The 54,906-nt window shown below is 74.0% G+C and carries 54 protein-coding genes and 1 pseudogene (2 of these 55 cut by a window edge); 31 read left to right on the top strand and 24 right to left on the bottom strand.

The window, feature by feature from the left end; genetic code table 11:
- The 6 genes from PUR61_RS43585 to PUR61_RS43560 all read right to left on the bottom strand — a co-directional run.
- Window positions 1–410 carry the 5' portion of a methyltransferase gene (locus tag PUR61_RS43585; protein WP_329885493.1) on the bottom strand. 280 nt of this gene lie to the left of the window's left edge, so only the first 410 of its 690 coding nucleotides appear in the window; its start codon is at window positions 408–410; its stop codon lies beyond the left edge, outside the window.
- A 31-nt stretch (window positions 411–441) separates the two neighbouring features.
- Entirely contained in the window at window positions 442–1,731 is a 1,290-nt protein-coding gene (locus tag PUR61_RS43580) for a DegT/DnrJ/EryC1/StrS aminotransferase family protein (RefSeq protein WP_329885492.1), read from the bottom strand.
- Window positions 1,732–1,761: 30 nt separating this feature from the next.
- Window positions 1,762–2,778, bottom strand: coding sequence for a Gfo/Idh/MocA family protein (locus PUR61_RS43575; RefSeq protein ID WP_329885491.1), 1,017 nt, complete (start codon window positions 2,776–2,778; stop codon window positions 1,762–1,764).
- Between the two features lie 97 nt (window positions 2,779–2,875).
- Complete coding sequence (locus tag PUR61_RS43570; protein WP_329885490.1) at window positions 2,876–3,346, bottom strand: NUDIX hydrolase; 471 nt, start codon at window positions 3,344–3,346, stop codon at window positions 2,876–2,878.
- Between the two features lie 515 nt (window positions 3,347–3,861).
- On the bottom strand, window positions 3,862–4,704 hold the full coding sequence (locus tag PUR61_RS43565; RefSeq protein WP_329885489.1) for an SAM-dependent methyltransferase: 843 nt from the start codon (window positions 4,702–4,704) through the stop codon (window positions 3,862–3,864).
- A 160-nt stretch (window positions 4,705–4,864) separates the two neighbouring features.
- Window positions 4,865–5,074, bottom strand: coding sequence for a hypothetical protein (locus PUR61_RS43560; protein WP_329885488.1), 210 nt, complete (start codon window positions 5,072–5,074; stop codon window positions 4,865–4,867).
- A 97-nt stretch (window positions 5,075–5,171) separates the two neighbouring features.
- Here PUR61_RS43560 and PUR61_RS43555 point away from each other — a divergent pair, with 97 nt between their 5' ends.
- Window positions 5,172–5,651, top strand: coding sequence for an HIT family protein (locus PUR61_RS43555; RefSeq protein WP_329885487.1), 480 nt, complete (start codon window positions 5,172–5,174; stop codon window positions 5,649–5,651).
- 85 nt (window positions 5,652–5,736) lie between these two features.
- Window positions 5,737–6,360 carry a DJ-1/PfpI family protein gene (locus PUR61_RS43550; protein WP_329885486.1) on the top strand — a complete coding sequence of 208 codons (624 nt, stop codon included), beginning with the start codon at window positions 5,737–5,739 and terminating at the stop codon, window positions 6,358–6,360.
- Between the two features lie 40 nt (window positions 6,361–6,400).
- On the opposite strand, the gene PUR61_RS43545 is transcribed toward PUR61_RS43550, so the two are convergent.
- Entirely contained in the window at window positions 6,401–7,156 is a 756-nt protein-coding gene (locus tag PUR61_RS43545) for an alpha/beta fold hydrolase (protein WP_329885485.1), read from the bottom strand.
- An 88-nt stretch (window positions 7,157–7,244) separates the two neighbouring features.
- Window positions 7,245–7,817 carry a GNAT family N-acetyltransferase gene (locus PUR61_RS43540; RefSeq protein WP_329885484.1) on the bottom strand — a complete coding sequence of 191 codons (573 nt, stop codon included), beginning with the start codon at window positions 7,815–7,817 and terminating at the stop codon, window positions 7,245–7,247.
- A gap of 131 nt (window positions 7,818–7,948) precedes the next feature.
- Here PUR61_RS43540 and PUR61_RS43535 point away from each other — a divergent pair, with 131 nt between their 5' ends.
- Window positions 7,949–8,323, top strand: a complete 375-nt coding sequence (locus PUR61_RS43535; RefSeq protein ID WP_329885483.1) for a VOC family protein — start codon at window positions 7,949–7,951, stop codon at window positions 8,321–8,323.
- 106 nt (window positions 8,324–8,429) lie between these two features.
- On the opposite strand, the gene PUR61_RS43530 is transcribed toward PUR61_RS43535, so the two are convergent.
- The 5 genes from PUR61_RS43530 to PUR61_RS43510 form a co-directional block, all read right to left on the bottom strand.
- Complete coding sequence (locus PUR61_RS43530) at window positions 8,430–9,419, bottom strand: ABC transporter permease (RefSeq protein WP_329885482.1); 990 nt, start codon at window positions 9,417–9,419, stop codon at window positions 8,430–8,432.
- A complete protein-coding gene (locus tag PUR61_RS43525) occupies window positions 9,416–10,303 on the bottom strand; it encodes an ABC transporter ATP-binding protein (RefSeq protein ID WP_329885481.1) in 888 nt (295 codons plus the stop codon). The genes PUR61_RS43530 and PUR61_RS43525 overlap by 4 nt, the downstream gene beginning before the upstream one ends.
- A 56-nt stretch (window positions 10,304–10,359) precedes the next feature.
- Entirely contained in the window at window positions 10,360–10,785 is a 426-nt protein-coding gene (locus tag PUR61_RS43520) for a GntR family transcriptional regulator (RefSeq protein ID WP_329885480.1), read from the bottom strand.
- A 182-nt stretch (window positions 10,786–10,967) separates the two neighbouring features.
- Entirely contained in the window at window positions 10,968–11,684 is a 717-nt protein-coding gene (locus PUR61_RS43515; RefSeq protein ID WP_329885479.1) for an MOSC domain-containing protein, read from the bottom strand.
- Window positions 11,685–11,807: 123 nt separating this feature from the next.
- Entirely contained in the window at window positions 11,808–12,551 is a 744-nt protein-coding gene (locus PUR61_RS43510) for a cyclase family protein (RefSeq protein ID WP_329885478.1), read from the bottom strand.
- A 65-nt stretch (window positions 12,552–12,616) separates the two neighbouring features.
- Here PUR61_RS43510 and PUR61_RS43505 point away from each other — a divergent pair, with 65 nt between their 5' ends.
- From PUR61_RS43505 to PUR61_RS43480, 6 genes are all read left to right on the top strand, one after another.
- Window positions 12,617–13,282: a UbiX family flavin prenyltransferase gene (locus tag PUR61_RS43505; protein WP_329885477.1), complete on the top strand. Its 666-nt coding sequence runs from the start codon at window positions 12,617–12,619 to the stop codon at window positions 13,280–13,282.
- 151 nt (window positions 13,283–13,433) lie between these two features.
- Window positions 13,434–13,895: an Lrp/AsnC family transcriptional regulator gene (locus PUR61_RS43500; RefSeq protein WP_327678059.1), complete on the top strand. Its 462-nt coding sequence runs from the start codon at window positions 13,434–13,436 to the stop codon at window positions 13,893–13,895.
- A 5-nt stretch (window positions 13,896–13,900) separates the two neighbouring features.
- Entirely contained in the window at window positions 13,901–14,863 is a 963-nt protein-coding gene (locus PUR61_RS43495) for a threonine ammonia-lyase (RefSeq protein ID WP_329885476.1), read from the top strand.
- A 62-nt stretch (window positions 14,864–14,925) separates the two neighbouring features.
- Window positions 14,926–16,089, top strand: coding sequence for an aminofutalosine synthase MqnE (gene mqnE / locus PUR61_RS43490; protein ID WP_329885475.1), 1,164 nt, complete (start codon window positions 14,926–14,928; stop codon window positions 16,087–16,089).
- A gap of 166 nt (window positions 16,090–16,255) precedes the next feature.
- Window positions 16,256–17,473: a L,D-transpeptidase family protein gene (locus PUR61_RS45680; RefSeq protein WP_443035344.1), complete on the top strand. Its 1,218-nt coding sequence runs from the start codon at window positions 16,256–16,258 to the stop codon at window positions 17,471–17,473.
- A gap of 163 nt (window positions 17,474–17,636) precedes the next feature.
- A complete protein-coding gene (locus tag PUR61_RS43480; RefSeq protein ID WP_329885474.1) occupies window positions 17,637–18,581 on the top strand; it encodes a beta-ketoacyl-ACP synthase III in 945 nt (314 codons plus the stop codon).
- Between the two features lie 372 nt (window positions 18,582–18,953).
- Here PUR61_RS43480 and PUR61_RS43475 read toward each other — a convergent pair whose 3' ends face one another.
- Window positions 18,954–19,601: a TetR family transcriptional regulator gene (locus PUR61_RS43475; protein ID WP_266311629.1), complete on the bottom strand. Its 648-nt coding sequence runs from the start codon at window positions 19,599–19,601 to the stop codon at window positions 18,954–18,956.
- Between the two features lie 457 nt (window positions 19,602–20,058).
- Here PUR61_RS43475 and PUR61_RS43470 point away from each other — a divergent pair, with 457 nt between their 5' ends.
- Window positions 20,059–22,422, top strand: a complete 2,364-nt coding sequence (locus tag PUR61_RS43470) for an outer membrane protein assembly factor BamB family protein (RefSeq protein ID WP_329885473.1) — start codon at window positions 20,059–20,061, stop codon at window positions 22,420–22,422.
- An 82-nt stretch (window positions 22,423–22,504) separates the two neighbouring features.
- On the opposite strand, the gene galE is transcribed toward PUR61_RS43470, so the two are convergent.
- Window positions 22,505–23,494, bottom strand: a complete 990-nt coding sequence (galE, locus tag PUR61_RS43465) for a UDP-glucose 4-epimerase GalE (protein WP_329885472.1) — start codon at window positions 23,492–23,494, stop codon at window positions 22,505–22,507.
- 240 nt (window positions 23,495–23,734) lie between these two features.
- On the opposite strand from galE, the gene PUR61_RS43460 reads away from it, so the two are divergent.
- On the top strand, window positions 23,735–24,793 hold the full coding sequence (locus tag PUR61_RS43460) for a S1C family serine protease (RefSeq protein ID WP_443035348.1): 1,059 nt from the start codon (window positions 23,735–23,737) through the stop codon (window positions 24,791–24,793).
- A 159-nt stretch (window positions 24,794–24,952) separates the two neighbouring features.
- Here PUR61_RS43460 and PUR61_RS43455 read toward each other — a convergent pair whose 3' ends face one another.
- Complete coding sequence (locus tag PUR61_RS43455) at window positions 24,953–26,176, bottom strand: sensor histidine kinase (RefSeq protein ID WP_443035343.1); 1,224 nt, start codon at window positions 26,174–26,176, stop codon at window positions 24,953–24,955.
- 297 nt (window positions 26,177–26,473) lie between these two features.
- Between PUR61_RS43455 and PUR61_RS43450 the strand changes: the two genes are divergently transcribed.
- The 11 genes from PUR61_RS43450 (at window position 26,474) to htpX (ending at window position 37,842) form a co-directional block, all read left to right on the top strand.
- Window positions 26,474–26,890 (top strand): NADH-quinone oxidoreductase subunit A, encoded by a 417-nt coding sequence (locus PUR61_RS43450; protein ID WP_329885471.1) that lies wholly within the window; start codon window positions 26,474–26,476, stop codon window positions 26,888–26,890.
- Entirely contained in the window at window positions 26,881–27,528 is a 648-nt protein-coding gene (locus tag PUR61_RS43445; protein ID WP_329885470.1) for an NADH-quinone oxidoreductase subunit B, read from the top strand. Before PUR61_RS43450 ends, PUR61_RS43445 begins: the two co-directional genes overlap by 10 nt.
- Entirely contained in the window at window positions 27,525–28,802 is a 1,278-nt protein-coding gene (locus PUR61_RS43440) for an NADH-quinone oxidoreductase subunit C (protein WP_329885469.1), read from the top strand. Before PUR61_RS43445 ends, PUR61_RS43440 begins: the two co-directional genes overlap by 4 nt.
- Complete coding sequence (gene nuoH / locus PUR61_RS43435; protein WP_329885468.1) at window positions 28,799–29,758, top strand: NADH-quinone oxidoreductase subunit NuoH; 960 nt, start codon at window positions 28,799–28,801, stop codon at window positions 29,756–29,758. Before PUR61_RS43440 ends, nuoH begins: the two co-directional genes overlap by 4 nt.
- Window positions 29,755–30,312, top strand: coding sequence for a NuoI/complex I 23 kDa subunit family protein (locus PUR61_RS43430; RefSeq protein ID WP_329885467.1), 558 nt, complete (start codon window positions 29,755–29,757; stop codon window positions 30,310–30,312). The genes nuoH and PUR61_RS43430 overlap by 4 nt, the downstream gene beginning before the upstream one ends.
- A complete protein-coding gene (locus PUR61_RS43425) occupies window positions 30,309–31,085 on the top strand; it encodes an NADH-quinone oxidoreductase subunit J family protein (RefSeq protein ID WP_329885466.1) in 777 nt (258 codons plus the stop codon). Before PUR61_RS43430 ends, PUR61_RS43425 begins: the two co-directional genes overlap by 4 nt.
- The gene (gene nuoK / locus PUR61_RS43420) at window positions 31,085–31,462 is read left to right on the top strand and encodes an NADH-quinone oxidoreductase subunit NuoK (protein ID WP_329885465.1); all 378 of its coding nucleotides are present in this window, start codon (window positions 31,085–31,087) and stop codon (window positions 31,460–31,462) included. Before PUR61_RS43425 ends, nuoK begins: the two co-directional genes overlap by 1 nt.
- On the top strand, window positions 31,459–33,540 hold the full coding sequence (locus PUR61_RS43415; RefSeq protein ID WP_329885464.1) for an NADH-quinone oxidoreductase subunit 5 family protein: 2,082 nt from the start codon (window positions 31,459–31,461) through the stop codon (window positions 33,538–33,540). The genes nuoK and PUR61_RS43415 overlap by 4 nt, the downstream gene beginning before the upstream one ends.
- A gap of 57 nt (window positions 33,541–33,597) precedes the next feature.
- Window positions 33,598–35,154, top strand: coding sequence for a complex I subunit 4 family protein (locus PUR61_RS43410; RefSeq protein WP_329885463.1), 1,557 nt, complete (start codon window positions 33,598–33,600; stop codon window positions 35,152–35,154).
- 128 nt (window positions 35,155–35,282) lie between these two features.
- Complete coding sequence (locus tag PUR61_RS43405) at window positions 35,283–36,827, top strand: NADH-quinone oxidoreductase subunit N (RefSeq protein WP_443035347.1); 1,545 nt, start codon at window positions 35,283–35,285, stop codon at window positions 36,825–36,827.
- Window positions 36,828–36,978: 151 nt separating this feature from the next.
- Window positions 36,979–37,842 carry a zinc metalloprotease HtpX gene (gene htpX, locus PUR61_RS43400; RefSeq protein WP_329885461.1) on the top strand — a complete coding sequence of 288 codons (864 nt, stop codon included), beginning with the start codon at window positions 36,979–36,981 and terminating at the stop codon, window positions 37,840–37,842.
- A 56-nt stretch (window positions 37,843–37,898) separates the two neighbouring features.
- On the opposite strand, the gene PUR61_RS43395 is transcribed toward htpX, so the two are convergent.
- On the bottom strand, window positions 37,899–39,368 hold the full coding sequence (locus PUR61_RS43395) for an aminotransferase-like domain-containing protein (protein WP_329885460.1): 1,470 nt from the start codon (window positions 39,366–39,368) through the stop codon (window positions 37,899–37,901).
- Here PUR61_RS43395 and PUR61_RS43390 point away from each other — a divergent pair.
- Window positions 39,367–40,368, top strand: coding sequence for a DMT family transporter (locus tag PUR61_RS43390; protein WP_329885459.1), 1,002 nt, complete (start codon window positions 39,367–39,369; stop codon window positions 40,366–40,368). The genes PUR61_RS43395 and PUR61_RS43390 overlap by 2 nt on opposite strands.
- A gap of 61 nt (window positions 40,369–40,429) precedes the next feature.
- Here PUR61_RS43390 and PUR61_RS43385 read toward each other — a convergent pair whose 3' ends face one another.
- Window positions 40,430–40,900 (bottom strand): DUF7144 family membrane protein, encoded by a 471-nt coding sequence (locus tag PUR61_RS43385; protein ID WP_329885458.1) that lies wholly within the window; start codon window positions 40,898–40,900, stop codon window positions 40,430–40,432.
- Between the two features lie 330 nt (window positions 40,901–41,230).
- Between PUR61_RS43385 and PUR61_RS43380 the strand changes: the two genes are divergently transcribed.
- From PUR61_RS43380 to PUR61_RS43365, 4 genes are all read left to right on the top strand, one after another.
- The gene (locus tag PUR61_RS43380) at window positions 41,231–41,689 is read left to right on the top strand and encodes a BlaI/MecI/CopY family transcriptional regulator (RefSeq protein WP_329885457.1); all 459 of its coding nucleotides are present in this window, start codon (window positions 41,231–41,233) and stop codon (window positions 41,687–41,689) included.
- 15 nt (window positions 41,690–41,704) lie between these two features.
- A complete protein-coding gene (locus PUR61_RS43375) occupies window positions 41,705–42,658 on the top strand; it encodes a M48 family metalloprotease (RefSeq protein WP_329885456.1) in 954 nt (317 codons plus the stop codon).
- Between the two features lie 156 nt (window positions 42,659–42,814).
- Window positions 42,815–43,093: a hypothetical protein gene (locus PUR61_RS43370; RefSeq protein ID WP_329885455.1), complete on the top strand. Its 279-nt coding sequence runs from the start codon at window positions 42,815–42,817 to the stop codon at window positions 43,091–43,093.
- A 134-nt stretch (window positions 43,094–43,227) separates the two neighbouring features.
- Window positions 43,228–43,629 (top strand): YccF domain-containing protein, encoded by a 402-nt coding sequence (locus PUR61_RS43365; protein WP_329885741.1) that lies wholly within the window; start codon window positions 43,228–43,230, stop codon window positions 43,627–43,629.
- Between the two features lie 66 nt (window positions 43,630–43,695).
- On the opposite strand, the gene PUR61_RS43360 is transcribed toward PUR61_RS43365, so the two are convergent.
- The gene (locus PUR61_RS43360; protein WP_329885454.1) at window positions 43,696–44,397 is read right to left on the bottom strand and encodes an FMN-dependent NADH-azoreductase; all 702 of its coding nucleotides are present in this window, start codon (window positions 44,395–44,397) and stop codon (window positions 43,696–43,698) included.
- A gap of 75 nt (window positions 44,398–44,472) precedes the next feature.
- Between PUR61_RS43360 and PUR61_RS43355 the strand changes: the two genes are divergently transcribed.
- Window positions 44,473–45,339 carry a sigma-70 family RNA polymerase sigma factor gene (locus PUR61_RS43355; RefSeq protein ID WP_329885453.1) on the top strand — a complete coding sequence of 289 codons (867 nt, stop codon included), beginning with the start codon at window positions 44,473–44,475 and terminating at the stop codon, window positions 45,337–45,339.
- Window positions 45,340–45,412: 73 nt separating this feature from the next.
- Here PUR61_RS43355 and PUR61_RS43350 read toward each other — a convergent pair.
- A pseudogene (locus tag PUR61_RS43350) lies at window positions 45,413–46,430 on the bottom strand (NADP-dependent oxidoreductase).
- Between the two features lie 310 nt (window positions 46,431–46,740).
- Between PUR61_RS43350 and PUR61_RS43345 the strand changes: the two are divergent.
- Complete coding sequence (locus PUR61_RS43345; RefSeq protein WP_329885452.1) at window positions 46,741–47,658, top strand: LysR family transcriptional regulator; 918 nt, start codon at window positions 46,741–46,743, stop codon at window positions 47,656–47,658.
- A 99-nt stretch (window positions 47,659–47,757) separates the two neighbouring features.
- Here the strand turns inward: PUR61_RS43345 and PUR61_RS43340 are convergent, their stop codons facing one another.
- Window positions 47,758–49,674, bottom strand: coding sequence for an ABC transporter permease (locus tag PUR61_RS43340; protein WP_329885451.1), 1,917 nt, complete (start codon window positions 49,672–49,674; stop codon window positions 47,758–47,760).
- A gap of 307 nt (window positions 49,675–49,981) precedes the next feature.
- Here PUR61_RS43340 and PUR61_RS43335 point away from each other — a divergent pair, with 307 nt between their 5' ends.
- A complete protein-coding gene (locus tag PUR61_RS43335) occupies window positions 49,982–51,325 on the top strand; it encodes a sensor domain-containing protein (protein ID WP_443035346.1) in 1,344 nt (447 codons plus the stop codon).
- The gene (locus PUR61_RS43330) at window positions 51,322–51,987 is read left to right on the top strand and encodes a response regulator transcription factor (RefSeq protein WP_329885450.1); all 666 of its coding nucleotides are present in this window, start codon (window positions 51,322–51,324) and stop codon (window positions 51,985–51,987) included. The genes PUR61_RS43335 and PUR61_RS43330 overlap by 4 nt, the downstream gene beginning before the upstream one ends.
- A gap of 29 nt (window positions 51,988–52,016) precedes the next feature.
- On the opposite strand, the gene mug is transcribed toward PUR61_RS43330, so the two are convergent.
- The 3 genes from mug to PUR61_RS43315 form a co-directional block, all read right to left on the bottom strand.
- Complete coding sequence (gene mug, locus PUR61_RS43325; protein ID WP_329885449.1) at window positions 52,017–52,631, bottom strand: G/U mismatch-specific DNA glycosylase; 615 nt, start codon at window positions 52,629–52,631, stop codon at window positions 52,017–52,019.
- Window positions 52,628–53,743 (bottom strand): phosphatase PAP2 family protein, encoded by a 1,116-nt coding sequence (locus PUR61_RS43320; protein WP_329885448.1) that lies wholly within the window; start codon window positions 53,741–53,743, stop codon window positions 52,628–52,630. Before PUR61_RS43320 ends, mug begins: the two co-directional genes overlap by 4 nt.
- 244 nt (window positions 53,744–53,987) lie before the next feature.
- A protein-coding gene (locus tag PUR61_RS43315) for an aminopeptidase P family protein (protein WP_329885447.1) crosses the window boundary here: on the bottom strand, window positions 53,988–54,906 show its 3' portion. 200 nt of this gene lie beyond the right edge of the window; only the last 919 of its 1,119 coding nucleotides appear in the window; the start codon falls outside the window, past its right edge — the gene reads right to left on this strand; its stop codon occupies window positions 53,988–53,990.

Raw genomic sequence — 54,906 nt, 5'->3', positions numbered from 1 at the left:
GGCACGTTCCAGAAGATCGTGTCGAAGCGGCTCAGGGGATCGAGCGCCGTGTACATGTCGCTGTGGAGGGCGCGGACCCGGTCGCCCACACCGTGCCGCTCGGCGTTGGCGACGGTATTGGCCACGGCCTTCTCGTTGATGTCCAGTGCGGTGACGGAGGCACAGCCGCTGAGTGCGGCGGTGACGGCGATGACGCCCGTACCGCAGCCGACCTCCAGGAACGAGCCGTCCCGGGGATAGGGCACCACCGAGGCCATCACCTCGGTGGCCGCGCTCAGCGTGCTGGGCCAGACACCCCGGTGCAGGCTCCATTCCCGTCCCAGCAGGGTGAAGGTGTCCGGCAGGTCGTCACCGGCGAGAGCGTGCTGCAGGGCCCTCGCCACGTCCTCCGGCGACTCTTCGACAGTCATGCCCACTCCCTCTTCGGCAGTGCGGTTTCGGTCATCGGGGCAGCTCGGCGGCGTACCGGACCAGCGCTTCGCGGTGACGGCCGATCTTGCGGAATGCCTCGGCGTACTGGTCGATGAGCACCGTGTCGCCGGGCCAGTCGGTGAAGGTCGGCAAGGAGAGCGCGTGCTGCTCGACGTGCTCGGCCTGCGAGTCGGCCCCCGGCGTGGCGGCCCTCTTCGGGACTCCGGGGAAGAGAGGGTTCTCGGTGCGGGCGTAGAGCGGCAGGGTGGACAGCCGGGGGCCGGAGGGGGCGCCGACCTCCATGCCCTCGGCGCGCAGCGCCCGGACGAGCACCGAACGTGGAACGCCACCCAGCGCCTGGGGCCGGTAGAGCGGCTTGTAGCCGTACCAGGCGCCCATGTCGACGTGGTCGGCGACATGGACCTGCTGCAGGTACTCCACGTCGGCGAGCTGCTCGCCGAGGTGCCGCAGGCACCGGTGCCGGGCCTCCTTGCGTGCGGGGAAGGCGGCGAGGGCATGCCGGGCGACGATGGCGTTGAACGGTGACATGCGCAGCTTGAGTCCGAAGCCCGTGACCCAGTGGGCCCGCAGGTCCTCGTCGAGGACGGAGTCCCGGGAGCGGTCCCGGTAGTGCCCGAGGAGGGTGGCGCGGTCCTGGATCCCGGGGTCGCTGGTGACGAGGATGCCGCCTTCTCCGGCGTAGACGGCCTTGTTGGCCTGGAGGGAGAAGACGGCGGCGTCGCCGAAGGTACCGACCGGCCGGCCCTTGTAGCGGCTGCCGTGGGCGTGGGAGCAGTCCTCCAGGACGCGCAGCCCGTGCCGTTCGGCGATCGACAGGATCGCGTCCATGTCGCAGGGGTGGCCCCACTGGTGGACGACGGTGACGACCTTGGTGTGCTCGGTCAGCGCGGACTGGAGTGCCTTGGGGTCCAGGCCGCGGGTGTCGGGGTCGATGTCGGCGAGGACCACGTCACCGCGCAGCGCGAACACGGGGCTCAGCGCGGCGTGGTAGGTGAGCGCCGGTCCCACGACATCCACCCCCTCGCGTACGCCGAGGGCGAAGTAGGCGGCGAGGAGCGCACTGGTGCCGGAGTTGAAGGTGACCGCGTAGCGGGCGCCGCCGTTCAGGAAGGCGAGGAAGTCGGCTTCGAGCCGGCCGATGGGGCCGCTGTTGCCCTTGATGGAGATGTCGGTGTTCCGCTGGGCGGCCAGCTCGGACAGCTCCGCCTCGTCCGCGGGGGGCGGCCACACCTCGTGGGGCAGTGGCCGCGAGATGGCGGGTGCGCCCCCGAGAAGGGCGAGCCGTTCGTCGGTATTCATGTGCTCTCTTCCTGTCCTTGCGGGGGTGGGTCAGGCGCATCGGTCGGTGAGTCCGCTCGTCCCGCCCGATCGGGCCCGGTAGATTCCGTCGATCGTGCGAACGGTGGCGAGTTGACGCAGGAGGTGGTCCCGGCGGTAGTCGCGGTCCTCCAGGCGGTCCAGATAGTGGACGAACATGGAGCGCGTGATGTCGGTCCTGGATCCTTCCGGGGCGTAGCGTTCCAACTGGGCCCCTCCGACGGCATGCAGGGTGGCCGCGCCGGGGGCGACGGTCAACGCGCCTTCCGAACCGAGCACGCAGAGCTGTTCGGTCTTCGCGAGGCTGTGGCGCGAGATGCGCAGCGAGCCCGCCAGCCCCCTCGACGGGTAGCTGCACAGGAGGGCGACCAGGTCCTCCAGTCGGCGATCCCGCGTCTCCTGGTACTGGTGCACGAAGGCCGAGTGCACCCGGGGGGTTTCGGGGAACATCCCGTTGAGCACATCGACAAGGTGGTAGCCCATGTCGAGGAGCACACCACCCCTTGCCTGCTCCCGGGACGCGCGCCAACCCGTGGTCGGACGAGCCAGGTTGAAGTGGTAGTCGTAGGAGAACCAGTAGGGCCTCCCGATCCGCGCGAGGTTGTCCCGGGCGAACCGGAACACCGGGTCGAAGTTCCGTTGCAGCAGTGTGAAGACGCTGCGGTCGGCCTGCTGCGTGAGATGTATCAGCTGGCGCGCTTCAGGTTCGGTGACCGCGAACGGCTTCTCCTTGATGACGTGCCGGCCGTGCGCCAGCAGCCGCGTACAGACCGGGAAATGCTCGCCGTGAGGCACGGTGACCACTGCGGCGTCGAAGTCGACGGCTTTCAGTGCGTCGTCGAGGCTCCCGTAGTACGGGAATCCCCATTCGTCGGCGAGTGGCACGGCGGGCGGGGCGGAGTCGACGCCGCCGACGATATCGGCAATCTCCTGTACGATCGGCAGGTACTCCTTTCCTTGATGCCCGGCAAATCCGATCATCAGCACTCGTGGTCGCGGACGGATGTCCTTCAGCCTGTCGCCGGGCATGCAGAATATTCCCCTCGCAGAACACCGCTCGACGATGACGTGGGAAGTCGGGAAAGGGTTGTTCAGCCCGGATCGGACGTACGTGTCCGCAGACGGTTCAGAGAGCCGTGCGGCTCCCCGTAGGGTCGGCGCGCCAAGCGTGTGCCGCGGTCACGACGTCCTTGATGAAGGTGCTGCCGCTGCGCAGTGTGTTCTCGTCGAGCAGCGTGACGTCCTCGGCGGCCAGCCAGGCGAACTCGGTGTGCTTGTCCCGTTCGAGTGCGGGCGAGGAGAGGTCTCCGTCCACCTCGACGAGGTAGTCCGACTCGATGTGTCGAATGCCGTCCCCCGTCCACTCCGTGTGTGCCACCCGGGCGAGAACGCGGCGCAACCGCCACCCCGTCTCTTCCGATATCTCCCTGCGGAGCGCGTCCAGGAGGGACTCCCCTGGTTCCACGGCTCCACCGACCACGTCCCAGCAACCGGGGAAGAGGGAGCGGTCGGCCGAGCGGCGTTGGACGAAGATCCGGCCGGCCGGATCACGGATCAGTGCGCCCACCACCGGTCGGGGCCGGGCTGCCCCGGTCATGAGGGTCCCCCGTCGCGCTCGGACGGGCACGGGGGTTCGGAACCAGTATTCCCGTACGAACGGCCGAACGGGCGGGGGGGCGGGTGGTCCGAACGGCGGGGTCGGGGCGGGACGAAGCGGTCTGGATTCGAACTGGAGAATGAACGACCTGAAGCTTGCCTCTCCACTCCGCGAGGTTAGCCGAATCCCGGAGAACAAGTGCGAGGGCGAACTTCTTCAGGGCGCCTTGAGTTCCACTTGACACGGCGAACGGTCGCGTGCTGAGGGATTGCCTCCCGGTGTGTGCCGCGGCCCCGCCCCGGCGGAATCGCCGGGGCGGGGCCTTGTCCGCGCACGGTCCGGTATCGGCCCGGTCCGGCTGCCCCATGGCGACGGGGCTCCGGCAGCGGATTCTTGAGCGATTCTTTCCTGCCGCCGCTGACGGATCGTGACGGAACTCTATTGGCCGGATCGGCCGCCCTTCGCGTCCCGGCGATGCCGTCCTCCGGCCCCGCCGACCCGGCCGGCGCCTCCGTTCACCGGCGGCGCGCGACCACGAAGGCGTAGCCGATCTCCGCGAGGGCACCGAACCGGGGAAGGGAACGGGCGAAGTCGAAGAACTCGTAGTGCGGGTCGTCCACAGAGGGGGTGACGCGCGCGAAGGCATCGGCGAACGCCTGGTAGGTGCGCCGGACGTGCTCCCCGATGTCCTGGAACTCCAGAACCTCCAGACCGGCGCGGTCGAGGGCCGTGCGGAGCTCCGCCGGCTCGGGGAGCGCAGGGGACCCGAACGCCCGGCAGGTCCGGCGGACCGTCTCCGCGGCCTCGCCGGTCACCGGCGACCGGAGCAGCACGTCGGTGACGACCAGCGTGCTGCCGGGCCGCAGGGTCCGGGCGATCTCGGTGAGGGCGGCGGTCCGGTCGGGAATGTGCATCATGGACTCGACCGCCCAGGCACCGTCGAAGGACGCGGACTCGAAAGGCAGTGCGCAGGCGTCCGCGTACCGGAAGTCCACCCGGTCGGCGAGCCCGGCGGCATCCGCCCGGGTCCGTGCGAGGGCGATGTCCTCGGCGCTGACCGAGATTCCTGACACCTGGCCACCGGTGGCCCGGGCGATGCGCAGCGCGGGCCGTCCCGTTCCGCAGCCGACATCCAGCAGACTGCGGCCGGGTGCGGCGCCCAGCCGCCCCGCCACGAGGTCGGTGAGCCGGTCGGTGGCCTGGTCGAGCGACCGTCCGTCCGCCGGGCTGTCCCAGTAGCCGACATGAATGTTCCCGTCGACGGCCGCGCCGGCCACGATCTCGGGGTGCTCGTCACGGAGCGGGTCAGGGTCGGGTGAGGACGGGACGCCGTGCTGCGCGGACGGGTTGTCGGTCATCGCGATCTCCCGGGTGCGAGGGGTGAGTCGGCGGGTGACGAGGGCCGGCGGCGTTCGCCGGGAGCGGGCAAAGGTGTTCCCGGACGAACGCGACGCCGTTCCGCTCTTCCTGAAGGACTTCCCGTGCGACCGGTGGTGGGAACCGCTTCTCGGTGACCGGCTACCGCAGGGCGGTGATGGCGGTGGCGAGGTAGACGTCGTGGACGTGCCAGTGGCCGTCCAGGGTGGGGAGCGGGGAGGGGGCGAGGAGGACGGCGGTGAAGGTGCCGTCCGGGCGGAGGGTGAGGTCGGCCTCGGAGAAGTCGAGGAAGCGGTCGTCACTGCGCGGCCGACCTGCAGATCCTGACCTCGGCAGGAACCGCGACAACACATCCCACTCGGCATCCGAAAGCTCATGACGCCGCACCACAACCGACGTGATCTCTCATCGCTTGATCAGATTTGAAGACGGACCCTAGCATCGCCGCATGATCGACGACGGCACCGACTGGAAGTCCGACCGCATCGGCAGCGCGCTGCGGGGTGAGAACCCGACCGTGATCCGGCGCCTGGACGCCGGGTTCGCGGTGATCGGGGACGTGCAGTTCCTGCCCGGCTACGCGATCCTGCTCACGGACGAGCCTGGCGTCGAGCGGCTCTCCGACCTGCCGAGGGCGCGCCGGATCGCGTACCTGGAGGACCTCGACCGGCTCGGCGAGGCCGTGGAGCGGGCGTGCCGGGCGGCCGACCCGGCGTTCCGGCGGGTCAACCTGGAGATCCTCGGCAACACCGACCCGATGCTGCACGCGCACGTGTGGCCGCGCTTCGGATGGGAGCCCGAGGACCTCGTCCGGGTGCCCGTCTGGCGCTACCCGGCGGACCGGTGGCGTGACGACCGGTACGCGCTCGGCCCGGCGCAGGACCCGATCCGGGCGGCGATCGGGGCCGAGCTGGATGCGCTCAGGTGAAAGCCGGTGGTGCAGACCACTCGTTCTCGTGAATCCGCTGACCAGGGTGCGGACGCCGTGCCAACTCCGCTCTAACCTGCGGAACATGGACATCGTGATCCCGCTCTTCGACGATTTCGAGCCGCTCGACGCGGTCGGCCCGTACCAGGTGCTCGGGTATCTCCCGGGCGCCGTCGTGCGGTTCGTCTCGACGAGCGGGACCGGCCGGGTGGTCGACACCCTGGGCGGGCTGAGACTGGACGTTCCCGCCCGGTACGAGGAGGTCGAGTCGTGCGACGTCCTCCTCGTGCCGGGCGGGAACGGGGCGCGTCCGCTGCTGGACGACGCCGGGTTCACCGACTGGATCCGCCGGGTGCACGCGACCACCCGGTTCACCACCTCGGTCTGCACCGGTGCGCTGCTGCTCGGGGCGGCCGGACTGCTCAAGGGGCTGGTGGCGACCACCCACTGGGCGGCCGCGGGCGAGCTGGCGGCGTACGGTGCGACGTACACGCCGGAACGGGTGGTCCGCCGGGAGCGGATCGTCACGGCGGCCGGGGTCTCCTCCGGCATCGACATGGCGCTCCGGCTCGTGGCGCTGCTCGCCGACGAGACCACCGCCCGGGCGATCCAGCTCCACGCCGAGTACGACCCCCAGCCCCCGTTCGACTCCGGTTCGCCGGCGAAGGCGTCGCCCGCGGTGCTGGAGCGGATCCGCGAGATCGGCTAGGCCGGGGCGGGCAGGCGGGCCTCCGGGCGGGGCCGAGGTGTCACCCCCGGAGGAAGGACTCCAGGGAGGCCGCCAGCGCGACCGGTGTCTCGTGCATCGGGTAGTGGCCGCTGTTGGGGAGCTCCTCCAGCTCGGCGTTGGGGTAGTGGGTCAGGAAGGTGCCGCGCATCACCTCGGCGGTCAGCGCGAGGTCGTGCGCTCCCACGATCACCTTGACCGGCACGGGATTCCCGTCGATCCGTTCCACCAGGTCGGCGGTGGCCCAGTCGCGCACGTAGCCGCCGAACGCCTCGCGGGTGGACAGCGACAGCGAGCGGTTCACCATCAGGTCGAGCCAGACCCGGCCGGCCCGCCGCCCGGTCACCAGATCGATGATGGCGAACCGCTTCTCGCGGTCCTCCGCCGCCCCGTAGAACAGCTTCTCGGCCGCCGCGTCCATCGGGTACACGCTCGCGGGGACGGGCGCCAGGCCCACCAACTTCCTCACCCGCCCGGGTGCCTGGGCCAGCACCTGTTGCACGGCCTTGCCGCCCATGGAGTGCCCGACGAGCGAGAAGCTCTCCCAGCCGAGCTGGTCGGCCAGCGCGAGCGCGTCGTCCGCGATCTCGGCGAGCGTGTACGCACCCGCCACGTTCCGGCGCTCGCCGTAGCCCCGGTAGTCGAGGAAGGCGTAGGTGAAGGCGGAGCCGTCCAGGTAGTCCAGGAACGGGCCCCAGCCGGCGCTGGTGCCGAACCAGTCGTGCAGCACCAGGACCTTGTGGGCGCCGGTGCCGATCAGGCGGTGAGGGATCGTCATATCCGTTGTTCTGCCCGCGAATCCGGGCCGCCGAACTACCGGCCGGTAGGCGGATCCGCCACCGCCGGGCGGCCCGCCGGGCACCGGATCAGAGCGTGCGCCGGTACGCCGCGCCGGGCCGGCCGTCGACGACCTCCTCGCCCACCGCCGTGAAGCCGGTGCGGGCGAGTACGGCCCGCGAGGGCGCGTTGTCGAGGGTGGTCACGGCGGTGAGCGCGGTGAGCCCGTACGCCGTGGCGGCGAGCCGGCACGCCTCCTCGACCGCCGCCCGGGCCACGCCCCGGCCGCTCGCGCTCTCGGCGACCCGGTAGCCGAGTTCGGCGCTGCCGCCGGCCGCGTCCACCAGGTTGACCCGGCCGAGCAGCGTGCCCCCGGCGTCCAGGACGACGTGGAAGTGGCAGGCACCGGTGGCCTGTTCGGCGAGCAGCGCGGCGTGGCGGCCGGCGAACCCGGCCGGGGTGAAGTAGTCGTCCCCGCGGTCGGGCACCGAACGCGCGAAGTACGCCCGGTTCTCGCGTTCGAAGGCGAGGAGGGCGTCCGCGTGTGCGGCGGCGAGCCGTTCCAGCCGCACGGCCGGGCCGGGGGAGCGGGGCGCACCGGGGGTGCCCGGCGTTCCGAGCCGGGGCGCCTCCGGATGGACCGAACCGTCTTCTGTGGTCATCCGATCATGCTCCGGCCCGGGGCGGGAGCTGTCCAGCAGACGCGGAGGACGGCTGACGGGCGGCGCGGGCCGGTCCGGGACGCTGACGGCCGGAGAATGGCGGACAGTCCGCACCCTCGAAGGAGATTCCCGTGATCGGCCGGCTGCAGTGTCTCGTCCTCGACTGTCCCGACCCGGCCGTGCTGGCCCGCTTCTACGCGGGGCTGCTCGGCGGCGAGGTGGACCGGCCGGATCCGCGCTGGTCGCTGGACGAGGCGTGGTCCACCCTGCACACCCCCGGCGGACCGGTGCTCTGCTTCCAGGGGGTCGCCGACCACCGTCCGCCGCGCTGGCCGGACCCCGCCCACCCCCAGCAGGCCCACCTGGACATCGACGTCGACGACCCGGCCGCCGCCGAAGCCGCCGTCCTCGCCCTCGGCGGCACCCTCCTCCGGGACGCCGGGGGGTGGCGCGTCTACGCCGATCCCGCCGGCCACCCGCTGTGCCTCCTGCCCGTCCCCCGCTGACCCGGACCGCCGCCGGACCTGCGCCGCCGGGCCTGCGCGCCGCCGGGCCGGACCGGCCGGGCGCTCCCCGGTCGGTGTGCCGGAGAGCGCCCCTCGGCGGTGCCGTTCAGGCGATGCGGCGGATGCGGCGGACGGCCAGGACGAGGAGCAGGGCGGTGAGGGCGAGGAAGAGGCCCGTCTCGATGCCCTGGAAGGTCCAGAAGCGGTCGGCCGGCTGGTACTCCTGCCAGTTGGTGTAGGGCGCGGGCCCGAAGCCCTGCTGGGCGAAGTGGGCCACGCACCCGGCGGAGTCGCCGGAGCCGTCGGTGTCGCAGCCGACCCGGGCGTCCGGGAGGACGAGCTCCCCGGCGCCGTTGCGGACGCCCTCCTGGTAGACCCAGGAGCCGGTGAAGCGGTTGCCCAGGAGCGGGCTGTCGATCGCGTAGCTGAGCGTCTTCGTCGGCAGGAAGTACGGTCGGGCGAGGGTCTCGACCAGCACCCGGACGGCGACGAAGGCAGCGAGCGAGATGCCCATCGCGGGCAGCACCTTGCGGCTCAGGGTGCCGACCAGGATGCCGAGCGCCACCGCGAACAGCGTGTAGCCGATCGGCGCCGCGCCCTGGACGTCGAAGAAGAGGTAGCCGAGCCGGCCCGCGCCGTTGGCCGCCAGCGGGGCCAGCCACCAGGCGACGCCCAGCGAGTAGACCACCGACAGGACGAGCGCGACGGCGCCGACCAGGCCGAACTTGGTGAGGATCCAGCGGCGGCGGCTGATGCCCTGGGTCCAGACCAGCCGGTGGGTGCCGTTCTCCACCTCCCGGGCGACCAGCGGGGAGCCGAAGAAGAGGCCCACCAGGAGCGGCAGCAGGACGAAGAGGATCGCGAGGAAGAGCATCGCGCCGTACTGGTTCTCGAAGCGCTGGCTGAGCGACTCGCAGCCGCCGCCGGAGACGAGTTGGGTGTTGCCCAGCTTGCGCAGGCACGCCCCGAGTCCGGAGTCCTCGAAGGTGGACCGCATGCCGAGGCCGGTGGGGATCAGGGCGGCGGCCAGGACGGCGAGGGCGATCGCCGTCCAGAGCGCCTGCTTACGGTGTTGACGCCAGGTCAGCCAGATCACGCGGCCACCTCCGGGAAGGGCGTGGTGCCGGTGGTGCGGGTGTCGGCGGCGCCCAGGTAGGCGAGGACGAGGTCCTCCAGGGTGACGTCGTGCACGGCCCACCGGTCGGTGTCGACCGGGCCGTCGGTGCGGACCAGCAGGGTGGACTGCCGTTCGGTGTGGCTGGCCCGGATCACCGCCGCCACTCCGGGCACCGCGGCGCCGTCGGCGACCCGCGGGCCGACCAGCCGGCAGTGGGTGGCGAGCAGGTCGTCCACCGCGCCGGAGAGCTGGACGTGGGCGGTCTGCAGGACGATCAGGTGGTCGCAGACCCGTTCGAGGTCGGCGAGCAGGTGGGAGGAGAGCAGCACGGTGGTGCCGTACTCGCCGACCGCACCCATCAGGGCCTGCATGAACTCGTGCCGGGCCAGCGGGTCGAGGGCGGCGACCGGCTCGTCCAGGAGCAGCAGCCGGGGCTTCTTCGCCAGCGCCAGGGCGAGCGCGACCTGGGCGCGCTGGCCGCCGGACAGCTTGCCGACCGGCTTGTCGGCCGGAATGCCGAGCCGGGTGAGCCGCTCGCGGGCGATCGCGGAGTCCCAGCGGCGGTTGAGCCGGCTGCCCATGGTGATCAGCTCGGCGGCGGTGAAGTCCGGGTAGAGCGGGGTGTCCTGGGCGACGAACCCCAGGTCGGCCAGGGCGTCGATGTTGTCCCGCGGGTCCCGGCCGAAGACGCGGACCTCTCCGGCGTCGGGCTGCAGCAGGCCGACGGCGAGGTGGAGCAGGGTGGACTTGCCGGCGCCGTTGGGGCCGACCAGGGCGGCGATCCGCCCGGCGGGGAGCTGTAGCGAGCAGCCCCGGAGTGCCCAGGTCTGGCCGTAACGCTTGCCCAACCCGTCTGTCTGCAAAGCGACTTCCGTCATGTGTTCCCCCAAGGATGCGGTCTGGCGGGATGTCGTACGGGCTAGCCGGTGTGCCGGCTGCCGTGCCGGCCGTCGCCCGGTGGCGTCCGGTCGAACGTGGCCCGCGTGGTGGTGTCGATCAGCGCGGTGATGTCCTCGCGGGTGAGTCCGGCGGCCTGCGCCTTGCGCAGCCAGGTCACCAGCTCGTCGCGCAGTTCCGCCTGGTTGGCCAGCGACGGTCCGGCCAGGGTGCGGACCAGGAACGTCCCCACCCCGGGCCGGCCCTCGGCGAGCCCCTCCAGCTCCAGCTCCCGGTAGGCCTTGAGCACGGTGTTGGGGTTGATCGCCAGGGACTGCGCCACATCGCGCACCTTGGGCAGCCGGTCCCCCGGCTGCGCCAGTCCGACGCGCAGCGCCTGCTTCACCTGAAGCACCAGCTGCATGTACGTGGCCACCCGCGAGCGGCCGTCGAGCACGAACTCGATCACCAGTTGTTCTCCTGTCCTACGACAGTAAGACAGGATAGACGTGCGTCAGTCAAGTGGTGGGAGGGAAAGCTGAATTGCCGCCGGTCGGCGGGGCCTGACGAGGAGTCCGCCGGTCCGCTCGGCGCGCCCGGGTCCGCGGGGTCCGGCCGCCCGTACGGCCGGCCGCCGGAGCTGCGGGGCGGTCAGTGCAGGGACAGCGCGTCGCCCACGGCGAGCCGGCCGGGGGCGGCGACCCCGGCGAGCGCGTCCAGCCGGGCCTCGTGGGCCTGGGCGATGGCCTTGAGGATCTCGGGGGCGTGCGGCAGCCCGGGCTGGGCGGCGGTGGTCATCGCGCAGCGCTCGCTGGACCGGACGAAGGAGAGCCGCGCGCCGGAGCGGGAGCCGGTCCGGCCCTCGCGGCCGAACCACGTGTCCTCGACGAACGGCGGGGTGCCGGGCGGGGTGCGCACCAGGACGTTGGGCCGGAAGCGGCGGACGTCCACGACGGCGGACGGCGCGGCCTCGGCCACCCAGTCGAGGGTGGCGGTGGTGAGCACGCTGACCGGGAGCTGGTCGAAGTGCGAGACGGCGTCCTCGCGGGCGAGTTCGACGTCGTCGCGCTGGAGGTAGGCGCGCAGGAAGGCGGTCGGGTCGGCGACCGGACCGCCCAGCGGGTCGAACAGCTCGGGGCCGTCCAGGCGGTGGCCGAGCCGGGAGGAGAGCCGGAGCAGGCCGTCCATCCGCCGGAACCGGCGGGTGTTCTTGCCGGAGCCGAGCTTGCCGTTGCCGTCGCGCACGGCGTAGAGGCGGTCGCCCGCGAGCCCGCGGTCGTCCACCTCGACGGAGTCGAGCCGCTCGCCGCCGGTGGACTTCACGGGGTAGCGCCAGAGCTGCTCGATCACTCCGATGATCTCTGCCATGGCCGGACAGCGTACCGGCGTACGCCGGGGATGGTCTAGACCAAGTGCCCTTCGGGCCAAGCGGTTCGGCAGATCGGGCCGGTCGCTCCCGGCAGGTCCGGGGTGAGCCGGGGCGGTCCGCGGTCACCCCAGCCGGGCCACCGCCCGGACCGGCGCCCCGTCGGCTGCCACCAGCCGGATCGGGAAGAGCGAGATCTCGACCGGGAGCCCGGCCCGCTGCGCCTCCAGCAGCGCCCGCAGATCGGTCAGGTTCTCGGCGATGACCCCGCCGCCGGGCGCGCCGAGCAGGATCCGGTGCGCGGCCAGGGTGGGCTCGTCGGCGGCCGGCTGGTCGTGCTCGTCGGTGAGGTCGGCGAGCAGCGCGGCCACCGCCGGGTCGCCGGGCCCCGGGTCTGGCGTGGGGTCGACGCTGAGCGCGTCCACGCCGACCGTCCGCACCCCGGCGGCGACGATCGCCTCGGCCGCGCCGGCGGACAGGCTGGGGTGGGCGAGATAGGTGTCGGTGCCCCAGTGCCGGGCCCACCCGGTGGCCAGCAGCAGGACGGTGCCCTCGCCGGCGTGCTCCAGCGCGGGCGCGAGCTGCTCGGCGGTCACCTCCGAGCGCGGCTCCAGGCCGCGCAGGTCGGCGACGACCGCGGGGCCGGTGAACCGCTCCAGCGGCAGGCCGTCCAGGGTGGGCCAGGTGACGTCCACGTGGTACGGCGCGTCCACATGGGTGCCGGACTGCGAGCCGAGGTGCAGGGCCAGCACGTTCACCCCGGCGGTCGCGGTGGTGAGCGCGGGCTCCAGGACGACGGCCGGGTCGCCGGGGTAGACCGGCATCGCGGTGGTCACCTGATGGGTGAGGTCGACGAGGGTCGCTGCCATGGCACCCATCCTCCCAGGAGGGCGCCGGGGCCGGGTGGGCCGCGTGAGGATAGAAAGTAAGCACTATGGAAAAGCCGAACCAGCCAGTCCGTCAGCCCTGGGTCGTGGGAGTGTCCGGCGCGTCCGGCACGCCCTACGCCGCTTCCGTGATCCGCGCGCTGCTCGCCGCCGGCGAGGCCGTGGACCTCGTGGTGAGCCGCGCCGCGCGGCTCACCATCCTCGACGAGACCGGCATCTCCTTCCGCGACGCGCACTGGCGCACCGACCTCGCCGCCTGGCTGGCCCTCCCGGAGGACGGCCTGGACGACGTCCGGTACTGGCCCGCCGGGGACTTCGCGGCCGGCCCGTCCAGCGGCTCGTACCCGGCCAAGGGCATGCTGGTCGTCCCCGCGACCACCGGTGCGGTGGCCGGCATCGCGCTCGGCCTGAGCAAGGACCTGCTCCAGCGGGTCGCCAGCGTCACCCTCAAGGAGCGCCGCCCCCTGGTGGTCTGCGTCCGCGAGGCACCACTCAACGGGGTGACGCTGAAGCACCTGGTGGAGCTGGACGCGCAGGGCGCCGTCGTGCTCCCCGCCTCGCCCGGCTTCTACGCCGGCGGCTCCACCGTCCGTGAGCTGGTCGACTTCGTGGCCGGGCGGGTGCTGGACGCGGTCGGCGTGCCGCACACGCTGTACCGGCGCTGGGAGGGCGAGTTGGGCGCGGCCGCCCGGGAGGGCGACCGGCCGGCCTGACGACATGGGTCCGTCGGCCCGAGGGGGAGTGGGGAGCCGGCAGTCGGGAGAGTATGTTCTCTGCGATATCCGGGTTGGTCCGAGCATGGCACCTTTGAATCCGGATAATGATCTGTGGGTCTGGTGAGGTTCGGAAGGACGCGGACGGTATATGGACACGGTGGACAGACAGCTCATCCAGGCGCTCCGGGAGAACGGCCGTGCGTCCTACGCCGAGCTGGGCCGGCTGGTCGGCCTCTCCGGCCCGAGCGTCACGGACCGCATCAACCGGCTGGAACAGGCCGGCGTGATCACCGGCTACCGCGCGACGGTCAACCCGGCCTCGCTCGGTTTCGGTGTCACGGCCCTGATCGGACTCCAACTCACCGACGCGGCCGACCACGAGGACGTCGCGTTCCGGCTGAAGGACCTCGGCGAGGTCGAGGACTGCTGGTTCATCGCCGGTGACGACTCGTACATGCTCAAGGTCCGGGTGCCGGACGTCGAGGGCCTGGAGTCGGCGGTGAAGCGGATCTCCGGGACGAAGGGTGTGGCCCGTACCCGTACGACCGTCGTACTCTCCACCAAATGGGAGAGCCGGGTGAGCGAGCTGCCGCTCGCCGAAGGGGAGTGACGGCGATGGCACTGGTCGGTCTGGAGGAGCTGCACGCGGCCCGGGAGCGGATCGCGGGGGTCGCGGTGCGCACCCCGCTGGTCCCGGCCCCCTGGGCGAACGACGGCGAGCGGCGGCTCTGGCTCAAGCCGGAGAACCTCCAGCCGACCGGGGCCTTCAAGACCCGCGGCGCGTACAACCGGCTCGCCGCGCTGAGCGGGGCCGAGCGCGCCCGCGGGGTGGTCGCCCAGTCCAGTGGCAACCACGCGCAGGCGGTGGCGTACGCGGCGGAGCTGCTCGGCATCAAGGCCGTGATCGTGATGCCGGACACCTCGCCGGCGGTCAAGGTCGAGGGCACCAGGTCGTTCGGCGCCGAGGTGCTGCTGGTGTCGCCGGAGGAGCGGGACACGGTGCCCGGCGAGCTGGCCGAGCGGCACGGCTACGTCTGGGTGCCGCCGTACGACGACCCGTTCATCATCGCGGGCCAGGGCACCGTGGGCCTGGAGATCGCCGAGGACGCCCCGGCGGAGCTGGACACCGTCCTCGTCCCCGTCAGCGGCGGCGGGCTGATCTCCGGCACGGCGGCCGCGCTCAAACTGACCCGTCCGGGCGTGCGGGTGATCGGTGTCGAGCCCGAGCTGGCCGCAGACGCCCGGGAGAGCCTGCGGACCGGCGAGCGGGTGGCCTGGCCGGTCGCCGACACCTACCGGACCGTCGCCGACGGGCTGCGCACCCCCTCGGTGGGCGAGCTGCCCTTCCAGCACCTCACCGCCTACGTGGACGACATCGTCACCGTCACCGAGGACGAGATCCGCGCGACGGTGGCGCTGCTGGCCCGGCGCGGCCGGCTGGTCGCCGAGCCGTCCGGCGCGGTCGCCCCGGCGGCGTACTTCCACCGGGCGGCCGAGACCGGCGGACGGCACACGGCCGCCGTGGTGAGCGGCGGGAACATCGAACCGGCGTTGCTCGCGGAGCTGCTCGCGGACTGAGCGCCACAGGGGCGTACGCTCGTTCCGGCAAGGAATCGAAGTCGGAGGAGGCGGGGCACCGCATGGACGCAGGGCTCAAGCGCGAGCTGGAGGCGAAGGTCTACGCGGGTGAGCGACTGACCCGCGAGGACGGGATCGCGCTCTACGAGAGCGACGACCTGGCCTGGCTGGGCGGCCTGGCCCACCACGTGCGGACGCGGAAGAACGGCGACGTCGTCCACTTCAACGTCAACCGCCACCTCAACATGACCAACGTGTGCAGCGCGTCCTGCGCCTACTGCTCGTTCCAGCGCAAGCCGGGCGAGAAGGACGCGTACACGATGCGCATCGAGGAGGCCGTCCGCCTCGCCAAGGCGATGGAGGTGGACTCCCTCACCGAGCTGCACATCGTCAACGGTCTCCACCCGACCCTCCCGTGGCGCTACTACCCGCGTTCGCTGCGGGAGCTGAAGGCGGCGCTGCCGAACGTCTCGCTGAAGGCCTTCACCGCCACCGAGATCCACTGGTTCGAGCGGATCAGCGGCCTGCCCGCCGACGAGATCCTGGACGAGCTGATCGACGCCGGCCTGGAGTCGCTCACCGGCGGCGGCGCGGAGATCTTCGACTGGGAGGTCCGCCAGCACATCGTCGACCACGACACCCACTGGGAGGACTGGTCGCGGATCCACCGCCTCGCCCACAGCAAGGGCCTCAAGACGCCGGCCACCATGCTGTACGGCCACATCGAGGAGCCCCGCCACCGGGTCGACCACGTGCTGCGGCTGCGCGAGCTGCAGGACGAGACCGGCGGCTTCCAGGTCTTCATCCCGCTGCGCTACCAGCACGACTTCCACGACTCCAAGGACGGCGTCGTGCGCAACAAGCTGATGGCCCGTACCGAGATGGCCACCGGCGCCGAGGCACTGAAGACCTTCGCGGTCTCCCGGCTGCTCTTCGACAACGTCCCGCACGTCAAGGTCTTCTGGGTGATGCACGGCGTCACCACCGCCCAGCTGGCGCTCAGCCACGGTGCGGACGACATGGACGGCTCGGTGGTCGAGTACAAGATCACCCACGACGCGGACAACTTCGGCACCCCGAACAAGCTCGGCCGGGACGACCTGCTGGGCCTGATCCGCGACGCCGGTTTCCGGCCGGTGGAGCGCAACACCCGCTACGAGGTCATCCGCGAGTACGACGGTCCCGACCTCGGCCGTCGCGAGACCCCGCAGGCGATGCGCCTCTGACCCCGCGGCCCCTCCGGGGCCCTCCGCGACCGGCGGTTCCCGCCGTCGCCACCCGGTCGCGATCCCGTCGCCCGGGCCGCCCGCCGGCCCGGGCGACGGCTTCTTCACGGGCTCGACACAGACCCCGGGTTTCCCAACGGGGCCTCGGTTTGGCAGGATCGGCCGCATGTCCGGTTCCGATCGCTCCACCGCGTACCCGTCGTACGAGCCGGTGTACGAGGTGCCGCAGCAGCCGTACGGCGGTCACCAGCAGCCGTTCCCGCAGCCGTTCCCGCAGCAGTACGAGGCGCCGCACGCGGGCCCGTACGGGGACCAGGACGTTCCGGGCGGCGTGCCGTCCGGGTACCGGAGCCTCGCCGAGTACGACGTCTACGACCAGCCGTTCCAGGCGTCCCCGGCGGAGCCGGAGGACCTGGCGGCCGGACCGGAGCCGTCGGCCCGGCCCCGGTCGGTGCCCGCTCCCGCCGCGGCCCCCGCCGGGTCCCGGGCGGCCGCCCGGGGTCACCGCCGCAAGCCCAAGAAGAAGCGCACCGGCCGGGCCGTCACCGCCGGCACCGCCCTGCTGCTCGCCGCCGCCGCGGGCTGGTACACGGTCGGCCAGGACGCCGCGAGGACGGGCGTGACCAGCGCCGACGGCCCCGGCCCGGACGCCGTCGCCGCCCCGGACCGCTCCACCGCCCAGGCGGTGACCGACCAGGCCTCCCCGACCGCCGCCCCCGCCGCCCCGGCCGCCGACGCACGGCACACCGAGGAGCCCGCCGCCGACCGCAGCGAGGCCCGCGCGGACGGCTCGGTGGCCGCCATACCTGGCCTCGGCCCCGGCTTCGCCGCCCGGATACCCGCCGAGACCACCCAGGTCGTCTTCGCCTCCGGCGAGGGCAAGGACACCAACAAGGCCGTGGTCACCCTCTGGACCCGCACCGCCGAGGGCCGCTGGCTGGCCGGCGAGACCTGGCAGGGCCACAACGCGTTCAAGGGCTGGACCACCGACCACAACGAGGGCGACCTGCGCAGCCCCATCGGCGTCTTCTCGCTCACCGACGCCGGCGGCCGCAAGGCCGACCCGGGCAGCAAGCTCCCGTACGACAAGGACGCCAACTTCGTGGTCTCCGGCCGGGGCTTCGCCGGCGAGCAGCTCGCCGGTTCCTTCGACTACGTGGTCGCGATCGACTACAACCGGGTGCCCGGCAACTCCCCGCTCGACCCGCGCCGCCCCAACGGCTCGACCAAGGGCGGCGGCATCTGGATCCACGTCGACCACGGGGGCCCGACGCACGGCTGCATCTCCGTCCCGGAGGAGAAGATGGCGCAGCTGATCCGGACCCTGGACCCGGCCGCCCGCCCGGTGATCGTGATGGGTGACGCCGCCTCGCTGGCCGTCTGAGCACGTCGTCCGGGGCCCGGCCGGCCCCGTCGGTGTCCCGCGGCGGCCCGGGTACGCCCCAGTCGCCGCAACGGTCCTTGTCGGTCTCCTACAGCATCCCGGCACGGATCCTGTAGCCGGTCACGCCCGACTGACCAGCGGGTAACCGGGTTGAGTGGGCAGTATGACCGGTTCGCGCATCGTGGCACTCGGCCACTACCAGCCCCCCAAGGTCCTCACCAACGACGACCTGGCGAAGCTGGTCGCCACCGACGACGAGTGGATCCGCAGTCGGGTGGGCATCCGGACGCGCCACATCGCCGAGGGCGAGACCGTGGTCGACCTGGCCACCGAGGCGGCGCAGAAGGCGCTGGCCAACAGCGGGCGGTCGGCGGCCGACGTCGACCTGGTCGTGGTCGCCACCTGCACCGCGGTGGAGCGCAGTCCCAACACGGCCGCCGCCGTCGCCGCCCGCCTCGGCGTGCGCGCGCCCGCCGCCTACGACATCAACACGGTCTGCTCGGGCTTCTCGTACGCGCTGGCCACCGCCGACCACGCGATCCGGGCCGGCGCGGCGCGGCTGGCGCTGGTGATCGGCGCGGAGCGGATGTCGGACACCATCGACTGGACCGACCGGTCCACCTGCGTGATCTTCGGCGACGGCGCCGGCGCTGCGCTGGTCGAGGCCCAGGAGGAGGGTGCCGAGCCGGGCATCGGCCCGGTGGTCTGGGGCTCGGAGCCTGAGCGGGGCGACGCCGTGGTGATCACCGGCTGGGATCCGGTGATCAGCCAGCAGGGCCAGTCGGTGTTCCGCTGGGCCACCACCCAGATCGCCCCGCTGGCCCGGGAGGCCTGCGCGAAGGCCGGTGTCGACCCGTCCGAGCTGAAGGGCTTCGTGCCGCACCAGGCCAACCTGAGGATCATCGACGCGATCGCGTCCCGGCTGGGCATCACCGACGCGGTGGTCGCCCGGGACGTGGTGGACTCGGGCAACACCTCGGCCGCGTCCATCCCGCTGGCCTTCTCCAAGCTGGTCGAGCGCGGCGAGCTGGCGCCGGGCGACCCGGTGCTGCTGTTCGGCTTCGGCGGCGGCCTCGCGTACGCGGGCCAGGTGGTCCGCTGCCCCTGAGCGGGCGGGAGCGGCCCGGAGCGGGCACCGAGAGCCCCTGGACCGGCCCGAGGCCGTCCGGGGGCTCCGTCGTGTCCCCGGGGGCTCACCGAGGGCCTGCCGGGGCCTGTGGGGCCTTGCTGGGGCCTCCCGGGGGCCCGGTAGGGCCGGCCGGGGCCCGCGGTGGCCCGGTGAGGGCCCGGGGCCCGGTCGGGCCCGGGAACACGTATGCCGGTGGGCGGGCACCCCAGCACGGGGTGCCCGCCCACCGGCATGTCGTGGCGCGCTGCGGACCGTCGGCGGACCTCCCCCGAGGACACGGCCGCCGTCCGTCGTACCCCGGACAGGAGGCCGGGGCCGCGCGAAGCGGAAGGGTGGGTGGAGTGGATCGGTCTACTTGGGCGCCTTCTTGCCGGTGACACCCAGGTACACCAGGGGAGCGAGGTTGGGCTTGAGGTCCTTGACCTTGACGCCCCAGGAGGTGAAGGCCTTCTGGTGCTCGGCCGCGGAGGCGAGCAGCGAGACCAGTGACCCGGCGACCGCTGCCGGATCCAGTGACTTGTCGGCCTGGCCCTTCGCCTGGAGTTCCTTGACGGCTTCCGTGAGTGGCTTGGCGACCGCGTTGAGGACGGTCATGCGGATCTTGAAGAACCGCTTGTCCCCTTCGGCGGCACCGAGCGTGACCACTCGGAGAATGGCGTCGTTCTTGCGCCAGAAGGCGAGGAATCCGTCGACCAGTTCTTCCGAAGTGGCCGTGCCGGACTTCCCTGCCCAGGACTTTCCGGCCACCAGCTCTTTGAGGGTGTCGGCGTCCTTGGCCATTTCCTCGGCGATTTCGAGGACAGCGCCCTCGACATCCGGGAAGTACTGGTAGAAGGTCGCGGGGGAGGTACCCGCCATACGGGCGACGTCGATGACCTTGACGTCCCGATAGGGCGACGTGCTGAGCATCTCGCGGAGGCAGTCGAGCAGCTTCTGCCGCGTCTCCTGTCCGCGTCGCCCGGCGACGCGACCGTCGACGGTGCGAACTTGTCCTGTCATGCCGTCAGCTTACCGTGGCACGATCTTGGCGCGATTCGGTGATGCGACTATTACTCCGCACGGGGGTTGGTATAGGCGCCTGAAGCACTTCGGACGGATATTCATCCCGCCCCCGGAGGCGTCTTTGGCGCCCCCCCGTGTGCTTTTGACGCCACAGGGTGACGACCCCTCCGCTGAGGGGTGGTCGAGTAACTGAGCGTGACGATTACGGTTCGGGTGTGACCTGCCCCGCTCGGGGGCTCCGGGCGTGTCGGCGGCAAGCCGCGGCCGGAGCGGACGTCAGAATCCGGCCGTTCCTGCGGCACTGACCGGGCAGTGGGCCGCCGGACCGGCACTGAACGCCGGTGGGCGGGGGAGGTTGGAGTTGCACCCGGCGGCATTGGACAATCAGGTCCGGCACCACGCGGCGGGTGTCCGGCACCACGCGGGCGGTGCGGAAACGGGGAGGTGGCAGCGGGTGGACCAGCTGACGGCGCACGATCCGAGGCGAATCGGGCCCTTCGAGGTACTGGGGCGGCTCGGCGCGGGCGGAATGGGCCTGGTCTACCTGGCGCGCTCCGCGTCCGGCCGGCGGGTGGCGATCAAGACCGTCCGGGGGGAGTTGGCGGAGGACGAGCTGTTCCGGGTCCGGTTCGCCCGGGAGATCGAGGCGGCCAAGACGGTCGGCGGGTTCTACACCGCGGCCGTGGTGGACGCGGACGCGGACGCCCGGGTGCCCTGGCTGGCCACCGCCTACGTGCCGGCCCCGTCCCTGGAGGACCTGGTCACCGACTGCGGGCCGCTGCCGGCCGGGGCGGTGCGCTGGCTGGTCGCCGGCATCGCCGAGGCGCTGCAGTCCATCCACGCGGCCGGGCTGGTCCACCGCGACCTCAAGCCCTCCAACGTGCTGGTGGTCGAGGACGGCCCCCGGGTGATCGACTTCGGCATCGCCGCCGGCGTCTCCAGCACCCGGCTGACCATGACCAACGTGGCGGTCGGCACCCCGGCGTACATGTCGCCGGAGCAGGCCCGGGACAGCAGGGGCGTCACCGGCGCCAGCGACGTCTTCTCGCTCGGGTCGCTCCTGGTCTTCTGCGCCACCGGCCACCCGCCCTACCGGGGCGCGAACCCGGTCGAGACGGTGTTCCAGCTGCTGCGCGAGCAGCCCGACCTCTCCGGCCTGCCGGCCGAGCTGGTCGACCTGGTCCGGGCCTGCATGCGGCCCGCTCCCGAGCACCGGCCGACCCCGGAGCAGATCCAGGCCGAACTGGCCCCGCACCTGTTCTCCCGGGACGACGCCTCCGGCGAGGCCGGGGACTGGCTGCCGCCCAACGCGCTGGCCATGATCGAACGCAAGCGCGGTCGCCGGCAGCCCCCGCCGGTCGTCGTGCCGGCCGCACCCGTGCAGCCGCCCGTCGCCCCGCCGGTGCCGCAGCCGCACCACCAGGTCCCGCCGCAGGGTCACGGGCAGGACGACCCGCGCACCCGGCCGGGCGGGCGTCACGCCCCGCCGCAGGCCGGGCCGGTGCACACCACGCCGCTCGGCCAGGACCCGGAGCCGGCCACCGAGAAGCTGGCCGCGCCCCGCCGCCACCGCGCGCCGGTCGCCGAGGAGAGCGCCGTCGAGGTGCGGCTGTCCGGCGCCTCGGTGCGGATAGGGCCCGGGCCGCGCGCCGAGCAGGCCGGCTCGGGCGCGGCGCCGGCGGAGACCGACTGGGTCCGCCGGATCACCCCGCCCCCGGCCCGGGCGGCCCGCTGGCGGCCCTGGCGGTTCCGGATGTCCAACGACGTCTGGGGCACGCCGGTGGTCGCCGACGGCACCCTGTTCGTCTCCAGCTTCGAGGTGCACGCGCTGGACATCGCCTCCGGGCAGCGCCGCTACAAGACCCGGGACGTCGCCTGGGCGCTCGCGGTGGACGCCGGCCGGGTGCACGCCGCCGACGGCCCCCACCTGTACACGGTGGACGTCGCGGACGGCGCCGAGCGCTGGCGGCACTCGCTCGACGGCTGGGTGTACTCGCTGGACGCCGCCGACGGCGTGCTCTGTTGCGGGATCCGGGGCGGCGGCGTGCAGCTGCGCTCGGCGGCCGGCGGCGCCGAGCTGTGGCGCGCCGACGACGCCCAGCAGGACTACGAGAACCCGCAGTCCGGCCCGGCCCTGGTGGGGGGCGCGGCCTACTACTACGGCGGCGGGCGGCTGCGCTGCGTCGACCCGCGCGGCGCCGGCCTGCGCTGGTCGGTCCCGGTCGGCGAGGACGTGCCGTCCCGCCCGGCCGAGCGCGCCGGGGTGCTGTACGTGACGGCCGGTACCCGGGTCTACGCGCTGGACGCGGCGAGCGGTGCCGAGCGGTGGCGGTTCGAGGCCCCGGTGGTGCTGTTCACGCCGCCCGTGCTGGACGCCGACGCGGTCTACGTCGCCGACTACCTCGGCACGGTGTACGCGCTGGACGCGGCCACCGGGCGGGACCGCTGGCGCGCGGCCACCGGCAACCGGCAGGGCGCCGAGCCGGTGGTGGTCGGCGACGGCATGGTGCTGGTCGGCAGCGGCGAGGTGCTGTACGCCTTCGAGGCGGCCACCGGGCGGGAGCGCTGGCGGTACGCGGCCCGGGGCGAGATCGTCGGCTCCCCGGCCGTCGCCGACGGGCTGGTCCACCTCGGCAGCCGGGACCACTCGCTGCACACCCTGGACCTGGCCGGCGGCCGGCTGCGCTGGGAGCTGGGGACCAAGGGAGAGCTGACCGGCTCCCCGGTGGCGGTCGGCGGGAAGGTGTTCGTCGGCTCCAAGGACCGCTGCGTCTACGCGCTGGACGCCTTCTACGGGACGGCGGTGCCCTCGCACTGACCCGGTGAGCCCGGTGAGCCCGGTGCGCCCGGGAGGGCCGCGCCCGGGGGCCGGGTCTCGGCCTCGCGGCCCTGGGCCCGGCCTAGGGCCGGCGGCGGGCCTCCGGGTGGCGCGCGCACCAGCCCTCCCAGGCCGAGGCGACCATCTCCTCGACCCCGTGGCGCGCGGTCCAGCCCAGCTCGCGGTGGATCAGGTCGGCCGAGGCCACCACCCGGGCCGGGTCGCCGGCGCGGCGCGGGGCGTACTCCGGAGTGGTGTCGTAGCCGGTGACCCGGCCGATGACGTCCAGCACCTCCCGGACGCTGACGCCCTCGCCGCGGCCGATGTTGAGGACCAGGCGGGTCTCGCCCGCCGGGTCGGCGGAGAGCCGCCGGGCCGCCGCCACATGGGCCGAGGCGATGTCGGAGACGTGGATGAAGTCGCGCACGCAGGTGCCGTCGGGGGTCGGGTAGTCGGCGCCGAAGACCCGCGGGGCCAGGCCGGCGGTGAGCCGTTCGAAGACCATCGGGATCAGGTTGAGGACGCCCGCGTCGGAGAGCTCCGGCGAGGCGGCGCCGGCGACGTTGAAGTAGCGCAGCGAGACCGTGGACAGGCCGTGCGCCCGGCCGGCGGAGGAGACCAGCCACTCGCCGGCCAGCTTGGTCTCGCCGTACGGGTTCATCGGCGCGCAGGGGGCGGACTCGGTGACCAGGTCGACGTCCGGCATGCCGTAGACGGCGGCGGAGGAAGAGAGGAGGAAGCGCCGCACCCCGGCGTCGACGACCGCCTCCAGCACGGTCTGCAGGCCGGCCAGGTTCTCCCGGTAGTAGTGGAACGGCCGCTCGACCGACTCTCCGACCTGCTTCTTGGCGGCGAAGTGCAGCACCCCGCGCACGTCGTGGCCGTGCAGCGCCGCGTCCACGGCGGGCCGGTCCAGCGTGGAGCCCTCGACGAGGACGACCCCCTCCGGCAGCCCGCTGCGGTTCCCGGTGCTGAGGTCGTCCAGCACCACGACCCGCTCGCCCGACGCCACGAGCTGCTGCACCACGTGGGTGCCGATGTATCCGGCACCACCGGTGAGCAACCAAGTCATGCCCGAGATCCTAGGCGTTCCCGCTCCCTCGGTACGCAGCGGGCGAGTCGGCACGGCTATTCGGACATTTCGGTGAAATGCTGACAAAGATCTCTGCGCCATGTCCGTGTACCGAGGGAGCCGGAGGCCGTCACCGTGAACCGCAAGAAGGAGCCCACCCGTCCGATCCCGGCCGGACCGCGTCCGACCGGACCGAAGGCGTTCGCCGGGAGGCCGCTCGCTCCGGGTGCGGTCGCCGCACTGACCGCCCTGGCGCTGGCCGCTCCTGCGCTGGCCGGGTGCAGCAGCGGTTCCTCCTCGTCGTCCACCTCCTCGGCCTCCTCCTCCGCTCCCTCGTCGTCCCCGTCGGGCGCCCGGGCGGGCGGCGCCAACCAGCTCCAGGACGACTACCAGCGGGTGATCAAGGACGTCCTGCCCTCGGTGGTGCAGATCACCACCGCCAGCGGCCTCGGCTCCGGGATCGTCTACGACGACAAGGGCGACATCGTCACCAACGCCCACGTGGTCGGTTCGGCCACCACCTTCGCCGTCACGCTGGTCAACAGCAGCAAGCCGCTGGACGCCACCCTGGTCGCCAGCTACCCGGAGTCCGACCTCGCGGTGATCAGGCTGAGCAGCCTGCCGGGAGGTCTCAGGCCGGCCGCCTTCGCGGACTCCACCAAGGTCGAGCTGGGTCAGATCACCCTCGCCATGGGCAGCCCGCTCGGACTCTCCAGCAGCGTCACCCAGGGCATCGTCTCGGCCACCGGCCGGACCGTCTCCGAACCGAGCGGCGGCGGCTCGCCCGGCGCCACCATCGGCAACATGGTGCAGACCTCGGCCGCGATCAACCCCGGCAACAGCGGGGGCGCACTGGTGGACCTGAACAGCCGGGTGATCGGCATCAACACCCTCGCCGCCACCGAGCCCGAGGCCAACGGGGCCGCCGCCCCCGGCATCGGCTTCGCCATCCCGGCGTCCACCGTGACCGGCATCGCCGACCAGCTGATCAAGGACGGCAAGGTCACCAACTCCGGTCGCGCCGCGCTCGGCATCACCGCCCGGACCTTCTTCGACCAGAGCTTCCAGCCGGCGGGCGCCGCCGTGGTGGCCGTCGCCCCCGGCGGCCCGGCCGCCTCCGCGGGCCTCCAGCCCGGGGACGTGATCACGAAGATCGGCGACACCGAGGTCACCTCGCTGAACTCGCTCACCACCGCGCTGGCCTCGCTCGCCCCGGGCAGCAAGGTCACCGTCACCTACACCCGGGACGGCCGGAGCGGGACGACCGAGGTCACCCTCGGCACCCTGGAGACGCCGTAGGGCGTCCCCCGAGCCCCCGGGCGGCGGTCGGCCCGTACACCGCGCAAGGGTTCGCGGGCCGCCGCCGTCCGGGCACCAGTCGTCCGGGCACCGGCGCAACCGGGCCCCGTCGCCGAGAGGCGACGGGGCCCGGTCGGGTTTCCGGCCGGAGGTTCCCGCTCAGCGCCGGGCGGTGCGGGTCCGCCAGGGGAGCTCGATCGTCACCGTGGTCGGGCCGCCGTGCGGGCTCTCCACCAGGAAGACGCCGTCCACCGCCTGGATGCGCTCGGCCAGGCCGCCCAGGCCGCTGCCCGGGTAGGGCGCGGCGCCGCCCTTGCCGTTGTCCTGGACCAGCACCATCAGCTGGTCGCCGGCCCGCCAGACGTCCACCGTCGCGGAGCGGGCACCGGAGTGCTTGGAGACATTGGTCAGCAGCTCGCTGACGGTGAAGTAGGCGATGCCCTCGACCGCCGAGTCAGGCCGCTCGGCCGTTCCGTCCCGGCCCTTCAGGTCGACGTGCACCTTGACCCCCTCCGGCACGGTGCAGCGGGCCGCCACCGAGGAGAGCGCCGCGTCCAGGCCGCGGTCGGTGAGCACCGCCGGGTGGATGCCGCGGGCCAGGTCGCGCAGCTCCTGGAGGGCGATCTTCACCTCGCCGTGCGCGTTGCCGACCATCTTCGCGGCGGCGGCCACGTCCTCCGGCGACTCGGTCTCCTGCAGCCGCTCCTTCGCCATGCCGAGGTCCATCGCCAGGGCCACCAGCCGGGCCTGGGCGCCGTCGTGCAGGTCGCGCTCGATCCGGCGCAGGTCGGCGGCGGCGGTGTCGACCACGGTGCCGCGGTCGTCCTCCAGCTCGCGCACCCGCTCGGAGAGCGCCCCCCGGTAGAGCAGGGTCTCCACCAGCATCCGGTCCACCTCCGACTGGTAGCGGACCACCCACGGCAGGACCGGCCAGCCGACCAGGACGCAGACCAGCGTCAGGGTGAAGCTGAGGATGCCCCAGGGCAGCATCAGCACGTAGTAGAGGGCCGAGCGCCAGGAGAGCGCGTCGGTCAGCTGGGCGATCGCGAAGCCGGTGATTCCCGGGCGGCGGCGCTGCACCGGCTCCGGCTCGTGCACCCCGGAGTTGTACAGGGACCGGGCCCGGCGGCGGGCGAACCCGCCCATGGCCCGGCAACCGGCCAGCCCGGCGGCGAGCAGCGGCAGGCCGATCACGGTGACCGACAGCCCCAGGCCCACGGAGAGCGTCACGATCGTGAAGACGAACCCCGCGATGCCGATCGGCAGGTTCAACAGCAGCTGCCCGACCTGCCGCCACATCCGCGCGCCGTACAGCGGGGCGCGCTCCGCCGGCACGTCCCGCTCCTTCGTGCCGTCCGCGGCTCGGCGGTGCAATGGCTTCATCTCGGTCTACCGTCCCTCTCGGTCGAGCTGGTGATCCAAGCTTCGCCGGTCCGGGGCGCACGATGCCATGGGGGTGATACGTCTTCCCGGGCGGGGGTTATCCCCACCCCGTCCGAGGTGGGGCGGCGATACCGGGCGTCCACCGGATGTCCACCGGCCGTCTTGCGGATCGGGCAGGGTACGGGGTACCTGTGCGGTGCACTTAGACTCACGCTCTGGCGATGGTTATGAGCGTGTAAAGAGACGTCGTAGAACTGCCCTGCGGGCGGTTTCCACGGCCGATGTGGAGGCGAGGGCATGGAGGGGCAGCAGGCGGCTGTCGCCGCGGCCGACCCGGCGGCCGGCAGCGGCTACTTCGACGCGTACGCCGCGATGGGCCTGCTCGCCGTCGTCGGCGTGCTCTTCGTCGTCGTGGCGTTCACCGCGAACCGCCTGCTGCGGCCGGTGGTGTACTCGCCCGAGAAACTCCTCGCCTACGAGTGCGGCGTGGACCCGGTGGGGGAGGACTGGGCGCACACCCAGGTCCGCTACTACGTCTACGCCTTCCTGTACGTGATCTTCGCGGTCGACGCGATCTACCTGTTCCCGTGGGCGACCGTCTTCGCCTCCGCCGGCTACGGCGCCGGGACGCTGATCGAGATGTTCGTCTTCATCGGCTTCCTCGCGGTCGGGCTGCTCTACGCCTGGAAGAAGGGCGTTCTGGAATGGACGTGACGCACACCCACCCGCACGGGCACGGCGCCCCGGACGGTCCGGTTCCGCTGGGCGTGCCCGACCCGTCGCGCCCCGGCGCCGCCGCCGAGCGGCGCAGCATCGGCCCGCTGGCCCGGCTCGCGCCGGACCCGGTCAAGGTCGTCCTCAACTGGGGGCGGCGCTACAGCCTCTGGTGCTTCAACTTCGGCCTGGCCTGCTGCGCGATCGAGTTCATCGCCGCGTCGATGGCCAAGCACGACTTCATCCGGATGGGCGTCATCCCCTTCGCGCCGGGCCCCCGACAGGCCGATCTGATGATCGTCTCGGGGACGGTGACCGACAAGATGGCGCCCGCCGTCAAGCGCCTCTACGAGCAGATGCCCGAGCCGAAGTACGTCATCTCCTTCGGCGCCTGCTCCAACTCCGGCGGCCCCTACTGGGACTCCTACTCCGTCACCAAGGGGGTCGACCAGATCATCCCGGTCGACGTCTACGTGCCCGGCTGCCCGCCCCGTCCGGAGGCGCTGCTCCAGGGCATCCTCAAACTGCAGGAGAAGATCGCCGCCGAGTCGCTGCCCGGCCGCTACACCGCACCCGCCGCGGCGCTCCGCCGCCCGCTGGTGGCCGGGCCCGGTTCCGCCGAGGGAGGGGCCTCATGACCACGGCCGAGCAGTACGCGGCGTCGGTCGGGGAGTGGGCGACCGGCGCCGAAGCGTACGGGCTGATCACCGTCGACGTCCCCGCCGAGCACTGGATCGAGGCGCTCACCGCCGCCCGTGACACGCTGGGCCTGGGCTTCTTTGACTGGCTGAGCGCCGTCGACGAGCTGGCCGAGGGCTTCTCCGTGATCGTCCACCTCGCCTCCGTCGACGCCCCGGGCGTCCGCCACCTGGCGCTGCGCACCCGGGTGCCGCGCGAGAAGGCCGCCCTGCCGACCGCCGTGTCCGTGTACGCCGGTGCCGCCTGGCACGAGCGCGAGACGCACGAGATGTTCGGCATCGGCTTCCCCGGACACCCCTACCTCGCCACCCTGCTGCTGCCGGACGGCTTCGAGGGGCACCCGCTGCGCAAGGAGTTCGTGCTCGCGGCCCGGGTCGCCAAGGCCTGGCCGGGCGCCAAGGAGCCGGGCGAGTCCGACCACGGCGACGGGCCGGCGCGGCGCAAGATGCAGCCGGCCGGTGTGCCGGACCCGAACGAGTGGGGTCCCCTCAAGGGCACCCTTCCGCCGGTCGCGGAGCGGCCCGCGCGGGCCGCGCGGGCGGCGGGCGCGGCCCGGACCCCGCGTGCTGCCGGGGCTGCCGGGGCTGCGGCCCGTGCCGCGGGTGCGTCCGCCGAGGGCGGCGCGGCCGTGCGGGCGGACCGGCCGCGGCGGACCAGGACGGTCGACGACGGTTCGGTCAGCCAGGCCACGGAAGCAGTGACGGAGGCGGTGGCGGAACCAGCGACGGACGCGGCCGGGGCGGCTGCGCCGCCGGTGCGGGCGGACCGGCCGCGCCGGGTCCGGTCGGTCTCCGACGGCTCGGTGAGCCAGGCGGCCGGCGCGGGACCGGAGGCCGACGCGGCGGGGGCCACCGGGGCCGCTGCCGCGCCCGCTCCGGAGGCGGTCGCCCCGGAGGCCCCGGCTTCCGAAGCTCCGGCTCCCGGAAGTGCCGCTCCTGCGGTCGCCGGTGAGGAGCGGCCCGGACGCCCGGCGCCCGCGCGGACCAGGTCCGCCGACGCGCCGTGGCACAACCCGGTGCCGGCCCACGACGACTCCCCGAAGGCCCCCGACGCGGACAGGTCCGCGGAGCCCGAGGCGCCCACGAAGCCGGAGTCCGGCGCGCCGGCCGCGGCGGGCGACCCGAGCGACGACCCGAGCGGCGACCCGAGCGGGAAGAGCGACGACGGCGGGACACCGGCCGAACCGGCCGGCCAGGACGGAGACAGCGCGTGAACCTGCTCGACACGGCGCTGCGCTGCGTCGCCACGCTGGTCGTCTTCCTCACCTTCCCCCTGCTCATCGGCCAGACCGAGCACAAGGTGATGGCGCACATGCAGGGCCGCCTCGGCCCGATGTACGCCGGCGGCTTCCACGGCTGGGCGCAGCTGGTCGCGGACGGGGTCAAGTTCGCGCAGAAGGAGGACATCGTCCCGGCCGGCGCGGACCGGCGGATCTTCCAGCTGGCGCCCGCCGTCTCGTTGCTGCCGTACCTCTTCGTGCTGCTCGCGATCCCGGTCGGCCCGGACGGCTTCGTCGGTCAGGCGGTCGACGCCGGACTGTTCTTCGTCCTCGCCGTCATGGGCGTCGGCGTGATCGGCAAGCTGATGGCGGGTTGGGCCTCGGCCAACAAGTTCTCGCTGCTCGGCGGCCTGCGGACGGCCGCGCAGCTGATGTCGTACGAGCTGCCGATGGTGCTCGCGGCGGCGTCCGTCGCGATGGCCGCCGGGACGCTGTCGCTGCCCGGGATCATGGACGCCTGGGAGTGGTACTGGATCCCGTGGCAGATCATCGGCGCGTTCGTCTTCTTCGTGGCCGGTCTGGCCGAGCTGCAGCGCCCGCCGTTCGACATGCCGATCGCCGACTCGGAGATCATCTTCGGCGCGTACACCGAGTACACCGGCCTGCGCTTCGCGCTGTTCCTGCTCTCCGAGTACGTGGGCATCCTGGTCGTCTCCGCGCTCACCGCGGTGCTCTTCCTGGGCGGCTGGCACGGACCGCTGCCGGACCAGCTCGGCTGGCTGTGGACCATCCTGAAGACCTTCGCGCTCGCCTTCGTGGTGATCTGGCTGCGGGTCACCTACCCCCGGTTGCGCGAGGACCAGCTGATGCGCCTCGCGTGGACCGTGCTGATCCCGCTCGCCCTCGTCCAGCTCGCCCTCACCGGCGTCATCAAGGTGGCGATCTCATGAGCTTCCCCGGCGCCGGCCTGGCCAAGGGCCTGGCCGTCACCCTGCGGACGATGACGAAGAAGACCGTCACCGCGCAGTACCCCGAGGTGCAGCCCGACCTCCCGCCGCGTTCGCGCGGCGTGATCGCGCTGCTGGAGGAGAACTGCACGGTCTGCATGCTCTGCGCCCGCGAGTGCCCGGACTGGTGCATCTACATCGACTCCCACAAGGAGACGCTGCCGGCCGCCGACCCGAACGCCCGTGCCCGCACCCGCAACGTGCTGGACCGGTTCGCCATCGACTTCTCGCTCTGCATGTACTGCGGGATCTGCATCGAGGTGTGTCCGTTCGACGCGCTGTTCTGGTCGCCCGAGTTCGAGTACGCGGAGACGGACATCCTGGAGCTCACCCACGAGCGGGACCGGCTCCGGGAGTGGATGTGGACCGTACCGGTGCCGCCCGCGCTGGACCCGGCGGCCGAGGAGCCCAAGGAGATCGCCACCGCGCGGAAGGCCGCGGACAAACTGGCCGCCGCCGCTGCCGCGGCACTCGAACAGGGGGGTGACGCGCAGTGAGCGCCGCCACCCTGCTCGCCGCGACCGGGTCGCTGGACCCGGCCGCGCGTTCCTTCCTCTCCCCGACCGGGGTGGAGATCGTCTTCCTGCTGGTCGGCATCGCGGTGCTCGGTTCGGCCGTCGTCGCCGTCACCACCAAGCAGCTGGTGCACGCCGCGCTCTGGCTGGTGGCCGCGCTCGGCGGGCTGGCGGTGGAGTTCCTGCTGCTCACCGCCGAGTTCATCGCCTGGGTCCAGGTCCTGATCTACCTCGGTTCGGTGGTCGTGCTGGTGCTGTTCGGGCTGATGCTCACCAAGGCGCCGATCGGGCGCTCGCCGGACGCCGACTCGGGCAACCGCTGGGTCGCCCTGGTGGTGGCGCTGGCCTCGGGCGGCACCCTGGTGACGCTGGTCGTGGACGCCTTCCGGACGTCCTGGATCGACCTCGGCGCGGGCGGTGGCTCCGCGGCGGTGACGGGCGCGAGCCTGTTCCGGACGTGGGTGCTGCCGTTCGAGGCGCTCTCGGTGCTGCTGCTGGCCGCGCTGGTCGGCGCGATCGTGCTGTCGCGCGGCGGCGGACGCCGGGTGCCGGTGCCCCGGGCCGGGCGGATCCGGGCCGGCAAGCCGGTGGGTTCCAACGGGACGGTCGCCGCGACCGCGCCGAAGGCCGCCCCCGCGGTTCCGGCCGTCGAGGCTGCCGAGGCCGCCACGGCCGCCCCGGCCGTCGAGGGCGCCGCCTCCGCTCCCGCTTCCCCTCCGGCCTCCGCTCCGACCACCCCCGAGCAGGAGGGCTGATGCACCTCGCCTACCCCGCCGTCCTCGCCGCGCTGCTGTTCAGCGTCGGCGTGTACGGCGTGCTCGCCCGGCGCAACGTCATCCTGGTGCTGATGTCCGTCGAGCTGATGCTCAACGCCGTCAACCTCAACCTGGTCGCCTTCGACGTCTGGCTGCGCGACTCGTTGCACGCCGGCCAGGCGCTGACCCTGTTCACCATCACCATCGCCGCCGCCGAGATCGGACTCGGGCTCGCCGTCGTCCTGCTGCTGTTCAGGGCCCGGGGCACCGCGGACATCGACAAGGTCACCACGCTGGGCGACCCGGCGGAGTCCACCGCCGACATCGAGGAGGCGCCGGTCGGAGCCGAGGCGCTGAAGGGCCGGGCCGCCGCATGAACCTCGCCCTGCCCGCCCTCGTCCCCGCCCTGCCCGCGCTCGGCGCCGCCGCCACCCTGGCCGTCGGCAAGCGCGTCCCCGGTCTGGCCAGGCCGCTGGCGATCGTGCCGGTGGCCGTCTCGGCCGTGCTCGCCCTGGTCGTCGCGATCCAGCTCGGCAGCGGTCAGTCGCTGGACGTCGCCACCCGGCTCACCCCGACCGGTGGCCCGGACATCGCGCTCGCCTTCCACCTGGACGGCTACAGCTCGCTGATCTCCGTGCTGGTCGGCCTGGTCGCCACCTGCGTGCAGGTCTACTCGACCGCCTACCTCAAGGACGACCCCCGCTACCCCTCGTACGCGGCGCTGGTCTCGCTCTTCACGGCGGCGATGTTCCTGGTCGTCTACTCCGGCGACCTGATCGTGCTGCTGGTCGGCTGGGAGATCATGGGCATCTGCTCGTACTTCCTGATCGGCCACCACTGGGAGACCCAGGACGCCCGCTCGGCCTCGCTCAAGGCCTTCCTGGTCACCAAGCTCGGCGACGTCCCGTTCCTGTTCGGCATCTTCCTGCTCGGCGCCGACGCCGGGAGCTTCCGGATCGAGGACGTGCTGCGGGCCGCCGCCGACGGACAGCTCGGCCACCCCACGCTGACCGCGCTGCTGCTGCTCGCCGGTGTGGCCGGGAAGAGCGCGCAGTTCCCGCTGCACACCTGGCTCCCGGACGCGATGGCCGGCCCGACCCCGGTCTCGGCGCTGATCCACGCCGCCACCATGGTCGCCGCGGGCATCTACCTGGTCGCCCGGCTGCTGCCGGTCTTCCTGCTCTCCGGCGCGGCGCTGGTCGTGCTGGCGGTGATGGCGGCCGTGACGATGATCGGCTCGGCGCTCTGCGCGCTCGCCCAGGACGACCTCAAGCGGGTGCTCGCCTACTCGACCGTCGGCCAGCTCGGCTACATGGCCGGCGCGCTGGCCAGCGGCGACCGCGAGGCGTCCGTCTTCCACCTGGTCAGCCACGGTGCCTTCAAGGCGCTGCTCTTCCTCGCCGCCGGCGTGGTGATCCACGCCGCGCACACCAACTCGATCTCCGTGATGTCCCGGATGCCCGGGCTGCGCAAGCGCGTCCCGGACGCCTACTGGACGATGGGCATCGCCCTGGTCGCCCTGGTCGGTCTGCCGCCGTTCTCCGGCTTCTTCAGCAAGGAGGCGGTGCTGACCGCCGCCGAGCACGCCGCCAACGGCGAGGCGCTGACCAACGGCGTCGGCCCGGCCTCGGCCGTGCCGCAGGCGGCCGGGTGGATCGTGCTGATCTCGGCCGGGCTCACCGCGCTGCTCACGGCGGCGTACGCGACCCGGATGTTCCTGGTCGCGTTCCACAGCCCGGCCACCGCCGGGGCGCCGGCCACGGCCGTCGCCGCCGGTGCCGCCGGTGCCGGGGTCTCGGCGCCGACCGCCGCGGGGTCCTCCGACCACGAGGCCGGTGCGCCGTACTCGCCCGAGGTGGACGAGGCCGACCCGGCCACCGCCGAGCCGCCCGCGATGCGCTGGCCGCTCTGGGTGCTGGCCGTCCCGACCGTGGGCTTCGGCGTCGCCGGCCTGCGCTCGGACTGGCTGCCCGCACTGCTCGACGGCGGTTCGCTGCGGCCCTCGGCGGTCACCGCCGTCACCGGCACCGGCCTCGCCGTGGTCGGCATCCTGCTGGCGTACGGGGCCTGGCGCTCCGCCACGGCCCGGCTCGGCGCCGGGCAGCCCGCCCCCGCGGCGGCGGGCCGGGTACCCGAGCAGGCCGGATCCCCGGTCGCCGAGGTGATCGCCGCCGATCCCGGACGCGCCCTGCTCGGTCCGCTGTTCGACCCGGCCCGGCACGGCTTCGGCGTCGACCGGCTCTACGGAGCGCTGTTCGTCCGCCCGGTGGCCGCCGCCGCACGGCTGGTCCGCTTCCTCGACCGCGAGGTCGTGGAGACCTACGTACGCGGCAGCGGGGTCGGTGCCAACCTGCTCGGCCGGGCCGTCCGGCTCGCGCAGACCGGCAACGCGCAGACGTACCTCAGCGCGCTGCTGGCCGGCGTCGTCCTGCTGGTCGTCCTGGTGGCGGTGTAGCCGGATGAACCAGCCGATCCGTCCCACCCCGTCGACCGCAGCCCGTAGGAGCCCCCGATGAACGCGGTCCTCATCGCCCTCCTGGCCCTGCCGGTGCTCGGCGCCGCGCTCACCCTGGCGCCGGTGTTCGGCACCGACCCGGCCGCCGCCGACCGGCGCGCGCTGCGCTTCGGCACCGTGCTGACCGGCGTCGTCCTGCTGCTCACCGTCGTCCTGGCGGCCGGTTTCGACCACGACGAGCCCGCCCGGATGCAGGCCACCACCGACGTGGCCTGGATCCCGGCCATCGGCGTGCGGTTCCACCTCGGTGTGGACGGCGTCTCGCTCCCGCTGATCGTCCTGACCTCGCTGCTCACCTTCCTCTGTGCGCTGTACTCGGAGCGGCGGCTGCCGTCCGGCGAGGGCGTGCCCTCGGCCCGCTCCTTCGTCGGGCTGTTCCTCCTCCTCGAAGTGGGCATGCTCGCCACCTTCGCGGTGCTGGACCTCCTGCTCTTCTTCGTGGCCTTCGAGATCGTGCTGATCCCGATGTACTTCCTGATCGCCCGCTGGGGCACCGGGGCCAAGGTGCCGGCCGCCAACCGGTTCATCCTGTACACGCTGCTCGGGTCGGCCGTGATGCTGCTCGGCTTCCTGCTGGTCGGCGGCAAGGCCGGAACCTTCGACATGCAGGCGCTGGCCGCCGCCCACGGCTCGGGCCTGAGCCACTCCACCCAGGTGATCGCCGCCCTGGCGATCATGGTCGGGCTCGCGGTCAAGGCCCCTGCCTGGCCGCTGCACAGCTGGCTCCCGGACGCGCACACGGCGGCCCCGACGGTCGGCTCCGTGCTGCTCGCCGGCGTGCTGCTGAAGATGGGGACGTACGGCCTGGTCCGCGTCCTCCTCCCGGTCGTCCCCGACGGCACGGCGACCCTCGCCCCCTACCTGGGCGCCTTCGCCGCCGTCGGCATCGTCTACGGCTCGCTGGCCTGCCTCGCGCTGGCGCGGCCCGGCGCCAAGGGCGACCTCAAGCGCCTGATCGCCTACTCCTCCGTCGGCCACATGGGCTTCGTCCTGCTGGGCATCGCCTCCCTCACTCCGGTGGGCGTCAACGGCGCGCTGTTCGCCAACATCGCCCACGGTCTGATCACCGGTCTGCTCTTCTTCCTGGTGGGCGCGATCAAGGACCGGTACGGCACGGCGGACCTCGACACCCTGGCCGGTACCACCGGCGCCGCCCTGTACGGACGGGCACCGCGGATCGGCGCGCTGCTCGCCTTCGCGGCCGTCGCCAGCCTCGGCCTGCCCGGGCTGGCCGGCTTCTGGGGCGAGCTGCTCGCGATGTTCGGCGCGTTCGACCCGGCCGAGGGCCTCTCGCGTCCCGCGTTCGTCACCTACATGGTCCTGGCCGGTCTCGGCACCCTCCTCACCGCCGCGTACCTGCTGATCGTGGTCAGGCGGGTCTGCATGGGCGACCCGAAGCAGCCCGCACCGGTGGCCGAACTCGCCGACCTGCGCCCGTACGAGGCCGTCAGCTGGACGCCGCTGGTCGCCCTCACCCTGCTGGCCGGTCTCTGGCCCGCTCTCCTGCTCGGTCTCTCCGAGCCCGCCGTCAAGCACCTCCTCGGGGGTGGCTGACCATGCTCGGCACCCAGCTGAGCGCCCAGCTCCTCGGCGCGCAGCTCAGCACGCAGCTCGGCACGGGCAGACAGCTCGGCGCCGCGACCGGCACCGCACTCGGACCTCACTCCACGGGGCAGCCCACTGTGACCTCCCTCGCCGTAGCCAACCCGGGCAGCCTGATCCAGTCCGTGGACTGGGTGGCGATCGCGCCCCCGCTGATCGCCGCGCTGGCCGCCCTCGCGGTGCTGGTCACCGACCTCTTCCTGCCCGAGCGCCACAAGCGGCTGCTCGGCCGGCTCACGGCCGGCGGACTCGCCCTGGCGCTCATCGCGCTCCTCCCGCTCGTCGGAGGCTCACCCCGAGCCACCTTCTGTGCACAGAACGTAACAGGGGTCACTGACAACGCGGGCTGCTCGTACGTCGCCGACCACTTCGCCCTGGTCTTCCAGCTGCTCGCGCTCGGCGGCGCGCTGATCGCCGCCCTGCTCTCCGCGCACACCGTGGAGGACGAGAAGCTGCCCGGCGGCGAGTACTGGTTCCTGCTGCTCTCCAGCGCCGCCGGCGCCGCCCTGCTGCCCGCCTCCCGCGACCTCGCCACCCTGGTGATCGCCCTGGAGGTGGCCTCGCTGCCGGCCTTCGCGCTGGTCGCGCTCCGCCGGGACGGCCGGGGGGCCGAGGCCGCGCTCAAGTTCTTCCTCTCCTCCGTCACCGCGACCGCCGTGATGCTGCTCGGCGTCGGCTTCGTCTACGCCGCGAGCGGCAGCCTGCACCTGGGCGCCGTCGCCACCGGCCTGGAGCACGCCCCCGCGCAGCTGAAGCCGCTGGCCCAGGCCGGCGCGGTGCTCACGCTGGCCGGCTTCGCCTTCAAGGTCGCCGCCGTCCCGTTCCACTTCTGGGTGCCCGACACCTACACCGGCGCCCCGCTCCCGGTGGCCGGCTACCTCTCGGTGGTCGGCAAGGCGGCCGGCCTCGCCGGGCTCGCCCTGGTCACCACGATCGCCTTCCGCCCGTACGCGCACACCTGGGGCCTGGTGCTGGCGGTGCTGGCGGCCGTCACCATGACCGTCGGCAACGTGGGCGCGCTGCGCCAGCGGTTCGACACCCGGTTCAGCGCGGTGCGGCTGCTCGCCTGGTCCTCGGTCGGCCAGGCCGGGTACCTGCTGGTGCCGCTGGCCGCCGCCGGCTACGCGCCCACCACGACCGACCCGCTGGGCGCCACCGCCGCGTACGCGCTGATCTACGGCGTGGTCAACCTCGGCGCCTTCGGCGTGGTGGCGGCGGTCGGCCGCCGGGCCGGGACCAGCGTCGACGACTTCCGCGGCCTGTTCGCCCGCAGGCGCTGGACGGCGCTGGCGCTGGCCTTCTTCCTGCTCTGCCTGGCCGGGCTGCCGCCGGGCGTCATCGGCCTCTTCGGCAAGGTGGTGGTGTTCCGCGCCGCCGTCGACGCCGGGCTGGGCTGGCTGGCCGCGGTGATGGCCGTCAACGTCGTCGTCGCCCTGTACTACTACCTGCTCTGGACGGCGCGGCTGTTCGCCCCGGCGGAGGCCGCCGGGGAGGCACCGGCCGCCTCCGAGCGGAGGCTTCCGGTCACCCTGACGGCCACCCTGGGGCTCACCGCCTCGGCGGCGGTGGTGCTGTCGGTGGCTCCGCAACTGGTGCTCCAGGTGGTCGGCGGCTCGCTGTTCTGAGGCGGGTGGGGAAGCCCCGGTACGTCTGAGCTGGTCCTCCGGTCGGGTGTCGCGCTGGTCACAAGGGAACAAGGCCCCGGGCCCCACCCGTTGACCGGGCAAGAGGGACGAGGCAGAAAGGGCTTCCCCACGCACCATTGGAGGGCCAGCCGTGCACCGCCGGCACAATGGACTGAGGACCGCCGCCCTGCTCGGCGGCCTCTCGGCGCTGATCCTCGTGATCGGCAGCTTCTTCGGCCGGACGGGCCTCGTGGTCGCCCTGGTGGTCGCCCTCGGCACCAACGCCTACGCGTACTGGAACAGTGACAAGCTCGCCCTGCGGGCCATGCGGGCCCGCCCGGTGAGCGAGATCGAGGCACCGCGGCTCTACCGGATCGTCCGGGAGCTCTCCACCTCGGCCCGCCAGCCGATGCCCCGGCTGTACATCTCGCCGACCCCGGCCCCGAACGCGTTCGCGACGGGCCGCAACCCGCGCAACGCGGCGGTCTGCTGCACCGACGGCATCCTGCACCTGCTCGACGAGCGCGAGCTGCGCGGCGTCCTCGGCCACGAGCTGAGCCACGTCTACAACCGCGACATCCTGATCTCCTCGGTGGCCGGGGCGCTCGCCTCGGTGGTGATGTTCCTGGTCAACTTCGCCTGGCTGATCCCGTTCGGCCGCGGTGACGACGACGACGGGCCCGGCCTGTTCGGGATGCTCGCGATCATGATCCTGGGACCGCTGGCCGCCTCGCTGATCCAGCTGGCCGTCAGCCGCTCCCGGGAGTACCAGGCCGACGCCGACGGCGCCCGGATCACCGGCGACCCGCTCGCCCTGGCCGGTGCGCTGCGGAAGCTGGACGCCGGGACCCGGCAGCTGCCGCTGCCCCCCGAGCCGCAGATCAAGACCGCCAGCCACATGATGATCGCCAGCCCGTTCCGGCCGGGCGAGGCCGGGACGAAGCTGTTCTCCACCCACCCGCCGATGGCCGAGCGGATCGCCCGCCTGGAGCGGATGGCAGGCCGCCGGGACTGACCCCGCGGGGGGCCGCGGGGTCCCCGGGTCCCCGCCGCGGCGGGGACCCTCCGGGCTCAGCCGGTCGTCTCCTCGTACGCCCGCCGGAGCCGCCGGACGCCCTCCGCCACCATGGCGGGGCTGTCCGCGGCCGCGTAGCTGAGCCGCAGGTGCGGGGCCGGGGGCTCGGCGGGGTGGTACGGGCGGCCCGGGGTGACCAGCACGCCGGCCCGCAGGGCCGCCGCGGTGAGCACCGTCTCGTCGGTGCCGTCGGGGAGCCGCAGCCAGAGGTGGTAGCCGCCGAACCGGTGCGCGCCCAGCAGCCCGGGCAGCTCGTGGCGCAGCGCCGCCACCGCGGCCCGCCGACGGTCCCGCAGCTCGGCGCCGAGCGTGCGCAGATGGCGGGCCCAGCCGGGGTCGGCCACCAGTTCCAGGGCCGCCTCCTGGAGCGGCCTGGGCACGAAGAAGCTGTCCACCACCTGGGTGGCGCGCAGCCGTTGCAGCGCCGGGCCGCGCGCGGTGAGCGCGCCGATCCGCAGGTTGGGCGAGGTGGCCTTGGTGAGCGAACTCAGGTGGACCACGATGCCGTCCGGGTCGTCGGCGGCCAGCGGGCGTGGCAGCGCCGGCGCGTCGGCGTGGACCAGGCGGCGGGCGAAGTCGTCCTCGATCACGAAGGCGCCGGCCGTCCGGGCGATCCGCAGCACCTCGGCGCGGCGATCGGGGGAGAGCACCGCGCCGGTCGGGTTCTGGAACAGCGGCTGACAGAAGAACACCCGGGCCCGGGTGGCGTCGAAGGCGGCCGCGAGCAGGTCGGGGCGCACGCCGTCCCCGTCCACCGGGACGGGGACCGGCCGCAGCCCGGCAGCCCTGGCCACGGCGAGGGCGCCCGGATAGGTCGGAGACTCGACCAGTACGGGGGCGCCCGGGGAGGCGAGCGAGCGCAGGGCGATGGTGAGAGCGCTCTGGCCGCCGGCCGTGATCAGCACGTCGCCCGCGCCGAGCGGGCCGCCGCTGCCGCCGATGTCCCGGGCGAACCAGGCGCGCAGCTCGGTCAGCCCGTCCACCGGCGGGCGGTCCCAGGCGCCGGGCCGGCGTCCGGCCCGGGCCAGCGCGGCGGCGAGCAGGCGCTCGGGCTGGAGCGAGGCGTTCGGGTAGCCGCCGTTGAGGTCGAGCACGTCGGGCCGGGGGACGTTCAGCATGGCGAACATCGGTCCGGCGCCGACGTCGCGCGGGCCGGCCTCGGCGCTCAGCGCGACCTCCTGCCAGGAGAGGTCGCCGGGGCGGGCGGGCGGCGGGGCGTGCGGGTGAGCGCCGTCGGACGCCGCGGTCGGCGCGGTCGCGGAGGTCCGGAAGACGCCGGCGCCGGGCCGGGAGACCACCAGGCCCTCCGCGGCCAGCACGGCGACCGCCCGGGAGACCGTTCCCGGGCTGACCTGGTGCCGCTCTGTCAGGACCCGGCTCGACGGCAGCTTCCGCCCTTCCGGGTAGCGCTCTACTTCCCGGCGCAGTCTGTCGGCGAGTTCGACCACACTGCTACGCTCGTTCATGAAGACACAAGATAGCGCTACGCATCGTGTGGCGGTAGCAGCGAAGCCCGCGACGAGCCACCCGGTCGGCCCCACCGGCCCCGGTCCCGGAAGCGCGGCACCCGCCGTCGGCGTCACCGGCACCGCCCTGGCGGCCCTCGGTGTCCTCTCCTTCTCGTTCAGCTTCCCCGCCACCTCCTGGGCGCTGACCGGCTTCGGCCCGTGGACGGCCACCGGGCTGCGCGGCCTGCTGGCGGGCCTGCTCGCCGCACTCTGCCTCGCCGCCGCCCGCGTCCCGGTGCCCGAACGGCGGCACTGGCCCGGCCTGCTGGTGGTCTCGGCCGGCTGCGTGCTCGGCTTCCCGCTGCTCACCACGCTCGCGCTGCAGAGCTCCTCGACCGCGCACTCCGCGGTCGTCATCGGCGTGCTGCCGCTGGCCACCGCGTCGGTCGCCGCGCTGAGGGCGCGCCGGGCGTCGGGCCGGTCCGGTGGCACCGGCGCGGCGAGCCGTCCGTCCCGGACCTTCTGGTGCGCGGCGCTGGCCGGCGCCGCGGCGGTGCTGGGCTTCACGCTGGTGCAGAGCCACGGGCGGCCGAGCGTCGCGGACCTCTACCTGTTCGCGGCCCTGCTGGTCTGCGCGGCCGGGTACGCGGAGGGCGGCCGGATCTCCCGGGAGATCCCGGGCTGGCAGGTGATCGGCTGGGCGGTCGTCGTGGCGCTGCCGGTCACCGGGCTCATCACGGCGGGAGCGCTGGCCGTCGAGCCGGTCGGCTTCGGGGCGAAGGCGGTGGCCGGGCTCGCGTACACGGCGGCGGTCTCGCAGTTCGGCGGGTTCGTCCTCTGGTACCGGGGAATGGCGGAGATCGGCGTGCCGAAGGCCAGCCAGCTGCAGCTGGCGCAGCCGCTGCTGACGCTGGTCTGGTCGGTGCTGCTGCTGGGCGAGGAGCTGCCGGCGGCCGCACCCGTCACGGCCGTGGCGGTGCTGCTCTGCATCGCGGTCACCCAGCGGTCCCGGACGTGAGACCGGGGCGTGAGGCCGGGGTGCCCGGGCCCGTGGTCGTCCCGGGCCCGGGCGACCGGGATCAGGAAGCGGTGCGCTCGGGCCGGTAGACGCAGAGGGCCCAGATGATGAAGACGTCCAGCGCGATCACGGTGATCGACCAGAACGGGTAGTACGGCATCGCCAGGAAGCTGTCGGCGGCGCTCACCGCGGTGAGGAAGACGCCGGTGTACCGGGCCCAGGCGGCGCCCTTGAGGACGAACGCGCCGACCACCGCGACCAGCGCGCCGACGACGATGTGGATCCAGCCCCAGCCCGTGAGGTCGAACCGGAAGACGTACCGGGCGGAGCTCAGGAAGACCTCGTCCTCGTTGACCGCCATGATGCCCCGCAGCACCTCCATGATGCCGTTCAGGAGCATCAGGACACCGGCGAAGACGACGAGGCCGGGCGCCCAGTCGCTGAACCGGGTGGCCGAGGCCGGTGGCGGCGGCGCGCCGGTGCCGGAGCGCCAGGGCGGCGGCTGATCGGGAGGGGTCGACGTGCTGCTCATGGGTTCCTCCAGGGCCGGACGCCGGGGCCGGACAGGCGTTCGGAGAGGCGTCCGGATCTCGACCGTCCACCTCCGGCCGGTGCCGGGCAACCGGACACGCCTGTTCGGGTGACCCGTGCCGCACCGGCCCGCACCGGCCCGCACCGGCCCGCACCGGCCCGCACCGGCCCGCACCGGCCCGCACCGGCCCGCACCGGCCCGCACCGCCCGGCACCGCCGTACCCGGCCGGCGGTGGAACGCCCGCGAACCACCGCACCGGCGGCACGCCTGACCGGCGCGGACACCGGCGGCGACCGGGCTCCCTTTACCTGCTCGTTAGGATGACCGGCATGGCAGAGGACACCAACACCCCGACGGCCGGGGACCCGCGGGCCCGGCGGCGCGGCCAGGGCGAGCTGGAGGCGCAGGTACTGGCCGTGCTCCAGCAGGCGCCGGGCCCGGCCACGGCCGGATGGGTGCAGGAACGCCTCGACGGCGACCTCGCGTACACCACCGTGATGACCATCCTCTCCCGGCTGCACGCCAAGAGCGCCGTCTCCCGGACCCGGTCCGGCCGCTCCTACCTCTGGCAGGCCGCCTCCGACGCGGCCGGCCTCGCAGCCCTCCGGATGCGCCGGGTCCTCGACGGCGAGGCCGACCGGGACGCCGTGCTCGCCAGCTTCGTGACCGCACTGCTCCCGCACGACGAGGAACTGCTGCGCACGCTGCTCGACAGTGCCTCCGCGCCCGATCTGCCGCCGACGGGCCCGGCGGCGCCCGGCCCGTCGGCGACCGACCGCGAGAGCTGAGCCCGGGAACCGACCGTGGGCGTCTTCGTCTTCCTCCCGCTCGTCCTGCCGCTGACGGCGCTGCCGATCGCGCGCCTCACCGAGCAGCACCTCCACCCGCGCGGCGCGGCCCGCCTGCTGACCGGGATCAGCATCGTGATGGCGCTGTGCAGCGCGCTCTGCCTCGGCCTGATCGGGGTCGTCGGCACCGCGCAGATCCCCGGCAACCCGCTGCCCGACAGCTGGTCCGACCCGGAGGTCCGGGCGGCCCTGCCGTACCACGAGACGGTCGGCACGGCGGCGCTCCTCGTCCTCGCGGTGGTGTTCGCGGCCCTGGTCCGGACGGTCGCCCGCCACCTGCGGATCCGCGCCCGTGCCCGGCGCGCGCTCGGCCGCGCGCTGCCCGGCGCCTCCGACGTCGCGCTGCTCCCCGACTCCGCCCCGTACGCCTACGCGCTGCCCGGCTCCCTCCGTTCGCCCGGACGCGTGGTGGTCTCCACGGGCATGCTCGCCGGTCTCGCCGACGACGAGCGCGCCGCCCTGCTCGCCCACGAACGCGCCCACCTCGCCCACCGGCACCACCGCCACCTGCTGGCCACCCAGCTGGCCGGCTGCGTCAACCCCTTCCTGCGCCCGCTCCAGCGCGCCGTGGCCTACAGCGCCGAACGCTGGGCCGACGAGGAGTCCGCCCAAGCCGTCGGCGACCGGCGGATCACCGCCCGCGCCGTGGCCCGCGCCGCCCTCGCCTCCCACCGGGCGCCCGCCTACGCGGCCTTCCCCGCCTTCGCCGCGCCCGGTCCCGGCCCGGTGCCCCGCCGCGTCGCCGCCCTGCTCGGCCCCGTCCCGAGCTCCCGCAACTGGCCGCCCGCCCGCACCCCCGCCGGGCTCGCCGCCCTCGTGGCGGCCCTCGGCACCGCCGCCTCGGCGGTGTCCGCGCTCAACGCGGCGGTGGCCCTGCTCCTCGTCCTGAAGGCCGTCACCCCGCTGTAGCGGCTCCGCCCCGCCCGGTGCGGAGGGTGACGAGTCGACGGACCGACGGGTCACGGATGGCTCCCACCGGTAGCGGTTCGTGTGCGCACGTGTCGGAATGGTGACAGCCGGTGTTCACCACCGGGCCGAAATCCAACGCCTCGAAAGGGCTCTTCCATGCGCACCATGCACCGCATCCTCGCCGCCACCGCCGTCGTCCTCCCGCTCGCCGTCTGCGGCGCCACCGTCGCCTCCGCGGACGCCGCGGGCGACGCCGTGCCCGTCGCCCACTTCGACAAGGGCTCCTTCGCGGTCGGCCCGGACGGCAGTGCCCTGCACCTGACCAGCGTCCACTTCGGCCCCGACGGCGCCAGCTACTTCGACGGCATCCTGGTCATCGGCCAGCACGGCGTCGCGGGCACCTTCACCGACACCGGCATCGGCCTCGGCGACTGACGGCCCCGCCCCTGCTCCGCGCCGCCCGGCCAGCCCGGGCGGCGCGGAGTGCTTTCCGCGGCGGCGTAGACACGGGTCACAGCGGGCATGGCTGGTCATAGGGGTCGACCGTCGACCGTGAGAGGGTGCCAACCATGAAGGTGATCGGCTTCGTCCTGAACGTCCTCTGGTTGATCTTCTGCGGCATCTGGATGGCGATCGGCTACGTGATCGCGGGAATCATCTGCTGCGTGCTGATCATCACGATCCCGTTCGGCATCGCCGCGTTCCGGCTGGCGGGGTTCGTCCTCTGGCCGTTCGGGCGCAAGGCGGTGGAGCGGCCGGACGCGGGGGCGCCGTCCTTCGTGGGCAACGTGATCTGGCTGGTGTTCGCCGGGTGGTGGCTGGCGCTGGCGCACCTGATCACCAGCATCCCGCTGTTCATCTCGATCATCGGCATTCCGTTCGGGTGGGCGAACCTCAAGCTGATCCCCGTCTCGCTGATGCCGCTCGGCCGCGAGATCGTCCCGAGCGACGAGCCGTGGGGCGCGCGGTAGCCGGAGCACCGACGCACGTCACCGGGCCGGCGAGGGCGACACCCTCGCAGGCCCGGTCGTACGGGGTCAGGCGGCGGCGAGGCCGGCGAGGGCGGTGCGGGCCGCGCTGAGGGAGGTCGCGGCGAGGGGGCGGTAGGGGGTGAGGGCGGGGACGTCGTCGGCGCGGGTGAGTTCGGCGTGGACGAAGCTCAGGTGTTCGGCGGGGACGCCGAGGTTGTCGAAGTACGCCCGCAGGTAAGGGGTCTGGAAGTCGAAAGCCTCGCGCGGGGTGCCCGGGCCGTAGGCGCCGCCGCGGGCGGTGACGACGACGACCCGGGTGGCGGCGAGCAGGCTGCGGCCGGTGACGGGGTCGCTGAAGGCGCCGGGGAAGGTGACCCGGTCGATCCAGGCCTTGAGCGCGGCGGGAACCGTGAAGTTGTACATCGGGACGCCGAGCAGGAGGGTGCCGGCCGCCCGGAGCTCGGTGATCAGGGGAAGGGTGAGAGACCACTCGTCCCGTTCGCCGGGGGAGGCGGCGACGGCCCGGACGTCGGCGAGCGGGACCGTGCCTCGGCGTTCGACGCGGACGCCGAGGGCGGCGTAGGCGGATCCGATCGGCGGGACCGGATCGGCGGCGAGGTCGCGGTGACGGTAGCCGGCGGTGCCGTGGCGGGCCTGCCAGGTGCGGGCGAAGCGGGCGGTCAGCCGGCGGCTGACGGACTCGCCGGGCGGACTCGCGCTGCAGTCCAGGTGGAGCAGGGTGGCGGGGACGGCGGGGGTGGCGGTCATCGGGAGGCTCCTTGTCACCTCGGTGGAGCGGGGATCGTCAACCCTGTGACGGGGCCGTGCGAGGAAAGGTGACCGATGGACGGGCGCGAGGAACTGGCGGTGCTGTTCGAGGCCGAGCGGGGGCGGTTGCGGTCGGTCGCGCAGCGGATGCTCGGCTCGACGGGGGAGGCCGAGGAGGCCGTGCAGGAGGCCTGGCTGCGGTTGGAGCGGGCGGACGCGGCGGCGGTGGAGAACCTCCCGGGGTGGCTGACCACGGTCGTCTCGCGGATCTGCCTGGACGTGCTGCGGGCGCGGGCGCGGGCGGGGGCCGGGAGGCGGGAGGCGCACGTCGAGGAACCGGTGGTGGAAGGACCGGAGGCGGAGGCGGAGCTGGTCGAGGAGGTGGGCCGGGCGATGCTCGTGGTGCTGGACCGGCTGGGGCCGGCCGAGCGCGTCGCGTTCGTGCTGCACGACGGGTTCGCGGTGCCGTTCGAGCAGATCGGGCCGGTCGTCGGGCGGACGCCGGTGGCGGCGAAGAAACTGGCCAGCCGGGCCCGGCAGCGGGTCCGGGGGACGGCGGGGGCGGAGCCGGCGCCGCCGGCCGGGCACCGCGCGGTGGTGGAGGCGTTCCTCGCCGCCGCGCGCGGCGGCGACCTGGACGCGCTGCTCGCGGTCCTGGCGCCGGACGTGGTGCGCCGGGCCGACCCGGCGGCCCTGCCCGCCGGGCGTCCGGCGGTGGCGCGCGGTGCGCTCGCCGTGGCCCGGGAGACCCGGGTGATCGGGCAGCGGGCGCGGTTCGGCGTGCCGGTGCTGGTGGACGGCGGGATCGGGGTGGCGATCGCGCCGGGCGGGCGCCTGTGGCTGGTCCTGCTGATGACGGTCGCGGACGGGCGGGTGGCGGGCTTCGAGGTGGTCGCGGATCGGGCGCGGCTCGCCGGGACGGAGATCACGCTGTTGCCCTGACCGCAGCCGCTCGGCAGCCGCCGACCACAGCCGACCGCGGCCGCCGACCGCAGCTGCCGCCGGCCTGGTGCCGTCAGCGGGGGACGTCGGCGAGCCGGACGATCATCTTGCCGGTGTTGGCGCCCCGGAGCATGCCGAGGAAGGCCTCGACGACCCGGTCGAAGCCCTCGACGACCGTCTCGTCGGGCACGACGGCGCCGGAGCGCAGGTGCGGGACGAGGAAGTCGTACAGCTCGGGGCGGGCGTCGAGGTGGTCGCGGACCAGGAAGCCCTCCAGCCGCAGGCTCTTTCCGACCACGTCGAACAGGTTGCGCGGGGCGGGCGGCGGCGACTGGAGGCGGTTGTACTGGGCGACCGCCCCGCACCAGGCGATCCGGCCGTGGTCGCGGAGGGCGGCGATGGCGGCCTCTAGGTGGTCGCCGCCGACGTTGTCGAGGTACACGTGCAGGCCGTCGGGTGCGGCCTCGCGGAGGCGGTCGGCGATCGGGGCGTCGTGGTAGTCGAAGGCGGCGTCGAATCCGAGGTCCTCGGTGAGGTGCCGCACCTTGGCGGCCGAGCCGGCGCTGCCGACGATCCGGCTGGCGCCGAGGAGGCGGGCGATCCGGCCGGCCGCCGTACCGACCCCGCCGGCCGCCGCCGAGACGAAGACCGTCTCGCCCGGCTGGAGCCGTGCGACCCGGGTCAGGCCGACCCAGGCGGAGAGGCCGGTGCCGCCGAGGATGCCCAGGTGGGCGCTGAGCGGGACGCCCGCGAAGTCCGGGAGGACCGTCGTCTCGGCGGCGGTGACCACCGAGAGGGTGCGCCAGGCCCGGCGGTGGTGCACGAGGGCGCCGACGGGGAGGACCGGCGTCCGGGACTCGACCACCCGGCCGAGGGCGCGGCCCTCCAGCGGGGCGTGCAGCTCCCAGCTCCCGGTCGCGTCCATCTCCTCGCGCATGTACGGGTCGACGGACTGGTAGACGTTCTCGACCAGGGCCTCGCCGTCGGCGAGGGGCCGGACGGTCTCGTCGAGGAAGGTGAAGTTCTCGGCGCTGGGGGGCGACGGTGGGGCGGGAGACGAGGTGGACGACGTGGGCGACGGGGCGGGGCATGGTGGGCTCCGGGATCGTTGGGGCGGTGATGATCACCGTAGGGAGGCGGGGCGGAGCCGGGCAGGGGGCAGCGGCGATGGGTGGGTCGGTTCCATGAGCGGAATCGATGGAAGGCGGGTGGGGAGGTAGGTTCGGCGGTGTCGACGGGTGGCCCGGGACGAGCGCCAGGGCTGACTGCCAGGGCCGAGGGATCAGGACCGAGGGTCGGGGCCGAGCGTCAGGACCGAGGGTCGGGGCCGAGCGTCAGGACCGAGGGTCGGGGCCGACCGACCGGGCTGAGTGGCAGGAGTGAGTGGCAGGAGTGAGTGGCATGGGTGAGCCGGGTCCGGACCTCGCCCCGCACGAGTTGCGGGTCCTGGTCGCGGTGGAGGAGGCGCAGGGGTTCACGGCGGCTGCCGCGCGCCTGGGTACGAGCCAGTCCGCCGTCTCGCACGCCGTGCGCACCTGCGAGCGGAAGCTCGGCGCGGTGCTCTTCGACCGCGGGCGCCACGGCGCACGCCCGACCGAGGCGGGCGTACGGGCCGTCGCGTACGCCCGGAGGGTTCTGCGGCTGCTCGCGGCGATGGGTCCCGAGGTGCGGGCCGCGGGGGCGGGGGACCACGCCGGGGCGGTCACCGGGCCGCTGCGGATCGCCGCCTTCCGCAGCGTCGCCGCGCACCTGCTGCCGCCCGTTCTGGCCCGGCTCACCGCCCGCCACCCGGGGCTCACGCCGCAGGTCCGGATCGTCCGTGAGATCGGGCGCGGCACGGCCGGCGAGGTCGCGGACGGCCGTGCCGACCTCGGGCTCGCCACCCTGGACGCGAGCGTGCCGCCACCGGTGCCCGGACTGCTCTCCGTCCGGCTCTTCGAGGAGGAGTACGCGCTGGTGCACCCGGTGGGCCACCCGGCACCGCACGGGCTGCCGCTGGTCGACTGGGACGAGAACTGCGGCTCGTACACCCGGGACTGGTGGGACCGGCAGGACTGGATCCCGCCCGCGACCATCGACGTCGAGGACGACACGGTGGCCGTCTCGCTCGTGTCGCAGGGGTTAGGGATGGCGATCATGCCCCGGACCGCCCTGCTCGGCGCCCCGGCCGGGCTGGCGCTCACCGACCTCGGGCCGCGTCCGCCGAGCCGCCACGTCGGATACGTGACGACGCCGGAGCTGGCGGGCACGGCGGCGGTGCGTGCGCTGATCCGGGAGCTGCGCGGCCTCACCCTGCCGGCGGGCCTGGTCGCGGTGTGAGGACGGCGGCCCGGCCCGGGCCGCCGCCGACCGGGGGTGGGGGCGGGGCCGTCCCCCGACCGGCCGGACGGGCGGCCCGGCGGGCAGTGGCTCAGCGGCTCAGCGGGCGGCGGCGGTGACCGGGCGGGAACGCAGGGCCCAGGCGGTGGCCGGGGCGGCGCAGAGTGCCGCGAGCAGGACGGCGCCGGCGGCGACGAGGCCGACCGGCCGCCAGGGCAGGACCCACGGTGACGGCGTGCCGAGCAGGGCCGCCGCGCCGTGCATGGTGCCGAGCTGGACGGCGGTCACCGCGCAGCCGAGGACCGCGCCGACCGCCACCACCAGCACCGACTCGGCGGTCACCAGCCGCACCACCTGGGCCCGGCCGGCACCCGCCAGGCGGAGCAGGGCGAGTTCGCGACGGCGGTCGGCGGTGGCCGTCAGGATCGTGTTGGCGAGGGCGATGCCCGTGTAGACGAGGGCCAGACCGAGCACCAGCACCGTTCGCAGCCAGGCCGTCCGGGCCTTGGCGGGCGCGGTGGCGGCGAGCCAGTCCTCGCGGCCGAACACCGTCGCGCCGGACGCCCGTGCGGCGGTCCGTACCTGTTCGGCGGCACGTACCCGCTCGGCGTCGGCGAGGTGGTCCAGGCGCACCTCGATCCGGTCGGTGCGGGCGCCGGGCGCGTTGGCGGCGGTGACGTACAGCCCGTTGTCGCCGAGGCCGTCGCGCAGCACGGCGGCCACCCGCAGGGTCGCCCGGCTGCCGTCGGCCCGGACCACCGGGACCGGCTCGCCGATCGTCGTGTGCCCCCATTCCGCCGGCAGGACGAGGGAGCCGTCGTCGAGGTCGGCCGGAGAACCGGCCAGCAGGGGCAGCCGGGCGAGGGCGGCGAGCCCGGCCGGGTCGGCCACCCGCGCCTCGGAGCGGACCACCACGCCGTCCGGCTCCACCAGCGAGAGGCGGGTCGGACCGGTGGGGGACAGGGTCACGCCGGGGACGGCACGCAGGGCGTCCGCCGTCGCGTCGGGTGCGCCGCCGTCGGCGGGGACGACGACCAGGTCGGCGGCGGTACGGGCGCGGGCCTCGGCGGAGCGGGCGGCGCTCACGGTGTCCAGCGCACCCGCCAGCGAACCGGTCAGCGCCACCGACACCAGCACCGGCGCGGCCACCGCGCCGGTCCGGCGGAGCGCGGCGGCGGCGTTGGCGCGGACCAGCCGCCCGGCGTACCCGGTGAACCGGGCCGGGGCGAGCCGGCCGAGGGCGCGGACCAGGGGAGGGGCGAACAGCGGGGAGAGCAGGCCGCACGCGGAGATCAGCCACATCGGCTGCGTGGTGTAGGTCTTGCGGTGCAGCAGGTCGACGGGGTCGGTGGCGAGCGCGGCGGCGGTGAGGACGGCCGCGGTCAGCAGCAGGCCGAGCCCGGTGACGAGGCGCCCGACGGTCAGCACACCGGCGTCGAGGTCGGCCGTGCGCAGGGCGTCCAGCGGGCCGACCCGGCCGGCCCGGCGGGCGGCCACCGCGACACCGCACAGGGCGACCAGCAGGCCGGTCCAGAACGCGGTGAACAGGGGCCAGCCGGTCGGGCCGAGGGCGAAACCGGGCGGGGCCATCCCCACGCCGGCCAGCCGGCGGAGCAGCACCGGCGCCCCGAGCCGGCCGAGTGCGCAGCCGGCGGCGGAGGCGACCGCGCCGAGCAGCAGCGCCTCGGCCAGCACAGTACGGCGGACCTGGGCGGGGGTGGCACCGGCCAGCCGGAGCAGACCCAGCTCCCGGCGCCGCTGGGCGACGGCGTAGGAGAACGTGGACGCGACGACGAACGCCGAGACGAACGCGCTCACCCCGCCGGCGGTGCCGAGGGCGGCGACCAGCGAGACCAGCTCCTCGCCGCCCGGGCCGCCGGGGGTGCCGAGCGCGGCGGCGAGGCCGAGCAGCATGACGGCGGTCATCGCGACGCCGAGGGCGAGGGCGAGGAAGGCTCCGAGGAGGGAGATCCAGCGTGCCTTCAGGGACTTGAGCGCGATCCGCAGCATTCTCATGGGGTCCAGCGAACCGCCGCGGGGTGGTGCGGGGCAGCAGGCCGGGGGCCACTCCGGGAGGTAGGGCGGGCCCTACCCGTAGGGGGAGCGGGGGATGGCCGCACCGGACGTCGGGCCCGCCGACTTCCTGTGCGGGGGCGGGGCGAGGCGGGGGCGGGGCGAGGCGGGGCCGGAGCGAGCGGGGCCGGAGCGGGCGAACGGTAGGCCTGGCCCTACCGACGGCCCGCCGCCCGGGTGCCTAGGGTGGGCCGCTGGTGCAGCCGGACCGGACCGGCGCGGGGCAGGGGGAGTCGGCGCGGTGGACGGGGTGGCGGACGGGTCGGTGGGTGGGCCGGTGGACGGGCGGCCGGCGGGCGTGCGGGGGCAGGTGGCGCGGCCCGGGTTCCTCCGGTCGTCGGCGCCTTGGCGGGCGGCGGCGTACCTGCTGACGACCGGGCTGACGGGGCTGCTGCTCTGCGGCGGGCTCCTGGTGGCCGGGGTGGCCGCCGGAGTGCTGGCGGTGCTGCTGGTCGGGTTGCCGCTGCTCGCCGCGCTGGCGCTGGTCGGGCTGCCGGTCGCGGCCTGGGAACGGCGGCTGGTCCGGCTGGTGGCGGACGCGCCGGTGCCGGATCCGCACCTCGTCCCCGACCGCCCGGGCCTGGCGGCCTGGCTGCGGCTGCGCTACCGCGAGCGGGCGACCTGGCGCGAACTGGGCTTCGCCCTGCTCGCCGCGTGCGTGCTCTGGCCGATCGACCTGACCGTGGCCGGCTTCGCCCTCGCCGTCCCCGGGTACCTGCTGGCCGCACTGCCGATGCTCCTGCTGGACGGCGAGCAGGTGAACGTCCTCAAGCTGTGGCAGGTCCACTCCCCGGTGGTGGCGGGCCTGTTCGGGCTGGCCGGCCTGCTGCTGGCGCCCCTGCTCGGCTATCCGCTGGCGGCGGTGGCCGCAGCCCGCGCGGCGCTGGTGCGACTGGTGCTCGCACCGGGCGGGCAGGACCGTCGGATCGGTGAACTGGTCCGCTCCCGGGCCCGGTTGGTGGACGCCTTCGAGGCGGAGCGGCGCCGGATCGAGCGCGATCTGCACGACGGCGCCCAGCAGCGGTTGGCGGCCCTGCGGATGACGCTCGGCCTGGCCCGGCTGGACGCGCCGCCGGACGGTCCGCTGGCCGCGAGGCTTGCCGAGGCGCACCGGGAGGCGGGAGAAGTGCTCTCCGAGCTCAGGGAGTTGATCAACGGGATCCACCCGCAGGTGCTCACCGACCGGGGTCTGCCGGACGCCTGCGCGGACGCCGGCGACCGCTCGCCGATCCCGGTCACCACCCGCTTCGCGCTGCCCGGGCGGCTGCCGGCGCCGGTCGAGTCGGCCGGTTACTTCGCCGTCGCCGAGGCGCTCGCCAACGTCGCCAAGCACAGCGGCGCGAGCGCGGTGACCGTCGACGGACGGTACGCCGACGGCCGGTTGACCATCGAGGTGGCGGACGACGGCCGCGGCGGCGCCGACCCGTCGGGCGGCAGCGGGCTGACCGGGCTGGCCGACCGGGTCGCGGTCGTGGACGGCACACTGACGGTGAGCAGTCCGCCCGGCGGACCGACCCTGGTGCGGGTGGAGATCCCCTGCACCCCGGCCCCGGCCCCGTCCGCGGCGCCGGCCGACGGAGGAGCAGGACGATGAACGAGCAGGCAACCGGCGCGCTGAGGATCGTGGTCGCCGAGGACGGCGTGCTGCTGCGCGAGGGGCTGGTCGGCCTGCTGGCCCGGTTCGGGCACGAGGTGGTGGCCGCGGTCGGCGACGCCGAGGCGCTGCGGACCGCGGTCGGCACGCATGCGCCGGACCTCGTCGTCACCGACGTCCGGATGCCGCCGGGCCAGACCGACGAGGGACTGCGGGCGGCGGTCGCCCTGCGCGAACGCCGCCCGGGACTGCGCGTCCTCGTCCTCAGCCAGTACGTGCAGCACTCGTACGCGGCGGAGCTGCTCGACTCCGGGGACGGCTCGGGCGTCGGCTACCTGCTGAAGGACCGGATCGGCCAGATCGAGGAGTTCGTGGCCGCGGTCGCCACGGTGGCGGCGGGCGGCACGGTGGTCGACCCGGAGGTGGTCCGGCAGCTGCTGCGCCGCCGCCGGGACCCGTTGGAACGGCTCACCCCGCGCGAGCGGGAGGTGCTGGCGCTGATGGCGGAGGGCCGGTCGAACGCGGCGATCTGCCGGGAGCTGGTGGTGTCGGACGCGGCGGTGGGCAAGCACATCGGCAACATCCTGATGAAGCTGGACCTGCCGCCCGCGGAGGAGTCGCACCGCCGGGTGCTGGCGGTGCTGCGGTTCCTCCGGGGGTGACGGGCCCACCGGGAGGGCGCCCCGTCCGGTCAGGCCCCGTCCGGGCGGGGGCCCGGGTCCGGGGCGGGCGAGACGGCCTCGCGCAGCTTCGCGAACTCCGCCGCCAGCGCGTCCAGGGTGTAGTGGGCGTTGAGGCCGCTGGGGTTGGGCAGCACCCAGACCTCGGTCCCGCCGATCGACTCCTCCTGCCGTCCGATCGTCACGGTCCGCCGCCCGAACGCCGTCCGGTACGCGCCGATGCCGAGCACCGCCAGGGCCCGCGGCTCCAGCCGCAGCACCCGGGCGGTGAGCGCGGCGCCGCCCTCGCGCAGCTCCTCGGCGGTGAGCTCGTCCGCCTTGGCGGTGGCGCGCGGGGCGACGTTGGTGATGCCCAGCCCGAGGTCGAGCAGCCGGCGCTGCTCGTCCGGGCCGAACTGGTGCGGGGTGAAGCCGGAGCGGTGCAGCGCGGGCCAGAAGCGGTTCCCCGGACGGGCGAAGTGATGGCCGGTGGCGCCCGACCAGAGACCGGGGTTGATGCCGCAGAACAACACCCGAAGGCCGTCGGCGGAGACGTCCTCGATGGTGGTGCCGCGGGCGGCGGACAGCTGTTCCGCGGTCGGCTTCGTCGGGCGCGCGGGCTTCTCCACGGCGGGCGTCTCGGTCATTCGTCCAGTCTGCCGGTGGTGGCGGGCGCCCCGGCCGCCGGGGCGCCCGCCACCCCTGCCGACGTCCGGGCGGGTGCCGCCGACCCGGCCCCGGCGGTCGCCGGGACCGCCGCGCGGGTCGCCGCCAGGGACCGGGCCCGCCGCCGTGTCCGCAGCCACTGCACGCCGTACACCACCGCCGCCGCGTACGCCCAGCCGACGAAGACGTCCACGATGAAGTGCTCCGCGCCGTACACCAGGGTGAAGGTCATCGCGAGCGGGTACGCGACCAGCAGCATGCGCAGCCGACGGCCGGCCGTCGGCCAGAAGAAGAAGAGCAGCATCGCCGGGTACGCCGAGTGCAGCGAGGGCATCGCGGCGACGTCGTTGGCGAACCGGCTGCCGTTCTCGAAGATGGACCCGGCCCGGGGGAGCCCGCTCTCCGTCAGCACGTCCGACACCACCCGGGTCAGCGCCGGGAGGTGGCCCTCCTGGGAGGCGAGCCACGGGGGGACGGCCGGGTAGAGGATGTACGTCGCGAAGCCGGCGAAGGTCAGCGCGAGGTAGCAGGTGAGCAGGTGCCGGAACCGGTCGTGGCGACGGCGCCAGAGGACCGCGAGCACCACGAAGACCAGGAAGAAGTGCGACATGTAGACGGCGACCGCCGCGTAGTCGTACCAGTGCGGCGAGCCGGGTGTGTACAGCCCGTGCTGGAGCCGGACGGTCAGGGTCTCACCCAGGCCGATCAGTTCGTCGGCCCGCTGCTGCGGCCACAGGTACGGGCCCCACGGGGTGTGCGCGCCGTAGCCCCGCAGCAGCGAGTACGTCCAGACGACGGCCATCACCGGCACCCAGTCGCGCAGCACGAGCAGGAAGCCGCGCGGGCCGTGGCCGCTGTGCACGGCGGCGGCCAGCAGCGCGCCGATCAGCCAGAGGAACACCACGTCGTTGGAGTACGGCAGCCCGTAGGCGCGGACGTACCAGAGGAGGGCGAGCAGGTAGAGCGGCCACGCCAGCAGCCGGATCCGGGACAGGGCACCGGGGCGGGCACCGGTCCGGGTGCCGGTCGCCGGGCGTAGCCGCCCGGCGCTCGCGGGAGGGGACGGCGGCGCCGGTCGCAGCATTCTGGTCATGCCGGTCGAAGCTAGCAAGGCATTCTTGGAGAACTCTCGGTGCGAACGGCCGTCCTTTCAGGTAGACCTCAGAAATGCCCCGTGCGGCGGAACGGCGGGCCCGCGGAGCGGGGTCCCGGTCGTTCGGGTGTTCGTACACCCGGCTCCTCCGGCGCACGGGTGTTCGGCGGTGGGTGCGCGAGGGCGGTCCGGGGTCGGGGTGGTCGGGAGCCCCGGGGCTTCGGAGGTTCGAAGCCCCGGAGGTTCAGGACACGATGCCCAGCTCGTGCGGCGTGTTGTTGAACCGCCGCCCGGCCTGCTCGGTGACCGTCACGATGTCCTCGATCCGCACCCCGAACCGGCCCGGCAGGTAGACGCCCGGCTCGATCGAGAAGCACATGCCGGGGACGAGCGGCTGCTCCTCGCCCTCGACCAGGTACGGCGGCTCGTGCGTGGTGATCCCGATGCCGTGGCCGGTGCGGTGGATGAAGTACTCGCCGTACCCGGCCTCGGTGATGACCCGTCGGGCGATCCGGTCGATCTCCTGGCAGCTCACCCCGGGCCGGACCGCCTCGAACGCCGTCTGCTGCGCCTCCCGGACGACGTCGTGGACCTTCCGCACCTCGGCCGGGACGTCGGTGCCGAGATGCACGGTCCGGGTGGTGTCGGAGCCGTAGCCGTCCTTGAGACCGCCGAAGTCCAGCACGACGGTGTCACCGGACTCGATGACCCGGTCACCGGCCTCGTGGTGCGGGTCGGCGCCGTTCGGGCCGGAGCCGACCACGGTGAAGTCGACCTGGCTGTGCCCGTACTGGATGAGCAGCGCGCTGAGGTCGGCGGCCACGTCGGTCTCCCGGCGCCCGGCGAACTCGACCTCCAGGATGCCCCGGTAGGCGGCGTCGGCGGCGCCGCCGGCCGCGGCGAGGCGCTCCAGCTCGTCCGGGCCCTTGACGGCGCGCAGCATCGGCAGGGTCTCGGTGAGCGAGGTCCAGCCGGTGCCGGGCAGGGCGGCCTGGAGGCCGAGCAGGTGCATGGCCCAGGCGTTGTCGGAGATGCCGTACCGGCCCGCCCGGTCGAGCAGCGGGGCGGCGGTGGCGTACGGGTCCTGGCCGTCCGTCCAGTCGAGCAGCCGGACGGCGGGGGCGCCGGCCGCCTTCTCGGCGTCGGGGCGTTCCAGCACGGGG

Origin of the sequence: Streptomyces sp. BE20 (genome assembly GCF_036322525.1) — a bacterium.
Lineage (GTDB): Bacteria > Actinomycetota > Actinomycetes > Streptomycetales > Streptomycetaceae > Kitasatospora.
The sequence above is the reverse complement of the archived record's forward strand: the minus strand, read 5'-3'. Positions and strand labels throughout refer to the sequence as shown.

Excerpts from the sequence above, each read along its gene's own strand:
- PUR61_RS43580 (WP_329885492.1), bottom strand. The coding sequence starts at position 1,731 with ATGAATACCGACGAACGGCTCGCCCTTCTCGGGGGCGCACCCGCCATC.
- PUR61_RS43575 (WP_329885491.1), bottom strand. The coding sequence starts at position 2,778 with ATGCCCGGCGACAGGCTGAAGGACATCCGTCCGCGACCACGAGTGCTG.
- PUR61_RS43570 (WP_329885490.1), bottom strand. The coding sequence starts at position 3,346 with ATGACCGGGGCAGCCCGGCCCCGACCGGTGGTGGGCGCACTGATCCGT.
- PUR61_RS43565 (WP_329885489.1), bottom strand. The coding sequence starts at position 4,704 with ATGACCGACAACCCGTCCGCGCAGCACGGCGTCCCGTCCTCACCCGAC.
- PUR61_RS43555 (WP_329885487.1), top strand. The coding sequence starts at position 5,172 with ATGATCGACGACGGCACCGACTGGAAGTCCGACCGCATCGGCAGCGCG.
- PUR61_RS43550 (WP_329885486.1), top strand. The coding sequence starts at position 5,737 with ATGGACATCGTGATCCCGCTCTTCGACGATTTCGAGCCGCTCGACGCG.
- PUR61_RS43545 (WP_329885485.1), bottom strand. The coding sequence starts at position 7,156 with ATGACGATCCCTCACCGCCTGATCGGCACCGGCGCCCACAAGGTCCTG.
- PUR61_RS43540 (WP_329885484.1), bottom strand. The coding sequence starts at position 7,817 with ATGACCACAGAAGACGGTTCGGTCCATCCGGAGGCGCCCCGGCTCGGA.
- PUR61_RS43515 (WP_329885479.1), bottom strand. The coding sequence starts at position 11,684 with ATGGCAGAGATCATCGGAGTGATCGAGCAGCTCTGGCGCTACCCCGTG.
- PUR61_RS43510 (WP_329885478.1), bottom strand. The coding sequence starts at position 12,551 with ATGGCAGCGACCCTCGTCGACCTCACCCATCAGGTGACCACCGCGATG.
- PUR61_RS43505 (WP_329885477.1), top strand. The coding sequence starts at position 12,617 with ATGGAAAAGCCGAACCAGCCAGTCCGTCAGCCCTGGGTCGTGGGAGTG.
- PUR61_RS43500 (WP_327678059.1), top strand. The coding sequence starts at position 13,434 with ATGGACACGGTGGACAGACAGCTCATCCAGGCGCTCCGGGAGAACGGC.
- PUR61_RS43495 (WP_329885476.1), top strand. The coding sequence starts at position 13,901 with ATGGCACTGGTCGGTCTGGAGGAGCTGCACGCGGCCCGGGAGCGGATC.
- mqnE (WP_329885475.1), top strand. The coding sequence starts at position 14,926 with ATGGACGCAGGGCTCAAGCGCGAGCTGGAGGCGAAGGTCTACGCGGGT.
- PUR61_RS45680 (WP_443035344.1), top strand. The coding sequence starts at position 16,256 with ATGTCCGGTTCCGATCGCTCCACCGCGTACCCGTCGTACGAGCCGGTG.
- PUR61_RS43480 (WP_329885474.1), top strand. The coding sequence starts at position 17,637 with ATGACCGGTTCGCGCATCGTGGCACTCGGCCACTACCAGCCCCCCAAG.
- PUR61_RS43475 (WP_266311629.1), bottom strand. The coding sequence starts at position 19,601 with ATGACAGGACAAGTTCGCACCGTCGACGGTCGCGTCGCCGGGCGACGC.
- galE (WP_329885472.1), bottom strand. The coding sequence starts at position 23,494 with ATGACTTGGTTGCTCACCGGTGGTGCCGGATACATCGGCACCCACGTG.
- PUR61_RS43455 (WP_443035343.1), bottom strand. The coding sequence starts at position 26,176 with ATGAAGCCATTGCACCGCCGAGCCGCGGACGGCACGAAGGAGCGGGAC.
- PUR61_RS43450 (WP_329885471.1), top strand. The coding sequence starts at position 26,474 with ATGGAGGGGCAGCAGGCGGCTGTCGCCGCGGCCGACCCGGCGGCCGGC.
- PUR61_RS43445 (WP_329885470.1), top strand. The coding sequence starts at position 26,881 with ATGGACGTGACGCACACCCACCCGCACGGGCACGGCGCCCCGGACGGT.
- PUR61_RS43440 (WP_329885469.1), top strand. The coding sequence starts at position 27,525 with ATGACCACGGCCGAGCAGTACGCGGCGTCGGTCGGGGAGTGGGCGACC.
- PUR61_RS43430 (WP_329885467.1), top strand. The coding sequence starts at position 29,755 with ATGAGCTTCCCCGGCGCCGGCCTGGCCAAGGGCCTGGCCGTCACCCTG.
- nuoK (WP_329885465.1), top strand. The coding sequence starts at position 31,085 with ATGCACCTCGCCTACCCCGCCGTCCTCGCCGCGCTGCTGTTCAGCGTC.
- PUR61_RS43415 (WP_329885464.1), top strand. The coding sequence starts at position 31,459 with ATGAACCTCGCCCTGCCCGCCCTCGTCCCCGCCCTGCCCGCGCTCGGC.
- PUR61_RS43410 (WP_329885463.1), top strand. The coding sequence starts at position 33,598 with ATGAACGCGGTCCTCATCGCCCTCCTGGCCCTGCCGGTGCTCGGCGCC.
- PUR61_RS43390 (WP_329885459.1), top strand. The coding sequence starts at position 39,367 with ATGAAGACACAAGATAGCGCTACGCATCGTGTGGCGGTAGCAGCGAAG.
- PUR61_RS43395 (WP_329885460.1), bottom strand. The coding sequence starts at position 39,368 with ATGAACGAGCGTAGCAGTGTGGTCGAACTCGCCGACAGACTGCGCCGG.
- PUR61_RS43385 (WP_329885458.1), bottom strand. The coding sequence starts at position 40,900 with ATGAGCAGCACGTCGACCCCTCCCGATCAGCCGCCGCCCTGGCGCTCC.
- PUR61_RS43380 (WP_329885457.1), top strand. The coding sequence starts at position 41,231 with ATGGCAGAGGACACCAACACCCCGACGGCCGGGGACCCGCGGGCCCGG.
- PUR61_RS43370 (WP_329885455.1), top strand. The coding sequence starts at position 42,815 with ATGCGCACCATGCACCGCATCCTCGCCGCCACCGCCGTCGTCCTCCCG.
- PUR61_RS43365 (WP_329885741.1), top strand. The coding sequence starts at position 43,228 with ATGAAGGTGATCGGCTTCGTCCTGAACGTCCTCTGGTTGATCTTCTGC.
- PUR61_RS43360 (WP_329885454.1), bottom strand. The coding sequence starts at position 44,397 with ATGACCGCCACCCCCGCCGTCCCCGCCACCCTGCTCCACCTGGACTGC.
- PUR61_RS43355 (WP_329885453.1), top strand. The coding sequence starts at position 44,473 with ATGGACGGGCGCGAGGAACTGGCGGTGCTGTTCGAGGCCGAGCGGGGG.
- PUR61_RS43345 (WP_329885452.1), top strand. The coding sequence starts at position 46,741 with ATGGGTGAGCCGGGTCCGGACCTCGCCCCGCACGAGTTGCGGGTCCTG.
- PUR61_RS43340 (WP_329885451.1), bottom strand. The coding sequence starts at position 49,674 with ATGAGAATGCTGCGGATCGCGCTCAAGTCCCTGAAGGCACGCTGGATC.
- PUR61_RS43330 (WP_329885450.1), top strand. The coding sequence starts at position 51,322 with ATGAACGAGCAGGCAACCGGCGCGCTGAGGATCGTGGTCGCCGAGGAC.
- mug (WP_329885449.1), bottom strand. The coding sequence starts at position 52,631 with ATGACCGAGACGCCCGCCGTGGAGAAGCCCGCGCGCCCGACGAAGCCG.
- PUR61_RS43320 (WP_329885448.1), bottom strand. The coding sequence starts at position 53,743 with ATGACCAGAATGCTGCGACCGGCGCCGCCGTCCCCTCCCGCGAGCGCC.